Origin of the sequence: Chitinimonas viridis (assembly GCF_030409555.1) — a bacterium.
GTDB classification, from domain to species: Bacteria; Pseudomonadota; Gammaproteobacteria; order Burkholderiales; family Chitinimonadaceae; genus Chitinimonas; species Chitinimonas viridis.
This window is the reverse complement of sequence record NZ_JAUFPU010000010.1, coordinates 115,344-173,014: the sequence shown is the minus strand read 5'-3', so window position 1 is coordinate 173,014 and position 57,671 is coordinate 115,344. Positions and strand designations below refer to the sequence as shown.

The 57,671-nt window shown below is 63.3% G+C and carries 49 protein-coding genes (2 of these 49 cut by a window edge); 19 read left to right on the top strand and 30 right to left on the bottom strand.

Annotation, left to right across the window (positions count from 1 at the left end):
* Positions 1–1,229: the 3' portion of a CAP domain-containing protein gene (locus tag QWZ03_RS12970; RefSeq protein WP_290333104.1), read on the top strand. It extends 796 nt beyond the left edge of the window; 1,229 of the gene's 2,025 nt are visible here — the last part of the coding sequence; the start codon falls outside the window, past its left edge; the stop codon is at positions 1,227–1,229.
* A gap of 549 nt (positions 1,230–1,778) precedes the next feature.
* Here the strand turns inward: QWZ03_RS12970 and QWZ03_RS12965 are convergent.
* The 6 genes from QWZ03_RS12965 to QWZ03_RS12940 form a co-directional block, all read right to left on the bottom strand.
* Positions 1,779–4,343 (bottom strand): bifunctional diguanylate cyclase/phosphodiesterase, encoded by a 2,565-nt coding sequence (locus QWZ03_RS12965; protein ID WP_290333103.1) that lies wholly within the window; start codon positions 4,341–4,343, stop codon positions 1,779–1,781.
* A gap of 275 nt (positions 4,344–4,618) precedes the next feature.
* Entirely contained in the window at positions 4,619–5,776 is a 1,158-nt protein-coding gene (locus QWZ03_RS12960) for an acyltransferase family protein (RefSeq protein ID WP_290333102.1), read from the bottom strand.
* Positions 5,777–5,952: 176 nt separating this feature from the next.
* On the bottom strand, positions 5,953–7,155 hold the full coding sequence (locus tag QWZ03_RS12955) for a caspase family protein (RefSeq protein ID WP_290333101.1): 1,203 nt from the start codon (positions 7,153–7,155) through the stop codon (positions 5,953–5,955).
* Between the two features lie 44 nt (positions 7,156–7,199).
* Entirely contained in the window at positions 7,200–9,257 is a 2,058-nt protein-coding gene (locus QWZ03_RS12950) for an adenylate/guanylate cyclase domain-containing protein (protein WP_290333100.1), read from the bottom strand.
* Positions 9,236–9,955, bottom strand: a complete 720-nt coding sequence (locus QWZ03_RS12945) for a hypothetical protein (protein WP_290333099.1) — start codon at positions 9,953–9,955, stop codon at positions 9,236–9,238. Before QWZ03_RS12945 ends, QWZ03_RS12950 begins: the two co-directional genes overlap by 22 nt.
* Positions 9,956–10,235: 280 nt before the next feature.
* Positions 10,236–10,934 carry a Crp/Fnr family transcriptional regulator gene (locus QWZ03_RS12940; RefSeq protein ID WP_290333098.1) on the bottom strand — a complete coding sequence of 233 codons (699 nt, stop codon included), beginning with the start codon at positions 10,932–10,934 and terminating at the stop codon, positions 10,236–10,238.
* Between the two features lie 170 nt (positions 10,935–11,104).
* Here QWZ03_RS12940 and QWZ03_RS12935 point away from each other — a divergent pair, with 170 nt between their 5' ends.
* From QWZ03_RS12935 to QWZ03_RS12910, 6 genes are all read left to right on the top strand, one after another.
* Positions 11,105–11,866, top strand: a complete 762-nt coding sequence (locus QWZ03_RS12935; protein WP_290333097.1) for a hypothetical protein — start codon at positions 11,105–11,107, stop codon at positions 11,864–11,866.
* Between the two features lie 456 nt (positions 11,867–12,322).
* Positions 12,323–12,598, top strand: a complete 276-nt coding sequence (gene infA, locus QWZ03_RS12930) for a translation initiation factor IF-1 (protein ID WP_284198290.1) — start codon at positions 12,323–12,325, stop codon at positions 12,596–12,598.
* A 255-nt stretch (positions 12,599–12,853) separates the two neighbouring features.
* Positions 12,854–14,596: an ABC transporter transmembrane domain-containing protein gene (locus QWZ03_RS12925; RefSeq protein ID WP_290333096.1), complete on the top strand. Its 1,743-nt coding sequence runs from the start codon at positions 12,854–12,856 to the stop codon at positions 14,594–14,596.
* On the top strand, positions 14,583–16,340 hold the full coding sequence (locus QWZ03_RS12920) for an ABC transporter ATP-binding protein (protein ID WP_290333095.1): 1,758 nt from the start codon (positions 14,583–14,585) through the stop codon (positions 16,338–16,340). The genes QWZ03_RS12925 and QWZ03_RS12920 overlap by 14 nt, the downstream gene beginning before the upstream one ends.
* A 1-nt stretch (position 16,341) precedes the next feature.
* A complete protein-coding gene (locus tag QWZ03_RS12915) occupies positions 16,342–16,665 on the top strand; it encodes a YnfA family protein (RefSeq protein WP_290333094.1) in 324 nt (107 codons plus the stop codon).
* Positions 16,662–17,384: a pseudouridine synthase gene (locus tag QWZ03_RS12910; protein WP_290333093.1), complete on the top strand. Its 723-nt coding sequence runs from the start codon at positions 16,662–16,664 to the stop codon at positions 17,382–17,384. The genes QWZ03_RS12915 and QWZ03_RS12910 overlap by 4 nt, the downstream gene beginning before the upstream one ends.
* A 91-nt stretch (positions 17,385–17,475) precedes the next feature.
* On the opposite strand, the gene QWZ03_RS12905 is transcribed toward QWZ03_RS12910, so the two are convergent.
* The 7 genes from QWZ03_RS12905 to QWZ03_RS12875 form a co-directional block, all read right to left on the bottom strand.
* Positions 17,476–18,375 (bottom strand): GNAT family N-acetyltransferase, encoded by a 900-nt coding sequence (locus tag QWZ03_RS12905; RefSeq protein WP_290333092.1) that lies wholly within the window; start codon positions 18,373–18,375, stop codon positions 17,476–17,478.
* A gap of 753 nt (positions 18,376–19,128) precedes the next feature.
* A complete protein-coding gene (locus QWZ03_RS12900; RefSeq protein WP_290333091.1) occupies positions 19,129–19,869 on the bottom strand; it encodes a substrate-binding periplasmic protein in 741 nt (246 codons plus the stop codon).
* Positions 19,870–20,112: 243 nt separating this feature from the next.
* Positions 20,113–20,742: a lytic transglycosylase domain-containing protein gene (locus QWZ03_RS12895; RefSeq protein WP_290333089.1), complete on the bottom strand. Its 630-nt coding sequence runs from the start codon at positions 20,740–20,742 to the stop codon at positions 20,113–20,115.
* Between the two features lie 17 nt (positions 20,743–20,759).
* Positions 20,760–22,475, bottom strand: a complete 1,716-nt coding sequence (locus QWZ03_RS12890) for a proline--tRNA ligase (RefSeq protein ID WP_290333088.1) — start codon at positions 22,473–22,475, stop codon at positions 20,760–20,762.
* 135 nt (positions 22,476–22,610) lie between these two features.
* Positions 22,611–23,819 (bottom strand): hypothetical protein, encoded by a 1,209-nt coding sequence (locus QWZ03_RS12885; protein WP_290333087.1) that lies wholly within the window; start codon positions 23,817–23,819, stop codon positions 22,611–22,613.
* On the bottom strand, positions 23,812–24,255 hold the full coding sequence (locus tag QWZ03_RS12880; RefSeq protein WP_284198281.1) for a DNA polymerase III subunit chi: 444 nt from the start codon (positions 24,253–24,255) through the stop codon (positions 23,812–23,814). Before QWZ03_RS12880 ends, QWZ03_RS12885 begins: the two co-directional genes overlap by 8 nt.
* A gap of 1 nt (position 24,256) precedes the next feature.
* Positions 24,257–25,888, bottom strand: coding sequence for a leucyl aminopeptidase (locus QWZ03_RS12875; RefSeq protein ID WP_290333086.1), 1,632 nt, complete (start codon positions 25,886–25,888; stop codon positions 24,257–24,259).
* An 84-nt stretch (positions 25,889–25,972) separates the two neighbouring features.
* Here QWZ03_RS12875 and lptF point away from each other — a divergent pair, with 84 nt between their 5' ends.
* The 3 genes from lptF to QWZ03_RS12860 are packed head-to-tail and all read left to right on the top strand — an operon-like array spanning position 25,973 to position 29,093.
* Positions 25,973–27,163 carry an LPS export ABC transporter permease LptF gene (lptF, locus tag QWZ03_RS12870; protein ID WP_290333085.1) on the top strand — a complete coding sequence of 397 codons (1,191 nt, stop codon included), beginning with the start codon at positions 25,973–25,975 and terminating at the stop codon, positions 27,161–27,163.
* The gene (gene lptG / locus QWZ03_RS12865) at positions 27,160–28,236 is read left to right on the top strand and encodes an LPS export ABC transporter permease LptG (RefSeq protein ID WP_290333084.1); all 1,077 of its coding nucleotides are present in this window, start codon (positions 27,160–27,162) and stop codon (positions 28,234–28,236) included. The genes lptF and lptG overlap by 4 nt, the downstream gene beginning before the upstream one ends.
* The gene (locus QWZ03_RS12860; RefSeq protein ID WP_290333083.1) at positions 28,233–29,093 is read left to right on the top strand and encodes an alpha/beta hydrolase; all 861 of its coding nucleotides are present in this window, start codon (positions 28,233–28,235) and stop codon (positions 29,091–29,093) included. The genes lptG and QWZ03_RS12860 overlap by 4 nt, the downstream gene beginning before the upstream one ends.
* Here the strand turns inward: QWZ03_RS12860 and QWZ03_RS12855 are convergent.
* The 3 genes from QWZ03_RS12855 to QWZ03_RS12845 form a co-directional block, all read right to left on the bottom strand.
* The gene (locus QWZ03_RS12855; protein WP_290333082.1) at positions 29,063–29,569 is read right to left on the bottom strand and encodes a DUF456 domain-containing protein; all 507 of its coding nucleotides are present in this window, start codon (positions 29,567–29,569) and stop codon (positions 29,063–29,065) included. The two genes, QWZ03_RS12860 and QWZ03_RS12855, sit on opposite strands and share 31 nt — an antisense overlap.
* A gap of 183 nt (positions 29,570–29,752) precedes the next feature.
* A complete protein-coding gene (locus QWZ03_RS12850) occupies positions 29,753–29,947 on the bottom strand; it encodes a hypothetical protein (RefSeq protein ID WP_284198276.1) in 195 nt (64 codons plus the stop codon).
* A gap of 288 nt (positions 29,948–30,235) precedes the next feature.
* Complete coding sequence (locus tag QWZ03_RS12845; RefSeq protein ID WP_308447563.1) at positions 30,236–30,898, bottom strand: glutathione S-transferase family protein; 663 nt, start codon at positions 30,896–30,898, stop codon at positions 30,236–30,238.
* Positions 30,899–31,136: 238 nt separating this feature from the next.
* On the opposite strand from QWZ03_RS12845, the gene QWZ03_RS12840 reads away from it, so the two are divergent.
* Entirely contained in the window at positions 31,137–32,330 is a 1,194-nt protein-coding gene (locus tag QWZ03_RS12840; protein ID WP_290333081.1) for an efflux RND transporter periplasmic adaptor subunit, read from the top strand.
* Complete coding sequence (locus QWZ03_RS12835; protein ID WP_290333080.1) at positions 32,327–33,049, top strand: ABC transporter ATP-binding protein; 723 nt, start codon at positions 32,327–32,329, stop codon at positions 33,047–33,049. The genes QWZ03_RS12840 and QWZ03_RS12835 overlap by 4 nt, the downstream gene beginning before the upstream one ends.
* A 25-nt stretch (positions 33,050–33,074) precedes the next feature.
* Here QWZ03_RS12835 and QWZ03_RS12830 read toward each other — a convergent pair whose 3' ends face one another.
* A complete protein-coding gene (locus tag QWZ03_RS12830; protein WP_290333079.1) occupies positions 33,075–34,226 on the bottom strand; it encodes a GGDEF domain-containing protein in 1,152 nt (383 codons plus the stop codon).
* Positions 34,227–34,342: 116 nt separating this feature from the next.
* Between QWZ03_RS12830 and QWZ03_RS12825 the strand changes: the two genes are divergently transcribed.
* From QWZ03_RS12825 to QWZ03_RS12810, 4 genes are all read left to right on the top strand, one after another.
* The gene (locus QWZ03_RS12825) at positions 34,343–35,506 is read left to right on the top strand and encodes an ABC transporter permease (RefSeq protein WP_308447562.1); all 1,164 of its coding nucleotides are present in this window, start codon (positions 34,343–34,345) and stop codon (positions 35,504–35,506) included.
* Positions 35,503–36,678 carry an ABC transporter permease gene (locus QWZ03_RS12820; RefSeq protein WP_290333078.1) on the top strand — a complete coding sequence of 392 codons (1,176 nt, stop codon included), beginning with the start codon at positions 35,503–35,505 and terminating at the stop codon, positions 36,676–36,678. The genes QWZ03_RS12825 and QWZ03_RS12820 overlap by 4 nt, the downstream gene beginning before the upstream one ends.
* A gap of 240 nt (positions 36,679–36,918) precedes the next feature.
* A complete protein-coding gene (locus QWZ03_RS12815; RefSeq protein ID WP_290333077.1) occupies positions 36,919–37,479 on the top strand; it encodes a DUF5610 domain-containing protein in 561 nt (186 codons plus the stop codon).
* Between the two features lie 78 nt (positions 37,480–37,557).
* Positions 37,558–38,118, top strand: coding sequence for a DUF2062 domain-containing protein (locus QWZ03_RS12810; protein WP_290333076.1), 561 nt, complete (start codon positions 37,558–37,560; stop codon positions 38,116–38,118).
* Between the two features lie 40 nt (positions 38,119–38,158).
* Here the strand turns inward: QWZ03_RS12810 and QWZ03_RS12805 are convergent, their stop codons facing one another.
* The 4 genes from QWZ03_RS12805 to QWZ03_RS12790 all read right to left on the bottom strand — a co-directional run bounded on the left by QWZ03_RS12805 (position 38,159) and on the right by QWZ03_RS12790 (position 44,531).
* Positions 38,159–38,980, bottom strand: a complete 822-nt coding sequence (locus QWZ03_RS12805) for a mechanosensitive ion channel family protein (protein WP_290333074.1) — start codon at positions 38,978–38,980, stop codon at positions 38,159–38,161.
* A gap of 356 nt (positions 38,981–39,336) precedes the next feature.
* On the bottom strand, positions 39,337–41,112 hold the full coding sequence (phaC, locus tag QWZ03_RS12800; protein ID WP_290333073.1) for a class I poly(R)-hydroxyalkanoic acid synthase: 1,776 nt from the start codon (positions 41,110–41,112) through the stop codon (positions 39,337–39,339).
* 92 nt (positions 41,113–41,204) lie between these two features.
* The gene (locus QWZ03_RS12795) at positions 41,205–43,316 is read right to left on the bottom strand and encodes a 3-hydroxyacyl-CoA dehydrogenase NAD-binding domain-containing protein (protein WP_290333072.1); all 2,112 of its coding nucleotides are present in this window, start codon (positions 43,314–43,316) and stop codon (positions 41,205–41,207) included.
* A 9-nt stretch (positions 43,317–43,325) separates the two neighbouring features.
* Positions 43,326–44,531: an acetyl-CoA C-acetyltransferase gene (locus tag QWZ03_RS12790; protein WP_290333071.1), complete on the bottom strand. Its 1,206-nt coding sequence runs from the start codon at positions 44,529–44,531 to the stop codon at positions 43,326–43,328.
* Positions 44,532–44,684: 153 nt separating this feature from the next.
* Here QWZ03_RS12790 and QWZ03_RS12785 point away from each other — a divergent pair, with 153 nt between their 5' ends.
* Together QWZ03_RS12785 and QWZ03_RS12780 are read left to right on the top strand one after the other, a co-directional pair.
* On the top strand, positions 44,685–45,821 hold the full coding sequence (locus QWZ03_RS12785; protein WP_290333070.1) for an acyl-CoA dehydrogenase family protein: 1,137 nt from the start codon (positions 44,685–44,687) through the stop codon (positions 45,819–45,821).
* 164 nt (positions 45,822–45,985) lie between these two features.
* Positions 45,986–47,203: a putative porin gene (locus tag QWZ03_RS12780; RefSeq protein ID WP_290333069.1), complete on the top strand. Its 1,218-nt coding sequence runs from the start codon at positions 45,986–45,988 to the stop codon at positions 47,201–47,203.
* Positions 47,204–47,234: 31 nt separating this feature from the next.
* Here the strand turns inward: QWZ03_RS12780 and QWZ03_RS12775 are convergent, their stop codons facing one another.
* From QWZ03_RS12775 to QWZ03_RS12735, 9 genes are all read right to left on the bottom strand, one after another.
* A complete protein-coding gene (locus QWZ03_RS12775; RefSeq protein ID WP_290333068.1) occupies positions 47,235–47,795 on the bottom strand; it encodes a DUF2059 domain-containing protein in 561 nt (186 codons plus the stop codon).
* Positions 47,796–47,829: 34 nt separating this feature from the next.
* Positions 47,830–48,702 carry a dTDP-4-dehydrorhamnose reductase gene (gene rfbD, locus QWZ03_RS12770; RefSeq protein WP_290333067.1) on the bottom strand — a complete coding sequence of 291 codons (873 nt, stop codon included), beginning with the start codon at positions 48,700–48,702 and terminating at the stop codon, positions 47,830–47,832.
* A gap of 152 nt (positions 48,703–48,854) precedes the next feature.
* The gene (gene sbcB, locus QWZ03_RS12765) at positions 48,855–50,315 is read right to left on the bottom strand and encodes an exodeoxyribonuclease I (RefSeq protein WP_290333066.1); all 1,461 of its coding nucleotides are present in this window, start codon (positions 50,313–50,315) and stop codon (positions 48,855–48,857) included.
* The gene (locus tag QWZ03_RS12760) at positions 50,308–51,798 is read right to left on the bottom strand and encodes a hypothetical protein (RefSeq protein ID WP_290333065.1); all 1,491 of its coding nucleotides are present in this window, start codon (positions 51,796–51,798) and stop codon (positions 50,308–50,310) included. The genes sbcB and QWZ03_RS12760 overlap by 8 nt, the downstream gene beginning before the upstream one ends.
* Complete coding sequence (locus QWZ03_RS12755; protein ID WP_284198257.1) at positions 51,795–52,538, bottom strand: ABC transporter ATP-binding protein; 744 nt, start codon at positions 52,536–52,538, stop codon at positions 51,795–51,797. The genes QWZ03_RS12760 and QWZ03_RS12755 overlap by 4 nt, the downstream gene beginning before the upstream one ends.
* 186 nt (positions 52,539–52,724) lie before the next feature.
* A complete protein-coding gene (locus QWZ03_RS12750; RefSeq protein ID WP_308447561.1) occupies positions 52,725–53,606 on the bottom strand; it encodes a dienelactone hydrolase family protein in 882 nt (293 codons plus the stop codon).
* Between the two features lie 56 nt (positions 53,607–53,662).
* Entirely contained in the window at positions 53,663–55,519 is a 1,857-nt protein-coding gene (locus QWZ03_RS12745) for an Ig-like domain-containing protein (RefSeq protein ID WP_290333064.1), read from the bottom strand.
* Positions 55,520–55,614: 95 nt separating this feature from the next.
* Positions 55,615–56,514 (bottom strand): DMT family transporter, encoded by a 900-nt coding sequence (locus QWZ03_RS12740; RefSeq protein ID WP_284198255.1) that lies wholly within the window; start codon positions 56,512–56,514, stop codon positions 55,615–55,617.
* On the bottom strand, positions 56,511–57,467 hold the full coding sequence (locus tag QWZ03_RS12735) for a histone deacetylase family protein (protein WP_308447089.1): 957 nt from the start codon (positions 57,465–57,467) through the stop codon (positions 56,511–56,513). Before QWZ03_RS12735 ends, QWZ03_RS12740 begins: the two co-directional genes overlap by 4 nt.
* A 167-nt stretch (positions 57,468–57,634) precedes the next feature.
* Here QWZ03_RS12735 and QWZ03_RS12730 point away from each other — a divergent pair, with 167 nt between their 5' ends.
* Positions 57,635–57,671, top strand: the 5' portion of a protein-coding gene (locus QWZ03_RS12730; RefSeq protein ID WP_290333063.1) for an AAA family ATPase. It continues 902 nt past the right edge of the window; the window shows 37 of its 939 coding nt (coding positions 1–37); the start codon lies at positions 57,635–57,637; the stop codon falls past the right edge of the window.

Below are 57,671 nucleotides of genomic sequence, written 5' to 3'. Positions count from 1 at the left end.
CGGCCGCCACCGTGACCATGACCCAGAACGGCAGTGCCATGGGGCCGGTCAAGCTGGAAGCCGTGGCCAACGGCTACGGCGACAATACCCTGGTTTGGTTCCCTGCCGGCACCCGCGATGGCGTCAACCTGCCCAAGCCGACGGCCGATACCACCTACAACGTGACCATAGGCAATGTGAAGGTGGGCGGTGCGACGCGCACCTTCAACTATGCCGTCACCGTCTACGACCCCGATGTGGCAGGCACGGGAGACATCACGCCCGTACCCACGGGCAGCGCCTCACCCTTCGTCGGGCAGGCCACGCCCTACCAGTTCGAGGCCGTACCTGGCGCCACCGCCTACCAGTGGCGGCCAATCTCGCTCACCCCCTTCAGCCTGAACGATGGCGCCGAGTCCGGCAGCGGCAACTTCAGCCTGTCCACCTCGGCCGGCTACAACGTGGTGCAGGGCGATCTGGTTGCCGGCGGTGCGGCATCGTTTCACCTGGCCCATCTCAAGGCCACCGACCAGACCATGACGCTGACGCAACCGTTCTACATAGAGCGTGGCGCCAGCCTCAGCTTTGCCAGCCGCCTGGGCCTGGCAACCAGCGACCAGCACGCCAAGGTAGAGCTCTCATTGGACGACGGCGCCAGCTGGACTGCCCTGTATCAACAGGCCGGCAACGGCAAGGCCGAGAGCAGCTTCACGGTGCGCGATATCTCGCTGGCCCAATATGCCGGCCGTACTGCACAACTGCGCTTCCGCTATGCCTTCTCGGTGGGCAGCTTCTATCCGCAGGCCAGCAAGGGCACGGGCTGGTACGTGGACAACATCGCCCTCAGCGGCGTCGCGGCTTCATCACCCGGCAGCCCCACCACGGTCGCCAGCAATACCTTCAACTACACCCCGCCCGCCATCGGCAAGGCACTGTTGCAGGTACGGCCCGGCATGTACAACGCCTTTGGCGACTGGGGCCCTGGCCTGGAAGTAGCCGCAGTGGGCGGCACCAAGCCCACGCCGTCTGAGGCCGAGCGGCTGATGAACTGGGCCGAGCGTACCTACCCGCAATATTTCAGCCCGGCAGCGACCAGCCAGCAGATCGACATCTACACGGCCCGTGCCTATGCCAAGGGCTACTACCTGGGCCTGGCTAACGGCATCGTGTATGTCTATGGCCCTGACTTCGGTCCAGATATCCTGGCGGTGGGCCCAGCCAGCAGCTTCCTGGCGACCTGTGGTTGTTAGAGCCTGGTATTCATAGGCAGGCGGTAGCGTGTGCTTAAGCGCAGTGCAGGCACCCGGGTAACCCGGGTGCTGACCATTGCAGCAACTCAAGCAGCGGCTCCCCCTTGATTTAGTCCCACCCCTACACCCCGCCCGCCGGCGGGGAACCTCGCTAGCGCTCGAGCTGGCCTGGGCTCACAGCGGTGGCGTATGTATAGACGCATTGCAGGCACCCACGGAACCCGGGTGCTGACCAGTGCAACAACTCAAGCAGCGGCTCCCCCTTGATTTAGTCCCACCCCTACACCCCGCCCGCCGGCGGGGAACCTCGCTAGCGCTCGAGCTGGCCTGGGCTCACAGCGGTGGCGTATGTATAGACGCAGTGCAGGCACCCACGGAACCCGGGTGCTGACCAGTGCAACAACTCAAGCAGCGGCTCCCCCTTGATTTAGCCCCACCCCTACACCCCGCCCGCCGGCGGGGAACCTCGCTGGCGCTCGAGCTGGCCTGCTCAAGGTTTCTTCGCCGTATCGTTCGCAACCTTGCCGAATGAAGGGCAAAGCACCCAGGTCATTGCCCCTGCTGGTCCACCACCCAGGCAGCAAAATCCGCAGCTGGCATGGGGCGGGCAAAGAAATAGCCCTGTATATAGTCGCAACCCATATCCTGCAGCATGCGCCACTGGGCATCCTGCTCTACCCCCTCGGCCGTTACCCGCGCGCCCAGGCCGCTGGCCATGGTAATCATGCTGCGCACCAGCAAGCGGGTGCTGTGGTCATGCAAGCCATCGATGAACAGCTTGTCCAGCTTGATCTTCTGCACCTTGTAGCGCCGCAGGAAACTGAATGTGGCGTAGCCCGTACCAAAGTCGTCTATGGCGATATCGATGTCGGCCGCCTGAAAAGCCTGCAGATTGGCCGTGATGGCGGTCGATGTCTCCAGTGCCAGCCCTTCGGTCACCTCGAACTCCACGGCAGAGCAACTCACCTGATGCCGGGCCATGGCGGCAAACAGCCGGATGGCCAGCCTCTCGTCCTCCAACTGCCTGGGTGAGAGATTGATCGCCAGCCGCAAGGGAACCGGCAGCTGGCTCTGCCACTGCTGCAGTTGCGCCATGGCGGTCTCCATCACCCAATCACCCAGTTCCAGTATCAGCCCACCTTCTTCTGCCAGCGGGACAAACTCGGCTGGTGACACCACGCCGAACTCGCTATCGCGCCAGCGCAGCAACACCTCGGCGCCCACCGGCTGGCGACTGGCGGCATCGACAAAAGGCTGGTAAGCCAGGCTCAGGCCCCCCTGCACCAACGCACGGCGCAGCGCCTGCAGCAAGGCCAGCCGGCGCTCCGCCAACGCTCTTAGCGTCTGGTCATACCAGACCAGCCTATCCCGCCCACCATGCTGGGCCTGGTCCAGTGCCAGGCAGGCCTCCTGCAACCGTGCCGCACCCAGCTCCTCTGCTTCACACAGCACAGCGCCCACCCGGCACTGTGGCCTGAACTGCTGGGTGCCCACCATGATGGGCTCGGTCAGTTGCACCACCAGGCTACTAAGGCGTGCATGCCCGGCTGCGGCTTGGCCAGCGTAAAGCAACAGGTCGAAACGCTTGCCGCCACTACGGGCCGCCAGTTCGTCGGCTTGCAACCCCGCACTCAAGCGTGCTGCCGTGGTAAGCAGCACCGTATCGCCTGCCTCGCGACCATACAGCAGGTTGATGTCCTCCAGTTCGTCCAGCCGCAGCACAGCCACCACCACCATGCCACTCCAGTCCTGCCGCCGCAGCAGCAGTTCCTCGCTCAGGCGCAAGGCGCTCGACAGTCCGGTTAGCGGATCGAAATACACCTGCTTGTGCAGATGCTGTTCCACATCGCGCCGGCTGGAGGTCTCCAGCGACAAGGCCACCAATGCGGCGGCGGCCACCAGGAAGTTACCCTCGTCCTGCAACCACTGTGTTCCGGCCTCACGCTCCACCTGCACCTCGCCCACCAGGCGGCCATCACGTATCACAGCCGCGCGGGCGCGCGCCTGCGGTGCATCCTCCAGCATCAGGTATTCCTGCGCGAGCAGCCTGGGGTTGTTTGTCCGCTGCGGCACTGCCTGCGCCGGCCAGGTAGACTGGCTGGCGACATCGATATCGGCGAGCGCCGTATCCACCTGCGCATCATGCCGCAGCAGACTGACCCGCTGCGCCCGGACGGCCTTGCCCAGAATAATGGCAAAGCGCTGCCAGTAATCTGCATCAGTGGCATCCGAGCCATGGTGTTGGGCATAGGTCAAGGCAACTAGGGCGACATTGGCGGCGCGCATTTGCGCCTGACTGGCCATCGCCACGCTCAAGGCACGCTGACGCAGCCGTGCGTCACGCAACAATCCCCACCCCAGCAACAGTATCAACATCACCAGCAAACCGGCGGGTACCAGCAGGGCATGGACAAACGCACTGCCGCTCTGCTTGGGCCACCAGACAACATAGCGCCCCTGCACGCCGTCCACCTGCGTCAGGGCCACAGAGGCCGCGCCCGCCATCCGCTCGCTGCTCACGGTCAATCCGTCCAGCCGTTGCTGTGACAGCACATCAGCCACCCGCGCCACGTCCAGCTTGCGGGCAAAGACTAATACCCGGTCCGCGCGCAGCTTGGCGTATTTCGTAACGTCCTGGGGCTGCACCCGTAAGGCAGTTACCCAATAGGCATGGTCGCCCCAGCGCAGGTCACGGCTGACTTCCTTGCCGGCCGCCGCCGCCCTGGCGTCACTCAGCAAGGCCCGCCAGGCTGGCAGACGATCCAATTCGAACTCGGCGCCTTCCCTCAGCTCACCGCGCAGCATCAGACGTAATACGCGACGGTCGCCCTCTGCCAGGATCATCAGGTCTATCTTGAGCTTGGTGTGTATGGTCTCGGTCGTGCTGGCGTCGAACCATGCCAGGTCCGGCTGCGCCGGCATGCCTACCTTGCCATACATGTCGTCCCACAAGGCATAGTCCGACAGGCTGGCCGGCAGCTGGCGCTTGGAGGCATCCAGCAGCGCCATGACCAGGGCCTGCTCGGCCGCCACCGCAACCTCGTTCTGGCGCACAGCCGTACGCCACAGCAGCCATGCCAGGCCACCGATCAACAACGCGATCAGCAACATCATGCTGAGCACGTATCGATGCAGCGTCTGGCGGGGGAATCTCGGCTGGGGGTTCAAGTCGCCTCCGTGGCTACGCCTACGAAAGGCACAGCTCAAGGCAACTATAGCCAAGCCTGCAGCGTTGGAGGAGCCTGCCTTGTGCTTGCCAGCCGCAGCGCAGGGATACCAGCCCATCAGGCACCCGGGAAACCCGGGCGCTAGCCCCATGCGTATCTCAAGCAGCGGCTCCACCTTGATATAGCCCCACCCCTACCCCCGCCCACCGGCGGGGAACCTCGCTACGCTCGAGGGCGCCTACCATGTCCATCACCTGACCAGCGACGCCTGCTCCATCGTAACAGCGGCTGTTCCAGCCAGTGATGGAAGAGCAACCCACAGCCAACGCACAGCAGGCAGGCCAGCAGCAGCACCAGCAACCAGGGGCCTTGCTGCTGCGGCATACCCTGGCCCAGCAGCCAACGAAAGGCCGGTAACCCAGCCAGCAGCAGCAAACCCATATGGGTGAGATAGATCGAATAGGAAGCATCACCCAGTTTTTCCAGCCAGGCCAGGGTCCGGCTACGTGCTTCCCAGTAAGGCGACAGACTGGCCTGCATCAGCACGGCAAGGGCCAGCCCCAGAACAGAGATGCCCAGGCCATCCTCGGCAATAGGCTTACCCGATTGCAAGAAAGAGACTGCCAGCCAGAAACATAATGTGGCGGCCAGTGGCACCGAGTACTCCACCAGCCAGCGCCCCACCGGGCTGATAGCGCCATGCCGTGCCCACAAGGCGCTCGCCATGCCAAAGAAGAACAGCAAGGAATAGTTGGAGAATAGATACGCCACCGACCAGGGTATGCTGACCAGCTTGCAGGCAAGCAATACGATGCCCAGCAACCAGGACACCATCAGGAACAGGCCCAGCCTGCGATTCAATATCAGGATGCCAAATACCAGATAAAAGGCCAGTTCAAACCGTAGGGTCCAGCCTATGCCAACCACCATGGGTTCGGGTGTGGCCGGGTGCAGTATCACGATATCCATCAGCGGGCGCAGCCACTCCCCGCTAGTGCCCAGGTACCAACCCGCGGCCAGCGTCACCAGCAAGACCACCCAGTAAGGTGGGTAGATGCGCAGTAGCCGCTTGAGCAGGTAGACGCCGGCACGGTCGGGCTGACCGATATCGTCGGCATGCATCCACATGATGATGAAACCGCTGAGCACAAAGAATAGCTCCACCCCCAGGCTGCCTATCGCCAATATGCCGCCCAGCAAGGGCGCGCCGGCAAATGGCGCCAGCAGCAGGGCGCAGTGAAACACCAGCACCATCATCGCCGCCAGGCCCCTCAGGCATTGCAGGGTATGCAGTTGCTGCGACGCTTGCACCCCGCACTGTACCTGCTGACCAGGCAGCGGCGGCGCCACGGTAAAGTTGGGGGGCAAGGTAGTATGCATGCGTAGTCCAGGCAGAACGGCCCGCCGACGGCGATACCGGACACGCCGGGGTGAGCACGGGCAAACCCGGATCGTGGCAGAGCACCTTGCCCGGCCTGGATCCATTGCATGCAGTATGTGGAGCTTGCCGCCAGGCCGCTGTGAGCCAGCTCACAGGCCTGCTGGATAGCGCAGAACTATAGCGGTGGCGGCGGCAGGTAACGGCTGGTGCGCTTGGCTTCTTCCGCCTGGCTGGCCTGCCGTTGCAGCTCGGCAATCTGCGACGCCAGTTGCTGCCGCATCGCCCGGGTCGCCGACGCCTCCGCCCTGACACGGGCTGCCGCCTGCTCGTTGACCTCATGCCGTGTCTGCAACTGCTGGCTGCGCTTGAATACCGTTTCGTCGCTGCTATCGCTACCCGCCAGGCGGTCGAGTTCACCACGCAGCCGGCGGCCCTCTGCTTCGCGCGCCAGCACTTCTGCATCCAGCCGGTTTTCCAGCGCCTGCTTGTCGCTGTACTGGCGCTGCAGCTCGACCAGGTCCGATTTGGGGGCGCAGCCGGCAAAGCAGAATTCGCCGGTAAACGAGGTATAGACATAGGGTACTTGTTTACGTCCCAGGGCCAGCAGGGTTTCACCCTGCACACCCTGGCTTACCCGCTTCAGCATGTCCTCTATGCCCAGCCGGGGCGTGGCAATGTGCTGAAGAAAATGCCGGGTGAGCGTGCCGTTGCGCCCGCTGCCGTCAAAGGCGGCTTCATTGGCGCCCGTGGCATACAGCACCATGGTGCCTGCCGGCACGAAATCCATGCGGGCCAGACCCTGGCGGCTGAGTTGTCCCGCCCAGGGGTTGTCCCGGCAAGCGTCCAGCACCACCAGGTTCAGACTGTTGCGTGCCTCGCCCAGCGCCTGCATCAACACCCGCAGATTGACGGTTTCGTTCTCCAGCGCCGCCAGCGAGCGCAGCGTGGCCTCGGTCGGTATCAGGTAGTTGTCGCCATGGATCTGGACTGCGTGACCGGCGTAGTAGAACACCCCGATATCGGCGGGCCCCAGGCTGGCGGCATAGTCGCGTATGCGGGCATGCAGCACGGCTGCCGTCGGCAGATTCTCCAGGCAAACTGAGGCAAAGCCCTGCTGACGCAAGGCCTCGCAGATATCCACCGCATCATTGCGCGGATTGCGCAGGCTGCCCGCGTGGACATAGTCGGCATTGCCTATGACCAGGGCCAGCCGCCGTGGCGGCTTGGCCTCGGCGGCAACCGGCAGGTTTGCCAAGGTCATGGCAGCGGCAAACAGCAGGTAGGCTAGGCAGCGGGACAAGGTAGGCAAATAGACACCCCAGTCAACATCCCACAGGGAATAGGTGTTTTTCTTCTTGTGGATTTTAACACGACCCACTCTCCTCTCTGGCGCAGGTTCGCCTGCCGCAGGATCGCCTGCCGCTACTTCTGCTCCAGCAGGTAGCAGGCCTGGTCGGTGTCCCACCAGCCGGCCTGGCGCCAGCGGCGCAGTGTGGCGGCATCCTGGTCAAACTGCGGTGGCGGAGCAGGTTCGCCGCCGGCCTCGAAATCCTGGCGCCAGGCATCCCAGGCGGCTACGGCTGCCAAGTCCACCGACTCGTCCTGCAAATGCAAGGCCCACGCCGCCAAACACCCTTGCCGCCCCTTCAGTTGCACCTGTGCCAACAGGCGCGGCTGCAGGCCCAGGCGCCTGGCGGCGGGCAGCATCTCTGCCGTCACGATCAATCTGGCCGAGAAATGCCGGGTCAACGCCTCCAGCCGTGCCACCAGATTGAGCGGATCGCCAATGATGCCAAACTTGCGTATGCCGCCCTCCGGCCCGATCTCGCCCATGCAGACCTTGCCCCGCGTCAGTGCCACCCCGGCAAACAGCCTGGCCGCCACTTGCTCACGCTGCGCCAGCGGCATGCTCGGCGGCAGTCGTTGGGGCAAGGCCTTCAACCATACCTGTTGCCGATGCAAGAGTGCCACAGCGGCTTGCAGTGCCTGCACACCATCGCAACGCTTCTCGCCACCAGCCAGGTCTGGCCAGTAGTAGCACACCATATCGCCCATATAGGACTCCAGCCAGGCGCCATGCTCAAGCTGCATGCCTGCGGTAACCTGAGTCAGGTAGTCGTTGATGAAATCGAATACGGCTAAGGCCGAGGGCAACTGGCGGGTCAGGCTGGCGTAATCCGCCAGATCGCTCATCAGCACCACGGCCTCCACCTGCTGCCCCTGCTTGGCCAGGGGCGTATCCGCCAGCAGCAGATGGCGCACCTGCGGCGGCAGAAAGCGCGCCAGCACACTGTTCTGGCTCGTGCGCAGGTAGAGATGCCCGGCATGGCAGACACTGCCCGCCACCAGCAGGGCTATCAGCAAGGCTGTCCAGGGCAGCAGGGCATAAGGGTAGACCAGCGGCGCCATCAACCAGGCTGCCCCACCCAGCACAAGCGCCAGCAGGCCCAGCCACCGGGCACGCAGATAGCAGCAGGCAGCGATCCAGCCAGCCAGCATCAGCAGTCCCAGCAGCATCAACCATGGCCAGGGCAGCAGCCTGGGGCCATCACCCTGCAGCAAGGTGGCCAGGCCGTCCTCAATCAAGCGGCCACCCGAGCGCAAAGCCACGCTGCCCCCGGGGCCAGTGGGCACCATATGTACGTCTTCCACCCCTTGCTCATCGGTCAGCTGCAGCACCACATGGCGCTCCTGCACCTGGGGTGACAGCGCTTGCCAGCGCCAGGATTCGCAAGCGGTCAATTGGCTCAGCGGCAGCGGGGTACTCCTGCCGGCATCACCAAAACGCAAGGCCAGCAGGCCAGCCGTATTAGGGGACGGCATGGCAAACGCCCCCAGCAAGCTACCGGCATCCGTAGCCATATGGCGTATCAGCCCATCTGCCCCCAGTGGCAGGGTAGGTTGCACCATGCGCACGCCGTCGGCAGCACCAAACAACCAGGAGCGGGGCGGCGGCTGGCGGTCAGACAGCGGGGTGGGCAGTATCAATGCCCGCTGCGCAGCTGCATCCATATCCAGCGGCGCTGTGCGGTTACGGCCGGCCAGTGTCTGGCAGGCCTGCTCCCCCAGCAGGGTGCATACTCGGGGGGGTTCTCCTGTCGGCAGACAGGCAACAAAATCCTGGGCGCGACGATTGCGCAGGGCAATCTGGGCATCCAGCACGACCGAGCGCGCGCCCATGGCGACCAGCCGCTCCACCGCCAGCGCCTGCAGGGTCAGAGACTGCTCGCGGGATACCGAGAGCGGGATATCGGCATCAAACACCACCCGCTGCGTCAAGGGTGATGCCTGCCGCTGATTGGCGGCCAGTACCCGGTCATAGAAAACTGTATCCAGCCACCGCCACTCCAGCCCGAGGCTGGCGCCGGACGCCAAGGTCGCCAGCCATAGCGCGGCCAGCCACCAGCGTGGCCGGCTCAGGGGCAACGCCAGGCATAGCGCCCGGCGCATTGCCGCGATCACGGCGCTTCGACGCGCCATTGGATGGTGTATTCCGCCTCGCCCGCCAAGGCAGGCTGCTGCAGGGCCAAGCGATGCAGCACGCAGCTCGCCAGCACAGCATCATTCTCCGCCGTGGCGGCAAAGCCCTGCTTGGCTTGATAACGGAGGACCAGATTCAGGGGCCAATGCAGGCCCTGCTTTTGCCGGCACAGATCCAATACTGCCACCTGGCCCTGCATCCAGGCGGCAAGCACATCGTCGTCACCGGGTGTGCTGGCCGCAATCGAACGCAGTTGTACGGTGGCGGCCACGCTGGCACGTTGTCGCAAAGGTAGGATGGACTCCACCACGCATACCGGCGCCGCCTCCTTGCCGCATCGCAACTGATCGCCGCGCCACTCGCAACCCGCCGATGCCAGCCGCGACTGCCAACCCGATCCGGTCTGCAGGCGCAAGACCAAGGGCCGGTCACTCCAGCCATCGCAGCGCAGCCGAGCTGGCTTGCTGCCCGTAGGTGCCGCAATGCTCAGTGACACAAAGCCATGCGGTGCAATCACCAGCTCGCCCTGCTCCAGGCGCAATCTGTCCTTGCCAGCGCAGGGTGCCTGGTTGTGGTAGCGATCACTGGAGCTGGGGTCGATCACGATGCTGCACGCCATCGCATGACCCACGCCGGCCGCCGCCCATAGGACTGCAGCCACCGTTATTGGTACATGGCGCATTCCCCGCCTTTTCATGCCCATCTCTCCTTAGAGCCTGTTATGAACTTAAGTTATTGATTGTTTGTATCGGGCTGTGCAGGCGCCAGGGAAACCCTGGCGCTAAGCGTCAAAGCAGACTGATACAGCAGGCTCTTCCCTGATTTAATCCACACCCTCCGCCCTCGCTTGGCGACGGAAGTCCACGTTGCACGGTGCGTGGCGGGAACCTCGCTGACGCTCGTCATTACTTTGAATTGGCAAAATTTTTCAAGCACTTAAGGTCAAAACAGACTCTTCCACCCTGCTTCGCCTGACGCTAGGCCCCGGTCATGCCCAGTCGCTGCAAGTCCTCTGGCTTGAGTATCTGTATGCGCCCGTCCACCACCGCGATCAGGCCAGCCTCATCCCAGCTGCGCAGCAATTTGTTCACACTCTCCCGGGTGGCGCCTACCATGCCGCCCAACTCGCCCTGCGACACCCGCAGTTGCAGATAATGCCTGCCCTGTAGCTCGGTTCCATGGGCAGAGGCCAAGAACAGCAAGGTACGCGACAGACGGGCAGGTACGTCAAGCACAGACAGATGCTCTACCCGCTCAGTCAAGGTACGGATACGCTGGCACAGGGCCACCATCAGCTTATCGCGCACTGCTGGATGCTGCGCCAGAAAGGCCAGGAAACCCTGCCGGTCTATATAGGCGAGCTCGGCACGGCTGCTGCATATCACTGTGGCGCTGCGGCGCTGCCCGTCCAGCAGGGCAATTTCGCCAAAAGTAGTACCGGCATCCAGCAGCGACAAGACAGTCTCCTGCCCTTCCTCATTGCTGGCCACCACCTTGAGCACGCCGCGCAGCACGGCATAGAAGCGATCCCCGGCATCGCCTTGCAGGAACACTGCATCCCGCGCCCTGACCTCCATCAGCGACATGCGCGTTACCAGTGCGTCCAATTCCTCGTCGTGCAAGTCGGCAAACAGGGTGTTGCGCGCCAACATGTCGCGCAGCGAGATCGGTTGCACTATTTATTCCATCCAGACGGTTCGGGTACCATCATCTTAACGCCAACAGCACCTTGGCGGACCACGGCCTGCAACCGCGCCTGCAGGCCGGCAAGGCACCCAGGGTCACCATCGTCTGGGCGCCAGCGCAAGGCGGCAGTCCCTCCCCATCGGTATCCATCAGGCTCTACATGCAACGTCCTACCCCACTCAGCTGCTCGCTGCCCGCCCTCGCCATCCTGCTGCTGGCTCTACCCGCCCAGGCCGAGGAAGCCACATGGTCCATCAGCACCGGCATCCGGCTCTGGTCCAATGAGTGGGAAGCCAACAGCTTCCCCTACGCCAGTTACCTGCCGGGCAATGGCAGCCAGCCACAACGGCAGGTGGTAGCCAAGATGCGTTCCGATGCGGAGATCGTGCCGATACCGACACTGTCGCTCCGTTACGGCAACTGGATACTGAATGGCTCGGCCGCCATGGAGCGTGAGTTCCGCTTCAATGACAACCTGAGTACCCTCTATGCCTCACGCCGGGAACAGGACATCAACCTGGGCTATTTCTTCGCCCCCCAGTTCAATGTCGGCGTGGGTTACAAGCGCCTGCTGTGGGATGCGGTAAAGATAGATGGCCCCACCCTGTCTGTCAGCGGCGCCGCGCCACTGGACACTCACCTGGCCCTCTACGGCGGCGCCGCCATAGGCGCGCTGAAGACCCATACCAGCAGCCTGCCTGGCTCGCTCAGCACCCGCTACTTTGTCAGCGAGGTGGGGCTGACCTACAACCTGGCGGGCATCAGCCCCAGGTTCTCCAGCGTCTCCGGCCTGTTGGGCTACCGCATGCAGAAGCTGACGGTACACCGCTTTCCCTTGGCCGACAGCGCGGGCGGCCGCTACACCAGCAGCATTTCGGACTTTACTTCCGGCCCGGTTGCCGGCCTGACCCTGCGATTCTGACCGACCTGCCGGGCTAGCCTGTACGCCCGGCACGCGCCTTCTCCGCCGCATTCTGCAGGCTTGCCGGCATGCCGTTCAGCCAGCAGCTACGGCCCTTGCCGTATAAACCTGTATAGTGTCGGACTGTGCTCCGTTTAGGCAGTGTTGCGCCGTACGCCGCAACGCCGCGCTGTGCCGTGCACACGGGCTGATTTAGTCCGCTTTACAGGGTCCTTCCAGCAATCTCGGTTTCTACGCGAGGCGAGGCGCGAATGACTATTTTCAATGCTGCATAGGCTAGATATGCGCGGAAATGGTTTTCACGAGTAACGCCGCCTTGGAACGAAATGGTCGTCACCGCCAGGTGCCCGCCCATCTCGGCCTACTCCTTGAGGGTACGACGAATCGAGGCTGCCGGAGTGCCCTACAGTACCCTATCCCCCACCGAGGCGGCTTGCCTCGGCACTGGAGTAATGCATGGCCAAGGAAGAACTGATTGAAATGGAAGGTACGGTATCGGAAGTCCTGCCGGATACCCGCTTTCGCGTGAAACTGGAAAACGGCATGGAGCTGATCGCCTACGTTTCGGGCAAGATGCGCATGCACCGCATCCGCATCCTCGAAGGCGACAAGGTGACCGTGGAACTGTCGCCCTACGACCTGACCAAGGCCCGCGTCAGCTTCCGCCACAAGGATGAGCGCGCAGGTGGCGGCGGCGGTCAACGCCGTCCTGGCCAGTTCAACCGGCGCTAAACCGCCAGGTAGCTGGTCACGCCAACGGCACCCCCAGGGGTGCCGTTGTGCTTTTGGCAGGCGTTCGGCAAACACCCTCTCCAGGTGCCTGCAACCACGCACCGCCATGCCCTGGCCGACCAGGGCGCCCTCAAGGCACCCCGCTGGGTGCGCCGAATAGACAGCCTCCGGTATTTTGTCGCAACCGTGCATGCCTTCTCGCGCCGTCCCCGTTAGAATCGACCACCCTTCCCGAGCCCTCACGGTATTCCCGGCATGCCATTATCGCGGCTGATCGCCCAGTTTATACGCCAGCATTGGCGCCCCTATGTGCTGTCGGCCCTGATGCTGATGGGCGTAGGCGTACTGACCGTCTTCATCCCCCGCCAGGTGGGAGCCATCGTTGACGGACTGGTAGCCGGCCAATTGCATGGCAATGCCCTGCTCTGGCAACTGGGCAGCCTGTTGCTGGCTGGCATGGGCATCTACTTTCTGCGGGTAGGCTGGCGCTTGCAGCTGTTTGCCGCCAGCTACCAGCTGGGTGTGCAACTGCGCACCCAGCTCTACCAGCGGCTTAGCCTGCAGGGCCCCAGCTTCTACCAGCAACAGCGTACCGGCGATCTGATGGCCCTGGCGACCAACGATGTCGATGCGGTGGAAATGGCGGCCGGCGAAGCCATGCTGGCTGGATTTGACGGCACGCTCACCCTGCTGATGGTGCTGGCCATGATGACACTAGGCGTGGACTGGCACCTGGCCGCTGCCGCACTGGCGCCCTTCCCGCTGATGGCTTTGGCTTTCTGGTATATCTCCAACCAGATACATCGCGCCAGCCATGACTCGCTTACCCGCTTCTCCGACCTGAACGACCACGTACAGGAAACCCTGGCAGGGGTGCGGACCTTGCGCGCCCTGGGGCTGGAGGCACGTAGCGCACAGCAGTTCAGCGAGCTGGCCGAGCACGCCGCCGAGGCCAGCCTGCGGGCGCAGCGCTGGGAGGCTGCCTATGAGCCCGCCGTGGGCCTGACCCTGGTTGCCGCCATTGGGCTGACGCTGGGCGTGGGCGGTTATCTGGTCTGGCAAGGCGAGCTGACCGTGGGCCTGCTGACTGCCTTCAGCATGTATCTGGGCCAGCTGATCTGGCCCATGTTTGCCGCCGGCTGGGTCATGTCGCTGATAGAACGCGGCCGCGCAGCCTGGAGCAGGCTGCAACCGATACTGGATGCCCCGCTCACCATCACCGACACTGGCAAGGTGGCCAAGGTCGAGCCAGGCCCGCTGCGGCTCGATGGCGTGCAATTGCGTTACCCGGGCCAGCAGGCCGAAGCGCTCAGCGATATCAGTTTCTGCCTGCTGCCCGGCCAGACCCTGGGCCTGGTCGGCCCCACCGGGGCGGGCAAATCCAGCATCGTGCGACTGATACTGCGCCAGTACGCCCAGCACAACGGCAGCCTGTTCTGGGGCGGCCATGCCCTGGCCGACTACCAGCTGGAAGCCCTGCATGGCGCCATTGCCTGGGTGCCGCAGGAACCCTTCCTGTTCTCTGCCAGCGTGGCCGACAACATCGCCTTGGCCAAGCCCGATGCCAGCCGCGCCGAGATCGAGCAGGTTGCCCGGCTAGCCTCGGTGCACGAAGACATACTGCGCTTTCCACAGGGCTATGACACCCCAGTGGGCGAGCGTGGCGTCACCCTCTCGGGCGGCCAGCGCCAGCGTGTGGCCATCGCCCGCGCCCTGCTGGCTGATGCCCCGCTGCTGCTGCTGGATGATGCGCTTTCTGCCGTCGATACCCAGACCGAAACCGATATCCTGGGCCACTTGCGCGACCAGCGCCTGAACCGCACCGTCATCATTGTCAGCCACCGGCTCAGTGCCGTGATGGATGCCGACCAGATACTGGTGCTCAAGCACGGCCGGATTACCGAAACCGGCCACCACGCCGACCTGCTGCTGCAGGATGGCTGGTACGCCAGCCAATGGCGCTATCAGCAACTGGAGGCCAGTCTTGACGCCCTCTAACCCGCTCTCCGCCGCCAATACCCGGCAGGCCATCGCCTTGCTGCGGCAGGCCGCAGCGCCCGAGCACCGCCACCTCTGGTGGGGCTGCTTCTGGCTGATTGTTGCCGCCGGCCTGGAAGCCCTGGGACCCCTGCTGGGCAAGTATTTCATCGACCAGTACCTGCTGCCCAGGGTGCTGGACTGGCACGCCATCAGCGGCCTGCTGATCAGCATCCTGCTGACCGGCTGGGTAGCCAGCGTGCTGCGCTACCTGCAGCTCACCCGGCTGGCTGGCGTGGCCATGCGCTCGGTCAAACGGTTGCGCGAGCAGGTCTACGGCCATGTGCTGCGGCTACCCATGGCCTTTTTCGACAAGGCCATCACCGGCCAGTTGGTCAGCCGCGTCACCAACGACACCGAGCAGGTCAAGAACCTCTACGTGCAGGTGCTGTTCGTCATGCTGGACAGCAGCATCGTGGTGCTGGGTGCGCTAGTTGCCATGGCCTGGCTGGATTGGCGCCTGATGCTGATCGTCATCGTGCTGCTGCCGGCCGTGGTCATCATCGTCTGGTTCTACCAGCGCTTCAGCGCACCGGCCGTCAGCCGCGCCCGCGAGCTGCGCAGCGATATCAATGCCCAAGTGGCGGAGAGTATCGCTGGCATGGCGGTACTGCAGGCCAGCAATGCCGAAAGCCGTTTTGGCCTGCGCTTTGGCGATACCAACCGGCAGCATTTCCGCGCCCGCATGGCTGAGCTGCGTGCCAATGCCTGGCTGCTGCGGCCCATGCTGGACCTGCTCAACGTGATCCTGCTAGTGGTGGTGATCCATAGCTTCAGCCAGCGGGCGCTGGGCGGGCTGGAGGTAGGTATCCTGTATGCCTTTGTCAGCTATATCGGCCGGGTGGTGGATCCGCTGATCCAGATTACCTTGCAGTTCAGCCAGCTGCAGCAAGCGGTAGTAGCCGCCTCCAGGGTCAACACCCTGCTACAGGAGCACAAACCAATGCCCCAGGGCGGGCACGCCCGCATCAGCCACGGCGAGGTGAACATTAGCGGACTGGGCTTCGGCTACAGTGCCGACAACCCGGTGATACACGATCTCAACCTGCACATCGCGGCAGGCCAGTTTGTCGGTATCGTCGGCCACACCGGCAGCGGCAAATCCACCTTGCTCTCGCTGCTGCTGCGCTTTTACACCCAGCAACAGGGCCAGATCGCCATAGACGGTATCGAGCTGCAGCAATTCAGCGACGATGACTTCCGCGCGGACGTGGGCCTGGTGCCGCAAGACCCTTTCCTGCTGGCCGCCAGCGCACGCGAGAACATCGCCATGGGCAGGCCGCTCAGCAGTGCAGAAATCGAGGCCGCCGCCCGTGCCGCCCGTTGCCACGACTTTATCCTGGCCCTGGAGCAAGGCTACGACACCCCCCTGGGTGAAGGCGGCGCCCGCCTATCAACCGGGCAGAAGCAATTGATTGCCATTGCCAGGGCACTTGCAGGCAAACCCCGCATATTGTTCCTGGATGAAGCCACCGCCCATATCGACAGCGAAACCGAACAGGTGGTGCAACAAGCCTTGACCGAGCTGCGTGGCAGGGTCACTGTCATTGCCATCGCCCACCGGCTTTCCACCATACGCGACGCGGACACCATCGTGGTGCTGAATCATGGCCGCATTGCCGAGCAAGGCCAGCACGAGACGCTGATGGCCCATGAAGGCGGCATCTACCAACGGCTCTACCTGCTGCAGCAGCTGGGCGACTAGCATGCTGCAGACCTTGGGCCTCTACCTGCTCACCGCCGTAGCCGAGATACTGGGCTGCTTTCTGCCCATGCTGTGGCTGCACAAGCGCGGCCCAGCCTGGCTGCTGTTGCCGGCAGCGGCGTGCCTGGCCTTGTTCGTCTGGCTGCTCAGCCTGCATCCGACCGCCAGCGGCCGCGTCTATGCAGCCTATGGCGGGGTGTACGTGGCGACTGCACTGGCCTGGCTATGGCTGGTCGATGGCCTGCGCCCCACTGGTTGGGATTGGGCTGGCGTCGGCCTGGTACTGGCCGGCGCCACCGTCATCATCCTGGCTCCGCGCACATGAACTACCACCATCCTATTCTCTATCGCGACGAGCGCCTGGTCGCCATCCACAAACCCTCGGGCCTGCTGGTACACCGCAGCGAGATAGACAGGCACGAGACCCGCTTTGCCCTGCAGGAGGTGCGCGATCAGCTGGGCCAGCGCGTACATGCCATACACCGGCTGGACAAAGGCACCTCGGGCATCTTGCTGTTTGGTCTGGATGCCGACGCCGCCCGCGCGGTATCGCAACAGTTCGAAGCAGGTACCGTAGAGAAGCGCTATCTGGCCGTCGTCCGTGGCTGGCCAGATGATGCCGGCGAAATCAACCACCCGCTCAGCCGCCAGTACGACAGCTACGAGCGCATGCCGGACCAGTTGGCACCGCCGCAGGAAGCCATCACGCGCTACCGCCGGTTAGCCACGGCGGAGCTGCCCCATAGCGTCGATCGCTATCCGCAAAGCCGCTATGCGCTGCTGGAACTGGACCCGCTGACCGGCCGCAAGCACCAGTTGCGCCGACATCTCAAGCACCTGTCCCACCCCATCATCGGCGATGCCACCTATGGCAAGGGCAGGCACAATCGCCTGTTCACCGAACTCTATGGCAATACACGATTGCTGCTGGCCTGCACCCGGCTGGCCTTCAGCCACCCAGATGGCGGTGCGCGCATCATTGTGGAGGCCCCGCTGGCAGCGGATTTTGCCGCTGTCTGCAGGGCGCTGGGCTGGACTGCCTGATTATTAGGCAGCGGCAATTCCCTCCAGGCGCTCAAGCACTTGGCCTACTTGCCCACAGGCCACCCACAGGCTTGTCCCTACCCTGTGTGGGTCAAATTGCGACGGGGCGACGCAAATAGCAGGTGGTGCCGTATTGCTCGAAGCCATGTGCCAAGTACAGCCGTAGTGCCGCTGTGTTGGCCGTCGACACGGTCAACTCCACCGTCTGCGCCCCCTGCTCGGCCATGCGCTGCAAGGCCCAGCGCAGCAAACTCCTGCCCAGGCCCTGCCCCTGCCTAGCCGGATGCACCAGCAAGCTGTTGAGGTAGACTTGGCTGTCGCTGTCCGCCTCCCACTGCACTAGCCCCTGTGGCCGACCATCGATCTCGACAAAGCCCAGCGAGCAGCCCGGCAGGCTGGCCCGGTGCGCCAATTCTGCTACCGTTGCCGGCGTCACTGGCGGTACATGGCTGGCATAGGCGGCGTTCGATAAGGCACACCAGGCTGCCATATCGTCGGCATCTCCCTGGCGCAAGGGGCGTATGGCAACGCCCGGCGCCGGCGGATACTCAACGGGCAAGGCACGGCGCAACTCGGCCTCCTCTGCCAGCACCGCAAAACCCTGCTGCTGCGCAAAGGCCAGCCCAGCCAACCAGCGGGCCGGCAAGGCGCACTCCAGGGGCAGGCGCCCGCCATCCATCGCCAACAGCCCCGCCATGATGGCCCGGGCTACACCACGCCGCCGAAAGGCCGGATGCACCATGATGCGGCCATAGCGCAGCATCCCCTGCGCGCCCTCCTCCAGGCCGCTATAGGCCATGCCGGCGAGTTGCCCATCCAACTCCACCACCAGGAAGTCCCTGCCAGCCAGGCGGCCCGGATCACGGGCAAAGTGCTGCCAGCGGGCCATGCTCAGTACATTTACATCGGCATCCACTGCGGCGCAGGCCGCAAACAGCGCCACGATACCCGCGTCGTGCAGGTCGGCTTGGTAGGCAATCACAGGAATCATGGCGCGGGAGCCTAGCATAGGTGTGCAGGCAGGCGCACTCACACCCAGCCCAACTGCCTGCTTTTTAAGCAGCACCCAAAACCCCTGCGGCGTCAGCCACTTGCCCAACTTGTCCACAGTTGCCACACAGGCTTGTCCCGCCATACTGTGGAAACACCCCGTCCTATCACCAGCCCGCGTGCCGCAGTACTGCTGGCCGTCGAGGTTTGCACCAGCGCCCATGCAAGGGCGAGGACAAGCCACGCCTGCCTGTTTTTTAGGCAGAGCCAGAAAGCCTACTGCCTTCAGGCACTTAGCCTATTTGCCCACAGGCCACACACAGGCTTGTCCCGCGCCTGTGTGGAAACAGCGGGGTTTTATCCCCAGCGCACAGGCGGCAGCCCTGCTGGCGGACAGGTTTTACCCACTTATGGCTTGCCAGGCAGCCAAAAGCGCCATCTGCCTGTTTTTTAGGCACACCTGGAAAGCGGCCTTCCCTCAGTGACTTACCCCGCTTGCCCACAGGCCACACACAGGCTTGTCCCGCGCCTGTGTGGAAACACCGGGGTTTACCCCCACCCCACAGGCGGCAGGCCCGCTGGTGTGCTGGTTTTGCCCATTTATGGCTCGCCAGGCAGCCCAATGCGCTACCTGCCTGTTTTTTAGGCACACGTGGAAAAACGCCTGCCCTCAGTGACTTACCATGCTTGCCCACAGGCCGTGCACAGGCTTGTCCCGGCTGAATGTGGAGCAATGGAAACGCTCACAAGCACGCTACATATAGTGGTCGTAAATGGCTTGGTAACGCCCGTTCTGCCGCAGTTTTCCCAGCGCCTGATCCAGCTGTGGCATCAGCTGATCCAGCCCATGCCCACGGCTGAATACCAAGTAGGTAGGCAGCATGCTCAATGGCTCGGATTGTGGAACGATATGGGCCAGCTTGAGCTGCCGGATGGTGTAGCGCCCCACATCCAGGTTACTCAGCGCAAAATCCAGGCGCAGGCGTGCCAGCTTGAGGAAATTGGATTGCTCCACGTCGACCTCCTCTATGAAAGCCCGCCCCTCCTGCCGGGCGTTTTCCAAGGTCGCCGGTAGCTTGAAGCCACGCCGCACACCGACGATGGCGCTGCCACCCCGGGGAAATGCAGCCAGCCTGGCCTGATGCTCCACATGGACAAACAAGGTATAGGCCGTCACATGCAAGGGTTCCTGCCCAAACAGCAGATAGACATCCCGCTCTGGCGTGCGGCTGAAAGAAAAAGCGCATTGCACCGTGCTGGCCGCCCCCTTGCTCAGTTCCGCCTCCAGCCGCTTCCATGGCAGCAACCGTATTTCCAGTTGCACGCCTATGGAAGCGGCCGCCTCGCGCACTGCGTCCACATCCACCCCGACGACCTTCTCGCCATCTTGCATGACATAGGGCGGGAAGGTATCGCTGTAGCAGGCCAGCTTGGCAGGTTGCGCCCCCAGGGCAGGCAAGCTCGACAGGCAAAGGACGGCAAGAAAACGGCGCATGGCGACACTCCCACGTGGACCTTGTCATTCTATGCTGCACCGACGGCGGCCGTGCCGGGAAACAGCTGTGGGCCGCCCTGGGTGGGTTAAAACGGCCACCTAGATCAAGGCGTCAGCTGCAGCCCCCCGTGCCTAGGTTCTAAGCACGTCATGGCATGGAGCGGTTTTTTGGTGGCCGTGCCGGGCAGCGCCGCCCGAGCTGTCAGGGCAGGAAAGCAAAACCCCGCCGTAGCGGGGTTCTGTTTACTTGTTGGTCGGGTAGGACACCGTCTGCACCCTGACCTGGCCTGGCTGCCAATCCCAGTGGGTGCGCCAGGCCGCCAGGACGGCATTGGGGTATTCCGGCCTGCCGGTACTACCGTTGTAACGCCCCAGGGCACGGTAAAGATCGCCCTTCTCGACATTCAGGTAGTGCCGCATGATGGTGCAGCCAAAGCGCAGGTTGGTGTACATGTCGAACAGGTTATGGTCACCCTTGCCGATGGCACGTTGCCAGAACGGCATCACCTGCATCAGGCCACGTGCACCCACCGACGAGATGGCATAACGGCGAAAACCGCTCTCGACATGGATCAAGCCCATCACCATCTGCGGATCCAGCCCGGCGCGGGTGGCTTCATAGTGGATGGCCGTCAACAGCTTCTCGCGCATGAAGTCATCGGGGATGCGCTTTTTCAGCCGAGCCGACATCTCGGTCATCCAGGCCTGCCCCTCATTGGGATTGGCAAACACCAGTCGTGGCGAGGCGCTGTCGTTGATGGACCGCTGCATGGCAGTGGCCACCGAGAACGACAGGTCTTCTTCCCGCTGGGCGCCGGCCAGGGCCGGCAGCGTCGCAAAAAGCAATGTAGAGACAAGTACCGAACGCAACATACTACGAACCATAATCCTTACTTTGAAAGCTTGCCAAGCAGGAAGCCTATGACATCGGCCTGTGCTACCAGTTCCGTGGTGCCAGCCTGGCGCGACACGTACTCCACCTTGCCATCCGCCAGCGACTTGTCGCCTATGGTGATGCGGTGGGGTATGCCTATCAGCTCCATATCGGCAAACATCACGCCAGGACGCTCGTTGCGGTCGTCCATCAGGACTTCCACACCACGGCCGGCCAGCTCGGCGTACAGCGCATCTGCGGCCGCCTTGACGGCCTCAGAACGCTGGTAGCCCACCGGCACAATGACCACGGCGAACGGCGCCATGGCGGTGCTGAAGCGTATGCCCTTGTCGTCGTAGCTCTGTTCGATGGCAGCCCCGACGATACGGGACACGCCTATGCCATAGCAGCCCATTTCCATGGGCTTGAGCTGGCCTTCGCTATCAAGGTAGTTGCAGCCCAGGGCGGTAGAGTATTTGGTGCCCAGCTGGAAGATATGGCCCACTTCGATGCCACGGCAGATTTCCAGCACGCCACGGCCATCGGGCGAGGGGTCACCGGCCACCACGTTGCGTATATCCGCTACCAGATCCGCTTCCGGCAGATCGCGGCCCCAGTTCACACCGGCGGTGTGGAACTTGGGCTTGTTGGCACCCACCACAAAGTCGCTCATGGCGGCGACGGTGCGGTCAGCAATCAGCCTCACCTTGCTGCGATCAATACCGACCGGCCCAAGGAATCCGGGTGGGCAGTTGAAGAAGGCCCGTATCTCTTCCTCGCTGGCAAAACGGAAGTCGGCCAGGCCATCGAGCTTGCCTACCTTCACCTCATTGAGCGAGTGATCGCCGCGTAGCAGCAGAATATGCAAATGCTCATTGGCCATCAGGGCAATCAGCTTGACGGTACGCTGCAGTGGAATGCCCAGCAACTCAGCCACGGCTTCGCAAGTGGTCTGCTTGGGCGTATCCACATCGCGCATGGCCTCGCTGGCAGCGGCGCGCGGCGCGGCCGGTGCCATGGCTTCAGCGGCTTCCACATTGGCGGCAAAGTCCGAATCCGGGCAGTAGGCCAGGGCGTCCTCACCCGACTCGGCCAGCACATGGAACTCCTGCGAGGCGTCGCCACCAATGGCGCCGGAATCGGCCTTCACGGCGCGGAACTGCAGGCCCAGGCGGGTGAATACCTGGGTATAGGCCTGATGCATCTTGCGGTAGCTCTCGGCCATGCCCGCCACATCGGCATCAAACGAGTAGGCATCCTTCATGACAAACTCACGCGCCCGTATCACGCCAAAACGGGGGCGTATCTCGTCGCGGAACTTGGTCTGCACTTGGTAGAAATTCAGCGGCAGCTGCTTGTAGCTCTTGATCTCGGTGCGGGCGATATCGGTAATCACCTCTTCGTGCGTCGGCCCAAAGCAGAAGTCACGATCATGCCTGTCCTTCATCTTCAGCATCTGGGGGCCGAACACCGCCCAGCGGCCACTCTCCTGCCACAATTCAGCCGGCTGTATGGCCGGCATAGTCAATTCCAGAGCACCGGCCTTGTTCATCTCCTCGCGCACGATGGCCTCCACCTTGCGCAGTACACGCAGACCCAGTGGCATCCAGGTATAGAGGCCGGAGCCGAGCTTCTTGATCAGACCGGCACGCAGCATCAGCTTGTGGCTGGGCAGTTCGGCCTCATTGGGGGCTTCTTTGAGGGTAGAGAGGAAGAATTGCGAGGTGCGCATCAGACGGTAGCTCGACGGTAATCGTTTGAAAGAACGCGATTTTACCGTAGGTTCTGCCGAATATTCCGTTTGAATGCATAAACAAATACCGGCCCTGTTGCAGGACCGGCTGATTTGTACCTTTTCTGCGGCCTTTCAGCGCTTCTTCAGCGCGTCTTCTATGCGGCTGCGTATCAGCTTGTCCAGCTGGGGCTGCAGGGCACCCAGGGTCCGTTTCAGCGATTCGGTGTGCACAATGGCCAGCTGCTTGCCCAGCTCTATGCGCACCATGCGCTCCAGCTCGGGCTTGAGGCCGGCGACCAGTTCCTGCGCCAGAGCTGCCACATCCAATACGGGCGCCGGAGCAGGCGCTGCATGGTCCTCGTCCAGCTCCAGGCTCAGCTCGGGCAGTTCGTCCGACACCAGCACCGTGACACCGCTACGCGGCGACGGCGAAGCTGGCGACATCGCCGGGGGGGAGTCCGTCGCAACCGGGGCGGCGGGTGCTACTGCCGGGGTAGTGGGTGGCGCAAGGGGCGCCACTGGCAAGGCCTCCGGCTTCGTCGCAGCAACCGCAGGCGTTACCGGTGCGTGTGCGGGTGCGGGTGCGGGTGCGGGTGCGGGGACAGGCTGCGGTGTAGCAGCAACCACGGGTGCAGGGGCAACAGGGGCTGACGGCACAACAGGCGCTGCCACCAAGGGCGCTGCCGGCGCAACAGCAGGTGCAGGTGCAGGTGCAGGTGCGGGTGCGGGTGCGGGTGCGGCCCTGGGCTCTTCTGGTGGTGGGGCGAAGTCGAAGTTGAGCGACAGCTCTGGCATCAGCGGCCCATCCGCCAAGGGCGAGTGCGGCTGTGGCTGCGGCACAGCGGGCTTGGCAAGCTCCTTGGGGGGCGGTGCATCCAGACTGGGGATGGTCAGCTCGGGGAATTCAAAACTGGGCGCGGGCGGCGCAGGCCTTGCCGCCTGCACGGGCGGAGCGGGTGCTGCAGGCGGGGGGGGCGCGGGTGCCGCAACCTGCGGTGCAGCCGGGGCGGGCCTGGGGGACGGTGCAACCGGCGCTGCCGCCACGGGCGCAGCAACCGGGGCAGGTGCCGCAGCGCGTGCCGGCGGTGCACCCAGGCTATCCAGCGACGAGGGCAACTCGCCACGTATCTCTTCGGGCGTGAACATCAGTTCATCGCCCACCACCGGCTCGACCTGGGTCAGCACCGGAATCGCATCACTGAGATCCCCTGCATCCAGGTCGGTCAGCACTGGCACGTTGGGGTTGAGGCCGCTGCCACGATGGCGTGCGATCAAGGCATCCATCTTGCCTACGACTGCTGGCGGCTCGGTATCGGGGCCCAGCGAGGGAAAATCAGCCATTTGCACGACCTTGCTTGTCCATATCGGTGAACTCGACGTCGTATCCAGCCCGTTTATAGAGGGCCAGACGTTGCCGGGCAACCTCGCGCAAATCCATGTCGTCGCGCGGCACGATTTCTACGATACGCGCTATGCCGCGATCTGTGGGGACGACATGCGCCGTCCAGTTGAACACCACCTCGCGCGGCAGCAGCAGCTCGAGGCGATGGTCTATCAGTGCCGGCGTCTGGGAGGCCAGCGCATCATCGCCCAGGCAGTGGGGGACAAAGCCCGTAGGCGGCACCTCCCACAGCAGGCGATCGATGACGCGACTGGCGGTCTCCGAATCGGTGACGATACCGGTGGCAAGCTTGCGCTTCACAGCCTTGCCCACAAGCTGGCATAGCGCCTGCTCGCGGTTGGACACATTGAAATAGAAGCTTGCCAGCGGTTTCATATCACTTCTTCTTGCCAGCCGGCTTGGCTGCGGGCTTTGCTGCAGGCTTCGCAGCAGCCTTGGTTTCAACCTTGGCAACAGGCTTAACCGCAGCCTTGGCTGCAGGCTTGGCGACTGCCTTGGTAACGGGCTTGGCAGCCGCCTTAGCCGGCGCAACCTTGGCTGCAGGCTTGCTGCCTGCCACCGCTGCGGCACGGGCACGCAGGAACTGCGTCAGCAGCGGCACGGGACGACCGGTCGCACCCTTGGCCGCACCCGACTTCCAGGCCGTACCGGCGATATCCAGGTGAGCCCAGTCATACTTCTTGGCAAAGCGCGACAGGAAGCAGGCAGCGGTGACCGAACCACCAGGACGGCCGCCGATATTGGCCAGATCGGCGAAGTTGGACTTCAGTTGTTCCTGGTATTCGTCGAACATCGGCATCTGCCAGGCACGGTCGCCTGCGGCTTCACCCGCCGCCACCAGCTCACGGCCCAACTCTTCCTTGTTGGCGTACAGGCCGGTCACATGATGCCCCAGGGCAATCACGCAGGCGCCGGTCAGGGTAGCCACATCCACCACGGCGGCAGGCTCGAAGCGTTCTGCATAGGTCAGCGCGTCGCACAGGATCAAACGGCCTTCTGCGTCGGTATTCAGGATCTCGACAGTCAGGCCATTCATGGTGGTTACGACATCACCAGGCTTGCTGGCATTGCCGGCAGGCATGTTCTCGCAACTGGCGACCACAGCGTAGACATTTAGCGGCAGCTTCATGGCGCCCACGGCGTGCATGGTGGCAATCACCGAACCCGCGCCCATCATGTCGTACTTCATTTCGTCCATGCCTTCGCCCGGCTTCAGGCTGATGCCGCCCGAATCGAAGGTGATGCCCTTGCCCACCAGCACCACGGGCTTGTCGCCCTTCTTGCCGCCTTCGTGCTTGAGCACGATGAACTTGAGCGGTTCGGTGCTGCCCTTGGCCACCGAGACAAACGAGCCCATGCCCAGCTTCTCGACGTCGGCACGCTCCAGCACTTCCACCTTCATGCCGAACTGCTTGGCAATATCCTTGGCGGTATTGGCCAGATGGGTGGGGGTGCAGAAATTGGGTGGCAGGTTGCCCAGGTCCTTGCCCAGGTTGATGGCGCTACCCAGCGCCGCACCGGCAGCCACGCCGACGGCAGCAGCAGCTTCATCGGCCTTGGCCACCAGCACGGTCACTTTCTTGAGGCCGGGCTTGTCATCCTTCTTGGACTTGGTGGCATCGAACTTGTAGCTGGCATCAAATGCCGCCACAGCGATTTCCTCGGCGGCCCAAGCCGCATCGCGGCCTTCAAAAGCCAATGCCAGCTCGCCACCGGCAGCCGTCGCAGCACGCACGGCAGCACGGGCGGCATCACGGAATTCCTTGTCGGTCTTGCCGGTGCTGACCAGCAGCACGCGCTCGGCAGCGACGCCGGCAACCTTGTGCAGCAGTACACTGCTGCCCGACTTGGCATCCAGGTCGCCCAGCTTCAATATGGCGCTGAGATGGCCACCGGCCGCCTTGTCCACCAGTTGCGCAGCCGCCCCGAGCTTGCCCTCGGTGACCGACAGCGCCAATACGGCCGCCTTGTGTTTTTCGGGGCTCGCGGCCTTTGCAATGATTTCCACGGTGGACTCCTGTAAGATCGCGGCTCGGCCGCTGCCCGGTATAGGCAGCGCACCCCGCTAGGTTTTTGAAACGCACTGCGGCTTATGGCCGTAGCGAGAATCAGGAAAATTCTCCCGATTTTCCGAACTAGACCGGCAAAAGTCAAAGCGCAACCCGTGCCAGCCCATTCAGCCTCCCCTTCCCTGCTACGTTCCTGCCTACCTTCAGAGCGCCTGTTCGAACGTGCCATGCTGCGCGAATTCGGCGTCATGAGCGCGGGCGTGTTCGTCATTCTGCTCAGCATTATGATCGTAACCAGCGGTGCCAAGTTGCTCGGCCTTGCGGCCAGTGGCGGCATCGTATCCGAAGCCGTGGCCGCCTTGCTGGGTTTCACGCTGCTCGGCCTGGTGCCATGGCTGCTGTCCATGACGGTCTTCATCACCGTACTCTGGTCACTTACCCGTGCCTGGCGCGATCACGAGATGGCCATCTGGTTCGCTGCCGGCCAGCCACTCACTGCCTGGATCAGGCCGGTGCTGACCTTTGCCATTCCACTGGCGCTGGTGGTGGCCATGCTCAGCCTGGGCCTCAGCCCGTGGGCCAAGCAAAAAAGCCGTGAATACCGCGAACAACTGGCTACCCGAGACGATATGTCAGCGCTGGCGCCGGGTCTGTTCAAGGAATCCTCCCTCAGCGACCGGGTCTATTTCATCGAGAATTTCTCCGGCGCGGCGGGTGCGGCCCGCAATATCTTCGTGCAGTCCACCGCCAGGGATGGCACCCATAGCGTTACCGTAGCAGCCCAGGGTTATCTGCGCAGTCTGCCTGATGGCGAGCGCATACTGGTCATGCAGAACGGCCGCCGCTATGAGGGCATGCTGGGCCAGCCCAACTACCGCATCGTGGAATTCAATGAAGCCCGCATCCGGGTGCAGGAACCCGACCGGCGGGAAGCCACCACCACCAGTGAAACGCAATCCACCCTGGCGCTCTGGCATAGCGACAACCCCGAAGACAAGGGTGAACTGGCACGCCGCATTGCCAGCCCCATCAGCACGCTGCTGCTGGCCCTGCTGGCTATCCCGCTGGCCTATGTCAATCCGCGTGTCGGCCGGGGTTTCAACCTCATCGTCGCCATCTTGCTGTTTTCCATCTACCTCAATCTGGTCAACATCGCCCAGAGCTGGATCGCGGCAGGCAAACTCTCCAGCCTGATAGGCATCTGGCCGGTGCATCTGGCCATGGCTGCCATTGCCTGGGGCCTGTTCCGCTGGCGGGCCAAACCCCGATCATGAAATCGCTCTCCCGCTACCTTATTGCCGAAGTCACCCGCAGCAGCCTGTTCGTACTAGCCGGGCTGCTGGGCTTGTTCCTGTTCTTCGACCTGATAGGCGAACTGCGCGACATGGGCCAGGGCAGCTACACCTTCAGCAAGCTGCTGGCCTATGTGCTGCTGCTGATACCCGGCCACGCCTATGAACTGATGCCCATCGCCGTATTGATAGGCGGCATGATCGGCCTCTCCATGCTCAACCAGCACTCCGAGCTGACCGTCATGCGGGTCGGTGGCCTGTCAGTCTGGCGCCTGTTGGGCATACTGGGCATCGCCGGTCTGTTTTTCGCCCTGATCACCATGGCGGCAGGCGAGTACCTGGCCCCCACGGCTGAGCGCACCGCCACCCAGTTGCGACTGGCGGCCAAGGGACAATTGGTGGCCCAGAACAACCGTTCCGGCTTCTGGCTCAAGGACGACAGCAGCTTTGTGAATGTGCGCGAAGTCCTGCCCGACCAGACCCTGCGCCATGTGCATGTCTATTTGTTCGATGACAAGCGGCAGATGACAGCCTATGGCTATGCCCGCTTTGGCGACTGGCAGAAGTCAGAGCAGGCCTGGAAGCTGCGGGAGATCATCCTCACCAACTTCCATGGCGACAAGGTGGATGTCCAGCACATGCCCGAGTACCTCTGGCGCTCGGTGCTGACACCCGACACCCTGCAGGTATTGCTGGTGAAGCCCGAACAGATGTCGGTGCTGACCCTGCTCGACTATATCGACCACCTGGCCCGTAACCAGCAGAAAACCAGTCGCTACGAAATCGCCTTGTGGAGCAAGCTGGTCTACCCCTTCGCCTGTCTTGCCATGCTGATCATTGCCCTGCCCTTTGCCCAGACCCAACGCCGGGCCGGCGGGGTAGGCATGAAACTGTTCATCGGCATCATGCTGGGCCTGGGCTTCTACTTCGTCAACAAGCTGGTCGGGCACTTCGGCCTGCTGTATGACTGGCCGCCCCTTTTGGCCGCCATCCTGCCTTCCACCCTGTTCCTGATACTGGCGCTGTTCCTGCTCTGGTGGCAGGAACGACGATGACTGCGGCGGGGTTGGCCAGCGCCTTGCTGCGCATCGCGCTGGGCACAACCGGCGCAGTCATGCTGTTGTGGCTGCTGCTCTACCTGCTACAAGAGCGGCTGCTGTTCCAGCCCCAGCCCCTGGCTGACGCACAGCGAACCGCCACCGGTCGCCTACCCGGCACCGAGACGCTGAGCCTGGTCAGCCCCGAAGGCCACACCCTGCGTGGCTGGCTACGCAAACCTGCCCAAACCGGCCCCTGGCCCTTGCTGCTGTATTTTGGCGGCAACGCCGAAGAAGTCAGCCACATCCTGGCTGAGCAGGCCGCCTGGCCGGGCTGGGCCATCGCCACCCTCAACTACCGTGGTTTTGGCGATAGCCAGGGCGAGGCCGGTGAAGCGGCATTGCGTGCCGATGCCCTGCTGCTCTACGACCACCTGAGCCGCCGTAGCGATGTGCAAGCCAACCGCATTGTCGCCATGGGCCGCAGCATGGGCAGCGGGGTCGCGGTGGCCTTGGCAGCCGAGCGCAAACTCAGCGGGCTGGTGTTGATCACCCCCTACGACAGCCTCACTGCAGTTGCCCAGCGGCACTATCGCTGGGTGCCGGTACGCTGGCTGCTGCGCCACCGTTTCGATTCGGCAGCGCAGGCACCGCAACGACAAGAGCCCGCCTTGTTTCTGGTGGCAGGCGAAGACCAACTGATACCCAAGGCCCACGCCCAGCGCCTGCACGATGCCTGGCGCGGCAGCAAAATATGGGTGGAACTACCCAACACAGGCCATGGCGATCTGTCATCCGCCCCAGTCTATGACGCCGCTTTGCGAAGCTTCCTGCAAGGAATTGCTCAAGGCACCGAAGGCGCACCCATAAAATAGGCCAGCACAAACAAGCCCAGCATGAACAGGCTCAGGCCTACCTTGGCCACCGTGCCTATCAGCAGTCCCAGCCAGGTTGCAGCACCCACCTTGCCTGCCTTCAGGGTATCGCCGCTGGCCATCCATTCGCCAACGGCCGCACCGACAAACGGGCCCAGTATCAGGCCAGGTATGCCGGCAAAGATGCCCACAATGGCGCCCACCGTGGCCCCGATGACCGCCTGACGGCTGGCCCCTGCCTTCTTGGCGCCCCAGGCGCCAGACACGAAATCAACCACCTGCAGAATGATGGCCAGCACCAGCAATACGCCTAGCCAGCCCCAGCCCAGGCGTTTGAAATCGTCCAGCCAGGCGCCCAGCAGGCAGCCCGCAAACAGCAGCGGCGCAGACGGCAGCAGGGGTAGCAAATTGCCGGCAAAACCCGCCAGCATCAGCAGTACGGCCAGCAACCAGCCGCCGATATAGAGAAAATCCATGACAACCCATCAGCAATGCAGCCCTTGCGGCTGCGATGGGGAGCAAGCATAGCGGGAATGCCCGCCTCATGCCCAGCCTCATGGCGGCGGCGCCCAAATGCAAAGGCGACCGAAACCACGGTCGCCTTTTATTTGCCGGCTTGGGCCAGCAGCGGCGCTTACGCGCGCCGCCCTATGGCGGGCCTAGTGCTGCAAGCCCGCGAGAAATGCATAATCGCTATCACGTCGGCCTAGGGAACCGCGCTGTTCACTGCTTTCCAGCGCGAGGTTGTAAATACGCCAGTCGCGGTCTTCAGGGTGTATCGGGGTGCGACGATCTTGCAAGCGACGTTCCGGGCCTCTGTAGCCTAGCGTGTCGATAAAGGACTGTTCGCGCATCCAGCCTCCTTTCCTTGGCGCAGTGCAGATTACACACCGCTTGAGACCCAACTCTAGACCCGTACGGACAATTTGGCGCGGCCGTTCGTCGCGGAACCGCCGATACGTGGGCTTCACTGGCAACCTTGCTAGGGCAGCCCCGTAGCCTGGCATGAGTTCAATTCATGGTTGGGCGCTCAAGGATTGAGCTCGTGATAGCGCCCCCCTCCAACAGGTGCAGCCCCGAAGTTGCGATGACCCGCGATCAGTTCTGCCCACCTCGATACGGCCCAATTCGCCCGGCACACCTCAGTCCCGGTCCGGCGCACCCAATGGGAAGTTCGGCCGAAACCACCGCGCTTCCTCCACCGCCCGGGCGAAGGAGGGGCGGGCAAGCAGCCGTGCACGATAGGCGCGCAGTACCGGAAAGGTTTCGGCAATCCGGTGTGTCCAGTCCGCGTAGAACAAGGAAGGTGCGGCAGCACAGTCTGCCAGCGTGAAATCCTCACCGGCAGCCCAGGTCCTGCCAGCCAATTGCCCTTCAAGCCAAGCATAAGCAAGTTCCAGTTTGCTGACGGCCAGCGCCATGCCTTCCTGACGCTTCACCGGGTCGCCCGTCAAGGCGCCATCCACGGCGTGTTGTGCCGAGTTCATGACATGCAGGTCGAAAAAGCGGTCGAGAAAACGCACCTCCAGTGCCTCCGCCGGGTCTGCGGGGAGCAGGCGCACCGGCCCAGGGTAGGCATGCTGCAGGTACTCGATGATGATGCTGGTCTCGGCAATACTGCGCTCGCCATCCACCAACAGCGGGAACTTGCGCAGGGGCCAGCGTCGCAGCCACTCAGCCGTATGCTGCGGGGTATCCGGCCCTATGCTGCGGAAGGTGAAGGGCGTGTCGTTCTCATACAGCGCCACCAGCACTTTCTGCGTATAGGAGGAGAAGGAATGGCCATACAGCAGCAGCGACATCATGGGACCTCCCGTTATTGGAACCGCGAACAAGCCTGCGACATTCTGCAAGCGGCGCCTATTTGATAGTCCATCACCGGCCCAGACACCCAGGGATCACACCGTACCGTGTCGGATCGACCGCAACATCCATAGCTGGAATATTTGCGCCATCGCAACTAGATAGCAAATTTATGCGTGGTACACGCCGCTCACCCACCGCCGGCCCTAGAATGCGGGAATCCTAACCGGACCTCCCACCATGACCGATAACCTCAAGCAACTCGCCATCGATCGCACCGCTCAGCCGAACAAGCGCCGCAAGCGCTGGGGTAAATGGCGTATCGCACTGGTGGTGCTGGTACTGGCAGGCGGCGCCCTGCTCTTCAGCCAGCGGGGCAGGCCGGTTGCGGTACAGACCGCCAAGGTCACCCAGGCATGGCCCTCGTCGGCGTTGTCGGACCTGACCGCCACCGGTTATGTGGTCGCCCAGAAAAAAGCCGCCATTGCCTCCAAAGGCACGGGCAGGCTGGAGTGGCTGGGTGTGCGCGAAGGTAGCCAGGTCAAGGAAGGCGAAGTCATAGCCCGACTGGAGAGCGCCGATCTGCAAGCCCAGGTAGCCCAGGCCGTGGCCAATGTGGAAGCAGCCCGCGCCCGGCTCAAGCAGACCGAGGCCGAGGCCCTGGAAGCCGAACGGGCCTTCCGCCGCAGCCAGGAGCTGCTGGCGCAGGGCTTTATCGCCGGTGCCTCCCACGACAATGCCATCTCGCGCACCAAGCAGGCCGCTGCCCTGGTCGGTGCCCAGGCGGCGGCAGTGAGACAAGCCGAGGCCGCCCTGACACAGGCGCGGGTGGGGCTGGAGAACGCCTATATCCGTGCACCCTTCTCCGGCGTAGTGCTGACCAAGACCGCCAATGTTGGCGATGTGATCTCGCCCTTCAATGCCAGTGCCGACTCCAAAGGCGCCGTGGTCAGCATGGCCGACATGACGACTCTGGAAGTAGAGGCAGACGTATCCGAAGCCAGCCTGTTCAAGGCCAAGCAGGACCAGCCCTGCGAGATACAGCTGGATGCGCTGCCTGACCTGCGCCTGCTGGGGCGGGTCAGCAGCATCGTGCCCTCAGTGGATCGCAGCAAGGCCACGGTCACGTTCAAGATCGGCTTTATCGAGAAAGACCCGCGCATCCTGCCCGAGATGAGCGCCAAGGTGAGCTTCCTCAGCCGTCAGCTCAAAGTCGACGAGCGCAAACCTCGCCTGGCGATCAACCCCAAGGCACTCAGCCAGGGGGCGGTTTTCGTCGTGCGTGAAGGCATCGCTCACCGCACCGTAGTGCAACTGGGTGGCAAGCTGGGCGACATGCAGGAGGTGCGTGCCGGTATCAAGCTGGACGAGGTAGTGGTACTGGAGCCTGGTGACCTCAAGGACGGTGCCCGCATCGTGGAGGCCAAACCTTGACGGCCAGCCCTGAGGTCGCAGTCGCGCTGCGCCATGTCAGCAAATCCTATACCCGTGGCGGGCAGGCGGTGGAGGTACTGACCGATATCGATTTCGATATCCAGTCAGGCGACTTCCTGGCCCTGATGGGACCATCCGGCTCCGGCAAATCCACCCTCTTGAACCTGATTGCCGGCATAGACAAACCCACCGGCGGCCAGATACTGGTGGGTGGCACGGATATCGCCACACTGGACGAAGCCGACCTGGCCGACTGGCGTGCAGGCAATGTGGGCTTCATCTTTCAGTTCTACAACCTGATGCCGGTGCTGACCGGCCTGGAGAACGTGGAGCTACCCCTGATGCTGACCCGGCTGAACCGGCGTGAGCGCCGCGAGCATGCTGCGCTGGCACTGGAGATGGTCGGCTTGGCCGACCGCATGCAGCATTATCCGAATGAGCTCTCGGGTGGCCAGCAGCAAAGGGTGGCGATTGCCCGCGCCCTGGTCACCGACCCCACCCTGATCGTGGCGGACGAGCCCACCGGCGACCTGGACAGAAAATCAGCCGGCGAGATACTGGACCTGCTGGACAGGCTCAATACCGAGCTGGGCAAGACCATCATCATGGTGACGCACGATGCCCGTGCGGCCGAGCGCGCCCACGCCATACGCCACCTGGAGAAAGGCGAGCTGTCCAGCCTGGAGATCAATCCGCGTGCCACGCCCTCCCATGCCTGATCCCTTGCCGGACAGCGCCACCGCGCTAGCAGAGGCCTGGCCCGCAGCTGCGGTTGCGGCCAGCCAGCTTGGCGCCATAGAGGGCGCTATCCGCAAGGCCGATAAGCTGCTTGAGTTCCATGGCTTCGGCAACGGTGGCCACCCCTATGCTGGCCGTGACCTTGATGCTGCAGCCCTTGAGCATGAACAGTTCGCTGGCGATGGCCAGACGCAGGCGCTCGGCCACCTGCAGGGCCTCGGCCGGGCCGGTCGCCGGCAGCAGGATGCAGAACTCCTCGCCCCCATAGCGTGCCAGCATATCGCCGCCCCGCAGCAAGGACTCGATCCGTCGCGCCACCTCGCACAACACCTCGTCCCCAGCAAGATGCCCGATATCGTCGTTGATCTGCTTGAAATGATCGATATCCAGCATCAGCACAGACAGCTCCCCCGGCTCGCGCGCCAGCCGGGTCAGGGCAGCCTGGCCTACCGGATCAAAGGCATAGCGGTTGAAGGCACCGGTGAGGGCATCGTGGGTGGCCCGCTGCGCCAGCTCCATCACCATGGTTTCCCGCGCCATCAGGGCAAAACCGAGCGAACAGCCCAGCACGATGACCTGGGCTGCCAGCATGGAGAGGGTGTGCAGCGGCCCGGTCATCTGCATGGAAGCCGGCGGATGCACCAAGGCACCAATGGTGCGCACCAGCAAGATCAGGGCGCACAGGCCCAGCCAGAGCCCCATGGCATAGCGGGCCGGTGCCTCCATGCGGGTAGCACCGCGCAGCAGCATGCGTACCGACATCACCAGCAGCAAGGTCAGCGCCAGCGAGACGATAAAGATCATGAGCATGGGTATGGCGCCGCCAAAGAAGGCCAGGCTCAGCCCCCCACCGCCAATGATGGCCGTCCAGCGCAGATTGGCCGGATAGGGCGGCAGCCCCACCACCTCGGCCATGGCGGCATAGAGCAGCACGGCGGCGGTGAATATCAGCAGGTTGGCCAGCAGTACGCTCAGGACATCGGGCACTACCCCGCGCAATGCCATCAAGCCCCAGGTCACGGCCAGCAGCAGCAGGCCCACTACCCAGTGGCGCCCGCCCGGCAGGTGCATGCGGCCATAGCTGGCCAGTTGCAGCATCAGCGCAGACAGCAGGGTGGTGACTACCAGGGCTATGGCCAGCGTGCGGGCATCAAGCATGTCGGCCTTTCCACGCCGAAACCTAACGTCCTTACTGTAGAACCTGCGATGGACTATTTCATCTTCCGGCCCCTGGCACCGACCCTGCCGCCAAACCGCTATGGGGGCATGCTGCCATGATGCTGTTCCTGCTGCGCATGTCACTCAAGAATGCCCTGCGCCATCGTCTGCGTGCGGCACTCACCCTGGCCGGCCTGGCCGTCGCGATTCTGTCGTTCGGCCTGCTCAGTACCGTGGTCACCGCCTGGTATGCCGGTGCAGACGCCGCCTCCGACAAGCGCCTGATCAGCCGCAGCGCCATCTCGCTGGTGTTTCCACTGCCCATGAGCTACGGCGAGAAGATACGCGGCGTAGAAGGCGTGACCGGCATCTCCTGGGCCAACTGGTTTGGCGGTATCTATATCGAGCCCAAGAATTTCTTCCCCCAGTTCGCGGTGGATCCCGCCAGCTACCTGCGGCTGTACCCCGAATTCCAGGTGGATGAGGCCGAACGCGCTGCCTTCATCCGTGACCGCCAAGGCTGCCTGGTGGGCCGCAAGCTGGCGCAGCGCTTTGGCTGGAAAGTCGGGGATACCATCCCGCTCAAGGGCACCATCTACCCCGGCACCTGGTCCTTCGTGGTACGCGGCATCTACGAGGGGCGCGATGCCACCACCGACGAGAACCAGTTTTTCTTCCACTGGGCCTACCTGAATGAATGGGTGCTGCAACGCTATCCCAAGCGGGGCAATGCCACCGGGGTGTTCGTGGTGGGCATACGCGAGGGCAGCGAAGCGGCGCTGGTGAGCGAGCGAGTGGACAGCCAGTTCCGCAACTCGCTGGCCGAGACCCTGACCGAGACCGAAAAATCCTTCCAGCTGTCGTTTGTCGCCATGACAGACAGCATCGTGCTGGCCATCCAGGTGGTCAGCTATGTGGTCATACTCATCATCATGGCCGTCATGGCCAATACCATGGCCATGGCAGCACGCGAGCGCACGGCCGAGTACGCCACCCTCAAGGCGCTGGGCTTTGGCCCACCGGTGGTAGGCTGGCTGATCCTGCTGGAGAGCATCCTGTTATGCGCCCTGGGGGCGGGCCTGGGCATCCTGCTCAGCTTTCCGGCAGTACAACTGGTAGGCCACGCACTGGACAATCTGTTCCCGGTGTTCCATATCGCCAGCCAGACACTCTGGCTGCAGGCCGGTGCTGCCCTGGTCGTCGCCCTGGTGTCTGCCGCCATACCTGCCTGGCAATCCATGCGCATACGCATTGTTGACGGCCTAAGGGCCATTGCATGAACCTGACCCGCGTCCCGCTCAGCTATGTCTGGCGCAACCTGCTGACCCGCAAGCTCACCACCGGCCTCACGGCGGGCGGCATGGCCCTGGTGGTGTTTGTCTTCGCCACCGTGCTGATGCTGGAAGCCGGACTCAAGCAGACCCTGACCGCAACCGGCCTGCCCCAGAATGTGGTGGTCATCCGCAAGGGCTCGCAGACCGAGGTCCAGAGCGGCGTGTCCCGTAGCGAGGCCGCCATCATCGAAAGCCAGCCCAATATCGCGCTCGATGGCGCCGGCCGCCTGCTAAGCAGCCGCGAGAGCGTGGTACTGATCTCGCTCAAGAAACAAGGCAGCGGCAAACCGGCTAATGTGGTGGTGCGTGGGGCTGGCGAACAAGGACTGGCATTGCGGCCCCAGGTACAGCTATTGGCCGGCCGCCAGTTCCGCCCCGGCAGCTCCGAGATCATCGTCGGGCGCGCCATTGCCGATGGCTTCGATGGCGTGCAGCTAGGCGCCAGCCTGCGCTTTGCCCGCCGCGACTGGTTGGTGGTCGGCATTTTCGATGCTGGCAAGACCGGTTTCAACTCCGAGATATGGGGCGACGCCGAACAGATGATGCAGGCTTTTCGCCGCGTCAACTATTCCGCCCTGGTGTTTCAGCTGGCCGACAGCAATGGCTACGAGGCAAGCCGCCAAGCCTTGGAGGCAGACCAACGCCTGACCACCGAGTACAAGCGTGAAACCCGCTTCTATGCCGACCAGGCCCAGACCATGGCCACCTTCATCTCCATACTCGGTACCGTGCTCTCGGTCATTTTCTCCATCGGCGCCGTCATCGGCGCCATGATCACCATGTATGCCGCCGTCGCAAACCGCACCGGCGAGATCGGTACGCTCAGGGCACTGGGCTACCGGCGCAGCAGCGTGATGGCCGCCTTTCTGGCCGAATCGCTGCTGCTGGCCTTGCTGGGCGGGGTCATGGGCGTGGTGCTGGCGTCCTTCATGCAGTTCTTTGCCGTCTCCACCATGAACTGGCAAACCTTTGCCGAGCTGGCATTCAGCTTTACGCTGACCCCGGCCATTGTGGTCAAATCCCTGCTGTTTGCCCTTTTTATGGGCTTGCTGGGCGGCTTTTTGCCTGCCGTGCGGGCGGCCCGCATGCAAATCGTCGATGCCTTGCGGGCAGCCTGAGCACCTGTCGCGAACCCACGTCGTGGACGGGAAGTGACGACCTCCCTGTGACCGGCGAGGACATGACGCCCCCAAGCCGACCAACGGCAGGCAACACTCCCAAGGTTGCCAGTTGCGGCCAAGCGGCTTTTTCTATCCACCGCTGGTCGGCTGCCCTATATAAAACCGGTTTGCTGCCGATAAGGTGGCATAGCCCGGCGAAATCATACAAACGGGCAAGGCAATGACAGGAGCACGACCATGAAACTCGCATCGCTAGACGCCGGGCAGCAGGCCCAGACTCACGCGCCCCATGCCGGCCCCGGCAAGGCGACCGACAAGGCCAAGCTGGGCCTGGAGATCACCCATACCCAGTCCAGCTACAGCTTCAGTGCCTCCTTCAGCGATGGCAACAATCATCTCAAGCTGGTGCTGCAGACCAGTTACGAAGCCATCAGCGTCCGTGCCCGCATAGCCCTGCCCGAAGGCCAGGCGCTACCAGAGCCCGCCGAGTACGACCCGCTCGATGTCAGCCCGGAAGCGACCGCCAAGCGCATCGTCGATCTTTCCACCGGTTTTTACGAGCTGTTCAAGCAGCAACACCCGGATGAAGACGAAGCCAGCGTGCTGGACAATTTCATGCAGACCATCGGCAAGGGTGTGGCGCAGGGGTTTGCCGAGGCGCGCGAGATACTGGACAGCCTGGGCGTACTCAAGGACCAGATCGCCAGCAATATCGACAAGACCTGGGAGCTGGTACAGAATGGCCTACAGGCATTTGCCAAACTGCACATGCCCGCCAAGCCCGATACCGCTCAATAGGCGTGTGCGAGGCGGGAACGGGAAGGCACTTTTTGTCCCGGCGGCAGTCCATCGATCATCTTCCCGCCGCAGCTGCCCATGCCTCGAAAACTACTACGCCGCTGGTTGCCTGACCGTGACACGCTCAATCGCAATGCCTTCTTGCGGCGTTGCGCGCCCTTCCTGACCCACCACAACCTCTGGCACCTCAACCGGCACTCCGTCTCAGGAGGCCTGGCCGTAGGGCTGGCCTGCGGCATGATACCGGGGCCGCTGCAGATGCTGACAGCCACCGTGCTGTCCATCCTGTTTCGGGTCAACCTGCCTGTGGCCATCTTCGGCACCTTCTTCAGCAACCCCTTTACCATCGTCCCGCTCTACCTGGCCGCATTCGGGCTGGGCCGGCTGATCACCGGCGCCAATGGTGGCCCCGCCCATATCCCGCCAGCGCCGGAAACCGACTGGTCCAACCTGACAGGCACCGTGCAAGCCTGGCTGGACTGGATGGTGACACTGGGCACACCGCTGGCCATAGGTATCGTGGTACTGGCCCTGCTGCTGGCCTTGGCCGGCTATGGCGTGGTCCAACTGGGCTGGCGCCTGCATGTCCGGCATGCCCTGCATTGCCGGCGGCAGCGCAGGGCTACAGCAGGGCTGTAAGAGCATATCCAAAGTCGCAGCCATATGGGCATGAGGCGGGTCAACCCGCGTTGTGCACCACCACGGTCTGTGCCGGCATGGGTGCCGGAAACCCTGCCTCGGCCAGGGCCTCGCGTATCAGAGCCTGGGTATCGAAGTACACCTGCCAGTAATGGTCGTTATGGCAGAACGGCCGCACCGCCAGCACCGGCCCCACCAGATTGAATTCCAGTATCGACACCTCAGGCTCCGGGTCGGCCACCACATTGGCAATCCCGGCCAATTTACCCTGCAGCAGGGCTATCGCCGCACGGTGATCGGCGCTGCCCGCCAACTGCGCCTTCAACTCTACCCGCCGGTAGGGGTTGGCACTGAAATTCTGGATGGTGTCGCCGAATATCTTGTTGTTGCCCACTATGGTCAGCACATTGTCTGGTGTATTGATGGTGGTGGTGAACAGGCTGATTTCCTTCACCGTGCCGGTAATGCCAGCCACCGAAACAAAATCGCCCACCTTGAAGGGCCGTAGCACAATCATGAAGGCACCGGCCGCAAAGTTGGCCAGCAAGCCCGACCAAGCCATGCCTATGGCCACACCTGCAGCCGCAATCAGCGCCGCAAAAGTGGTGGTCTGCACCCCGAAGTAGCCGAGTATGCCTATCACCAGCAGGATATTGAGCGTAACCGTCAGCACCCCGCCGATGTAGCGCATCACAGTGGGGTCCACCTTCTGCCGCTCCAGCGAGCTGCGCACCGCCCGTTCGGCTATGCCTATCAACCAGCGGCCTATGACCCAGAAGGCAATCGCCGCCAGCAGCTTCACCCCCAGGGTGGTGGCGTAACCCAGCAGCAGATCCTGCCAATGTGCGAAATCAATATCCATTTTTTCCTCCAGGCGAACCTGTGCAGCGAGACACGCCAGGTTCTGGCTGCGGCCGCCATTCGGCCGTGCGCTCAGCTTAGTGCCTGGGCGGGCTGATTTCACCCCCAACCCGTATTGGTCGAGGTGCCGCCAAAATGGACAGGAAAGGTCGAAACAAGGGGAGCAGGCCAACACCTATGTGCTTGCCAGCGTAACCGACACCCCTGAAAAGCAGAAAGGCTGCCAATATATTCAATTAGTGTATTGAGCGCGGCGAGTGATGCGCAGCGCATGCCGTACCCAGCCAATCAGCGAGGCCCTGCCCCTGTCGCATCGTTATCCCTTACAGCCTTGAAAGCGCGGATGCAGGACGCTCCCTACAACTTGGCCTTCACATAGCTGCCTGGCGCATCCTCGATGGCAGGCAGCCCGCCCGCGCCGGGTTGCCGCGCAGCAACCGGCTTACCTTGGTGTGGCAGTACCCATTGGGCCCAATCCAACCACCACGAGCCTTCATGGGCGCTGCTATCCGCCAGCCATTGCTGCGGTGTCGTTGGCAACGCAGCATTGGTGGCATAGCCGTATTTGTTGGCCGAGGGTGGGTTGACGATGCCGGCGATATGGCCGGAGCCGCCGAGCACGAAGCGGACCGGCCCCTGCAGCAGGCGAGCGCCAGCATAGGTCGATTGCCAGGGGGCGATATGATCCTCGCGGGCTGAGATGAAATAGGCCGGCGTCTTGATGGCCCGCATATCGATGGGCACCCCTGCCAGCGTCACCCCGCCGGGGTCTTTCAGTACGTTCTCCAGGTACATCTTGCGCAGGTAGAAGCGATGCATGGCCGCAGGCATGCGGGTGGAGTCGCAGTTCCAGTACAGCAGGTCGAACGGCATGGGTTCTCGGCCCAGCAGGTAGTTGTTGATCACGAAGCTCCAGATCAGGTCATTCTCGCGCAACAGGTTGAACACCCCGGCCATCTGGTGCCCTTCCAGATAGCCCTTTTCCTCCATATAGGCATCCAGGCTGCCCAACTGCTCCTCGTCGATAAATACCCCCAGCTCGCCCGGCTCGCTGAAATCGATCATGGTGGTGAAAAAGGCCGCAGACTTGATGCGGTTGGGCGGATAGCGCTTGTCCTTGGCCGCCGCCATCCAGGCCAGGGTGGCCGATAGCAGGGTGCCACCTATGCAATAGGCAGCGGCATTGATCTGCTTCTCGCCGGTAGCCGCCTGTATGGCATCCAGCGCGGCCAGTGTGCCCTCGGTCATGTAGTGCTCGAAGCCCTTGTCGCGGTGGCGGCCATCGGGGTTGACCCAGGAGATGACGAATACGGTATGCCCCTGCTCCACCAGCCAGCGTATCAACGAGTTCTTGGGCTTGAGGTCGAGGATATAGAACTTGTTGATCCAGGGCGGCACCACCAGCAACGGTGTCTTGTGTACCTTTTCAGTCAGCGGGGCATACTGAATCAGCTGCATCAACTCGTTCTGGAACACCACCTTGCCCGGCGTCGTGGCCACATTTTCGCCCAGCGTGAAGGCATCCAGATCGGTCATGCGCGGCATCATGCGGCCGCCATTGCGTTCCAGGTCTTCCAGCAGGTGGGCAAAGCCCTTGATCAGGTTCTCGCCCCCGCTTTCCAGCGTGGCCTTGAGTGCCACCGGATTGGTAGCCAGAAAATTGGTAGGGGCCATGGCATCGACAAACTGACGGGTATAGAACTGCACCCGTTGGGCCGTATGTTCATCCAGGCCATCGACGCCGGACACGCTGTCCTGGATATGGCGCGAAGCCAGCAGATAGGCCTGTTTGACGAAGCCGAATACCTGATTGTTGACCCACAGCTCATCCTTGAAGCGTTTGTCCGGCTGGGCGACGGACTGGGCAGGCCCACCCAGCCAGAACTGGCGCATGGCCGCCTGGGCCATATCGGCATAGTCCATCCAGAACTGCATCTGCGCCCGCAGCATGGGCTCGGGTTTTTCCAGCACCACACGCCAGAGCGCCTCGAAGGCATGCTGCACACTCTGCGGATCAGGTATCTGAACCTGGGGGGCGCCGCTGGCTTGCTGCTGCAGCTTGTCCTGCATCAGCTTCTGCCAGCGTGCCGCCAGCTCGCTTATTTGTGTCAGGCGGTCGTGCGGTTCGGTCATGGCCGGTCTCCTTGTGCGGGCAGTGTAGCCCATGCCACCAGTGCCGTAGCAATGGCATGGGCCTGGCTGCAGGCCGGCGCAACCTTACCCGCTTATCTACCCAGGCGTGCAGCCAGCCCCGCCGGGGCCGCAAAGCGATCACCGTGGGCCACTGCCAGCTCAGCGGCACGGCCCAATGCATCACCATGCTGATGCAGGAACTGCATGGCGCCACCACTCCAGACCGGGAAGCCTATGCCCAGGATGGCGCCGACATTGGCATCCCGCTCGCTCTCCAGTACGCCCTCATCAAAACAACGGGCGGTTTCCAGCGCCTGGGCGAACAGCAAGCGGTCTATCAGCAACTGCATGTCAGGCAGCGGCCTGTCCGGCTGGGCAAAGTCCGCGAGGCCCGGCCAGAGCTGTTTCTTGCCACCTTCGGGGTAGTCGTAGAAGCCGCCACCAGCCGCCCGGCCGCTACGGCCCAGTACGTGGATCATGCGCTTGACCACCGCCTCGGCCGGATGGGCGACATAGGCATCGCCCAAGTCCTCGCGTGCCTGCTTGCTGATGTGCTCGCACAAGGTCAGGCTGACCTCATCGGTCACCGCCAATGGGCCAACCGGCATGCCGGCCTGCAAGCCCGCCTGCTCCACCATGGCAGGCGGTACACCCTCGGCCAGCATGGCCATACCTTCGTTGATGTAGCAACCAAACACTCGGCTGGTAAAGAAGCCGCGGCCATCATTGACCACGATGGGGGTCTTGCCTATCTGCTGCACAAAGTCATAGGCCAGCGCCACGGTTGCCGCGTCGGTATCGCGGCCCTTGATGATCTCCACCAACTGCATCTTGTCCACCGGGCTGAAGAAATGCAGGCCGACGAAGCGGGCGGGTGCTCGCGATGCCTGGGCCAGGCCGCTGATGGGCAGGGTCGAGGTATTAGAGGCAAACACCGCGTCGGCAGCCAGCACGGCTTCGGCTTCCTGGGTAACCCTGGCCTTCAGCTCGCGGCTCTCGAAAACCGCCTCGATCACCAGCTCGCACCCGGCCAGATCAGCCACTGCCTCGGTGGGCTGTATGCGCGCCAGGATGGCCGCCGCTTCTGCCTCGCTGCAGCGGCCCTTGGCTATCCGCTTGTCCAGCAGCTTGGCACTATAGGCCTTGCCCTTCTCGGCAGCGGCCAGGCTCACATCCTTGAGTACCACCTGCACACCCTTGCTGGCGCAGGCCCAGGCGATGCCTGCACCCATCATGCCCGCCCCCAGCACGCCCACCCGCGCCACCTGGCGCACGGCGACGCCCGCAGGCCGGCTGGCACCCGCCTTGATTTCATTCATGGCAAAGAACAGCGTCGCAATCATGTTCTTGGCCACCTGGCCGGTAGCCAGACGGGTGAAGTAACGGGTCTCTATCCGGCAGGCATTGGTGAAATCCACCTGCGCGCCTTCCACCATGGCGGCCAGTACTGCCTCTGGCGCGGGGTAGTTGCCACGGGTCTTCTCGTACAGCATGGCCGGCGCCACCGCCAGCATCTGGGCGACCTTGGGCTGGCTGGGCACGCCGCCGGGCAGCTTGTAGCCTTCGGTATCCCACGGTTGTTTGGCATGGGGATTGGCCTTGATCCAGGCTCGTGCCTGGGCCAGCATGTCCTCGGTCGAAGCAGCCAGTGCGTGCAAGAGCCCGGCCTTGAGGCCAGCCTGCGCGCCAAATTGCTTGCCTTCGACCAGGTACTCGAATGCACCCTGCAGGCCCAGCAAGCGCACCATACGTGTCACGCCACCTGCGCCGGGTAACAGGCCCAGCGTCACTTCCGGCAGGCCCAGCCGCAGGCCGGCATCATCCAGTGCAATGCGATGGTGGCACGCCAGGGTAATCTCGAACCCACCACCCAGCGCGCTGCCGTTGATGGCCGCTACCAAGGGCACACCCAAGGTCTCGATACGGCGCATATCGGCCTTCAGCTTTTCCACCATCAGGAAGAACGCCTCGGCCCCATCGGACGGGATGGCGACCAGTTCCTTCAGATCGCCCCCCGAAAAGAAACTGCGCTTGGCCGAGGTCACAATAACGCCGGCTATCTGCCCGCGTTCTGCCTCCAGCCGGTTGGCCACGGCGTGCAAGGCGGCACGGAAGGCCGCATTCATGGTATTGGTCTTGTCGTCGGCCGCATCCAGGGTCAGGGTGACGATGCGGTCCGCGTCGATGTCGTAACGTATGCTCATGCTCTGCCCTCAGATTCTTTCCACGATGGTGGCAATACCCATGCCGCCGCCTATGCAGAGCGTGGCCAGACCATAACGCTTCTGCTGCCGTTCCAGCTCGTCCACCAGCGTCCCCAATATCATGGCGCCGGTCGCGCCCAGGGGGTGACCCATGGCAATGGCGCCGCCGTTGACGTTGATCCTGTCCATACCCACCCCCATCTCTCGGGCAAAACGCATTACCACAGCCGCAAAGGCTTCATTGACCTCGAACAGGTCGATGTCGTCGGCCGTCAGCCCGGCCTTGGCCAGGGCTTTCTGGGCAGCGGGTGCAGGGCCGGTCAGCATGATGGTCGGGTCGGTTCCGGTCAGCGCAGTGGCCACGATGCGGGCGCGCGGCGTCCAGCCATAGCGGCGGCCGGCGGCCTCGTTGGCCACCAGCACCAGTGCGGCGCCATCGACTATGCCCGAGGCGTTGCCAGCATGGTGTACATGGGCAATCCGCTCCACCCAGGGATAGCGCTTGAGCGCCACAGCGTCATAGCCCATGGCCCCCATCTGCTCGAAGCTGGGCTTGAGCTTGGCCAGGCCTTCGAGCGTGGTGCCGGCCTTGATGAATTCATCCTCGGCCAAGATGGCAATGCCGTTGATATCGCGTACCGGCACGATGCTGCGGGCAAAACGCCCCTCGCTGCGCGCCTGCGCAGCACGCCGCTGGCTTTCCACGGCAAAGGCATCCACCTCGGCCCGGCCATAGCCCTCCAGCGTGGCGATCAGGTCGGCGCCTATGCCCTGTGGCACAAAGCCCAGCGCCTTGGCCGTCTGCGGGTCGGTCGCCATGGCCCAGCCATCCGAGCCCATGGGCACGCGTGACATGGACTCCACGCCTCCGGCCACCACGATGTCCTCCCAGCCGGAGCGCACTTTCTGCGCGGCCAGATTGACTGCCTCCAGGCCAGAGCCACAGAAGCGATTGACCTGCACGCCTGCGGCCTTCCAGTCCCAGCCCGCCGCCAATGCCGCCGTCTTGGCGATATCGCCGCCCTGATCACCCACCGGGGTAACGCAACCCAGCACCACGTCGTCCACCTCGGCGGTGGCCAACCCGGTACGCGCCTCCAGCGCGTGCATCAGGCCGGTCAGCAGCGAGATCGGCTTGACCTCGTGCAGGCTGCCATCGGCCTTGCCCTTGCCACGCGGGGTACGCAGGGCGTCATAGATCAACGCATCAGTCATGTGTCTGTCCTTGAGCAATCTGATTCGATAAATATCAAGCAAGCGCTAGGTTAGCGCATAAACTCTAAACGTTGTAGCATCCAGCCCAAAATCCCACGCACCGTGGTGCTTATCTGCCCCGAGCCCAGCAAACCATGGAGAGAAAGAGACAACATGCTGCCACGCCGCCATTTCGAACCCGAACACGATCTGTTCCGCGACAATTTCCGCCGCTGGCTGGCTGAAGAAGTCATACCCCACCAGCGCGACTGGGAAACCGCCGGCATGGTGCCCCGCGCCATCTGGCGCCGCGCTGGCGAGCTGGGCTTTCTGGCCACTTTTGTCGACGAGGCCTACGGTGGCGCAGGCTGCCGCGACTACCGCTACGACCAGATCGTGGCCGAGGAGCTAGGCTACGCCAACGAATGGGGTCTTGCCATGGGCCTGCACTCCTCGCTGGTGGCCCCCTATATCGATGAATTCGGTACCGAGGCACAGAAGCAGCGCTATCTGCCCGGCGTGGTGTCAGGCGAGTGCGTGCTGGCCGTTGCCATGACCGAGCCCAATACTGGCAGCGACCTGGCCGGCATCCAGACCCAGGCGGTGGAGCATGCCGACCACTGGCTGCTCAACGGCAGCAAGACCTTTATCTCCAACGGCGTGCATAGCGATCTGGTCATCGTCGCTGCCCGTACCCACCCCACCGAGAAACGTGGCCTGTCGCTGTTCCTGGTCGAAAAAGGCTGGGCCGGGTTTGAGGTGGGCCGCAAGCTGGAGAAAATCGGCCAGCACAGCCAGGACACGGCAGAGTTGTTCTTTCGTGATGTCAAGGTACCCAAGGATGGCCTGCTGGGCGAAGCCCACCAGGGCTTCAAGCTGCTGATGCGCATGCTGGCGCCCGAGCGGCTGACATGCGCCATTGGCGCCCATGCTGCCGCGCAGGCCGCCCTGAACCTGGCACTGGACTACGTCAAGGAACGCCGGGCCTTTGGTCAGCGCCTGATCGACTTCCAGAACACCCGTTTCGAGCTGGCCGCCATGAAGACCGAGCTGGATGTCGGCCAGGTCTACCTGGATAGGCTGGTCACGGAATACAACCTGGGCGCCCTGGATGCAGTAGATGCCGCCGAGGCCAAGCTGTGGACATCGGAGCTGCTGGGCCGGGTGGCCGACCGCAGCCTGCAGCTATTTGGCGGCTACGGCTATATGGCCGAGTACCCCATAGGGCGGCTATGGGCCTCTGCCAGGGTGGCGCGCATCTACGCCGGCTCCAGCGAGATCATGAAGGAGATCATCGCCAAGGCCATGTAGGCGCTACCGCTTATACACGCGCAGCTTGCATGGCGACGCAAGCAGGGCTTTTGGCAGGGGCCCGTGGCGGCGCTACGCCGGTCGGCTGGTCTATGATTCCTACATAACGTCATGGCGCGCAGTATCGATCGACCAAGCGCCATGTAAACCTCAGGAGGATGCAGGTGTCGCCCACACTGGCCAGAACGCTTGCCTGCCTTACCCTGCTCGCCCCAGCCTATGCCCTGGAAGTCGAGGGTTTGCTGGACCAAAGGCTGGTCTACAGCAACAGCCCGCAAGGCTGGCTGGAAGGCGGCCTGAGCAAGCAGCGCCATGATGCCCGCCACGATGGCTTGCGCCTGGGCCAGGCCATGCTTCTGCTGCGCGGCGAGCTGGCCGACAACGTCAGCGCCCAGGCCGTCATCAACCTGGCCGACGATCGCGCCGGAGCAGTTGATGTCAGCGAAGCCTGGCTACGCTGGAAACCCCTGCCTACCGGCCCCTGGCGCCACAGCGCCAAGGTAGGTGCCTTCTTTCCTGCCGTCAGCCTGGAACATGACGGGCTGGGCTGGACAACCACCCGCACGCTATCAGCCTCCGCCATCAACAGCTGGATAGGCGAGGAGTTACGCACGATAGGCCTGGAATACACCCTGGCCCGCCCTGGCCGCTTTGCTGGCTCGCCTCACGACATCAGCCTCAGCCTGGCCGCCTTCAAGGGCAATGACCCGGCTGGAACGCTGATCGCCTGGCGCGGCTGGGGGGTGGGCGACCGCATCACCGGCCTGACAGAAAAGCTGCCCCTGCCCGACCTGCCCGTCTACCGCGACGATGGCCGCATAGCCAGGCAGGACTCCAGGGTAGACAACTTCCGCGAGTTGGATGGCCGATGGGGTTATCACGCTGGCCTGCAATATGGTTATGGCGGCCGCCTCGAACTCTCGGCCTTTCACTACGACAACCGCGCCGACCCCCTGGTGGTGAACCGAGGCCAATACGCCTGGACCACCCGCTTCAAGCAGCTGGCCTTGCGTTGGCGCCCCGATCAGGAGTGGGAAATTCTCAGCCAGTGGCTGGCCGGCAGTACGGTGATGGGACGCAATGCCGTCAATGCGGCCTATCGCTCCGCCTATGTGCTGGCAGCCCACCCCCTGGGCAGCGGCAAGCTGGCCGTGCGCTACGACTATTTCAGCAGCCGCGAGCGCGACCGTCTGCCGGAAGACCCCAATGGCGAGCACGGGCAGGCGCTGGCCTTGGCCTACAGCTGGCCCTGGCGCGATGGCCTGAGTGTGATGGCAGAAGGCCTCGTACTGCGCAGCGAACGGCCTGCCCGGCAACTGCTGTCGACACCCAGCCGCCAAACCGAGCGCAGCCTGAGCCTGGCCTTGCGCTGGCGGTTTTAAGACGCATGCCGCTCCCAGCCTGACCCGCCGGTCAAATACGCCCGGCCCCCTTGCGCCCTTCCTGCCAGCGCAACACGGTCTTGCGTGCCGCTTCCTCGGCCAGGGGTGCGATACGCTCCATGCTCAGTTGCATGGATTCATGCGTCACCTGCGGCAACAGGCGCAGTACCTTGCGGCCAGTGGGAGATCGATAGAAGGCCGTCATGTCGCGTATCTCCGCCGTCTCGAAATGCTTGCCGTAAACGCTGAAGATCACCTCGTTGACGATAGGGCTCAGATCCAGCTTGGCCAGGCTGACATTCAGTTCCATGGCCAGTCCGGGCAGCTCGCGCTCCAGCATCTGGCGGGCCTCAGCCCGCTGAGCCTCGCTCAGTTCGGCATTGGCATCGATCACGCCTAGCGCCGTCTGCCGCATGATGGCCTCACCTTGCCCAGCCAGTTGCTGCATCATCTGCGGCCCCATGGCCTTGAGATTGAGCGTATCGATCAAGGTCTGTATGGCCTGGCGCTTCTCGGCACCCAGCTCTGCCGCCTGCACACCAGCCAGGCACAGCAGTGCCAATAGCAGGCCGTGGCGAATTGACTTGCCCATATTCACTCCCGGTGTCAGTAGCGCGCCCACGGACTCAGGCCACGGTGTCAAAGCAGAGCTTGAGTGCCTCTTCCCAGCCGGGTGGCACCAGGCCAAAGGTGTCGCGCAGCTTATCCAGCTGCAGGCGCGAATTCTTGGGCCGCTTGGCCGGCGTGGGGTAAGCCTCGGTGGCAATGGCTGCCAGCGTAGTCGGCACCTTGTCGCCACGCTGCGCCGCCAGCTTGAAGATTGCTTCGGCAAAGCCATGCCAGCTGGTTTCGCCCGCATTGACCAGGTGGTACACCCCACTGACACCCCGCCAATCAGGCCGACCCGCCACGATATGGGCGCTGATGTCGGCAATGCTGCGGCTCCAGGTCGGCGCACCAATCTGGTCGGCCACGATATTCATGCTGTCGCGCTCGCGGCCAAACTTGAGCATGGTCAGCAGGAAGTTCTTGCCCCGTGCCCCATACACCCAACTGGTGCGCATGATCAAGTGATCACAGCCGCTGGCCCGTATGGCTTCTTCGCCGGCCAGCTTGCTGGCGCCATAGACATTGGGCGGTGCGACCGCATCGTCCTCCCGCCAGGGCTGGCTGCCCTCGCCCGAGTAGACATAGTCGGTGGAGTAATGGATCAGCGGCACCCCCAGGCGCTTGGCCTCCTCCGCCAGCACCCCAGCGGCGGTGGCATTGATGGCATAGGCCAGCTCAGCTTCGCTCTCGGCCTTGTCCACCGCCGTATAGGCCGCCGGGTTGACAATCAGCGTGGGCTTGAGCGCCCGCACCAACTCACGGATGGCATCAGGCCGGGTCAGATCCAGGCCCTCCCGGCCCGGCGCATGGACGGTACCCAGCCCTTGCAGGCTGCGCTTGAGCTCAAAACCAACCTGGCCATTGACGCCAGTAAGCAGGATGTTGTGCATGGAGGACTCAACAGAAAGGGATGCCGCCATGATAGCGCGCCAGAGGCCAAGCTGATGCCGTTGGTGAGCCTGGTCGTGCCCTATCAGCCGCAACGCAACAAGTGGCTTGCTGCTTCAGCGGTCTACGCAGCTACTGGGTCGGAATCGGGCCTTCATGCACGTAACCCAACCTCTTGTTCCTTGGCAAACGCCGCCACAGCATCCAGCAAGGCCAATGCCGCAGGCTCGTCGGCACGTTCCAGCCGCAGGGCGCTCAGCTTGGCGTCCAGCTCGGCCAGGCTGAGCCCGCCATGGGCACCGTCCAGCAACCGCTCCGAGCGGTGTGCCTGCCAGCGTGCCCGCTCGTTTTCGCTCAGGCTGTCTGGCCAATTGCGGGCCCGGTAGCGGAACAGCAGTTCACCCAGGCGCTCGTCGTCAAAGCTCACCGCCATGCCCGCCAGGTCCTGCGGGCTGGCCTGTCGAGCCTTATCCAGCCGGCGCCGGTCGCCTTCGCCGATAAAGCCCTCGTACAGTGCGGCGTCGATATCACGCCTTGCCAGCGGTGTATCGCGGCTGTAGACCTGCTTGAAGGTATTACCCAGGCGTTTGCCATGCTGCTGCAGCAATGTCGCCAGCGTGGCGGCATGCTGCTGGGCCAGCTTCATGTCCAGCTGTAGCTGCTCTGCCCGCTCGGCCGTCAGGGTGCGGGTATTGCCCACCACGACGGGCGACTTGTTCAGGTGTATGGTCTTGACCGGCAAGCGCGTTACGCCCTCGGCCAGATCGGCACTACGGGTGAACATGCGTGTCCGTATCTGTTCGGCGTCGAGGTCGAACAGTTCTGTCGGGTCGTATTGCAAGTCCCACACCGCCAGTTCGTTCTTGTTGCTGGGGTGCCAGCCCAGCGCGGCCACCGGTGCCAGGCAACCCTGGGCGGTGGGATACATGCCCGAGACATGCAGGAAGGCATGGCCATCCAGCAGGCCGATCTCGGCCGCCACCGCATCCTTTTTGCGCAGCTTGAAGCAGAAGTCGAACAGGCGGGGCTGCTGGGTCTTGACCAGCCTGGCGAAGGCTATGGTGGCGTAAACGTCGCTGAGTGCATCATGCGCTGCCGCGTGCGCCAAGCCGTTGGCCTGGGTCAGTTGCTCCAGTTTGAACGATACCCGGCCATCCTCATGGCGTGGCCAGTGTATGCCTTCCGGCCTGAAGGCAAAGGCCGCGCGCACGCAATCAAGCAAGTCCCAGCGCGAGCCGCCGTTCTGCCATTCGCGGCCATAGGGGTCGTAGAGATTGCGCCAGAACAGATGGCGGGTCAGTTCGTCGTCGAAACGCAGGGTGTTATAGCCCAGCCCACAGGTGCCAGGCTGTGCCAGCTCGGCATGGATGCGGCCGACGAACTCCGGCTCGCCCACCCCGCGCTCGCGCGCCTGCTGCGGGGTGATGCCGGTAATCAGCACCGAAACCGGGTCGGGCAGAAAGTCGTCGCTGGGCTGACAGAACAGCTCGACCGGCTCGCCTATGGGGTTCAGCTCCAGGTCGGTACGAACCCCGGCAAACTGGGCCGGCCTGTCCAGCTTGGGGTCGATGCCAAAGGTCTCGTAGTCGTGCCAGAAAAAAGTGGTGTCAGTCATACAGGTATTCGCGGTCTTCCATACGCATCAGCAACCAGGCGGGCAGGCCCAGCACAAAGGGAAGCAGGACCAGGCCCAGTGCAAAGCCGTTCAGCGCGGTCGATACGCCCCCCCAGGCCGCACCATACAGCATCATGATGATCACCTGGGGGGTGCGCATGCCGTATTGCATATTGCGTTCATGCTTGGCCACCGGGCGATAAAAACTTTGTGCCAGCAGACCACCACCTATACCAGCCGCGACAGCCACCACCGCCAGGCCCACCGCCTTGAGCGGCGCCACCCAGGCCACGATGGCCAGCACCGGCAGCATGGCCAGCCAGGTAGGCAGCAAACCGGCCAGCAACTGCCAGCGGCGCCAGCGCTCCCGCTGCATGGGGGCCGACCACAGCAGGGCTGGCGATTCATCCAGCGCACTGGCGGCCCAGCACAGCGAATGTGCGGTCATGGCCGCCATGCCGCCGGAGAACGCCACGGTCATGTCCAGCGCCTCATGCCAGGCACCCTTGCCTTCCAGCACATGCATCAAGGGGAAAATCAGCATCATCACCGGGTTGGCCAGGTTCATGGCCAGCATGGGGTAACGCAGCATCAGGCGCCATTCCTTATTCAGCAGCGCCCGCACGGGCGATACCTCGAAGCGCAGTGGCTTGTCATTTAGCGGTGCGGCAGCTACCACCTGGGTCTCGGCCGCCATCTTGACGCCACGGGCCGCAAAGCGCGCCAGTCCAAGCCAGAGCGCCAGCCCCAGTAGCAGCACCACCAGCGTGGGCAGCCACTCGCCTGCTACCGTGCCGGCAACAAACTTGTGCCAGGGCTGCGGTGTCAGCTGGGCGGCCTTGAGCATATTCATGCCCAGGCTGATGACCACACCGCTGGTCAACAACAGCACGATCCCGATCAAACCCACATAGCGCTTGGCCCGGGCCGGCCCCAGCAGGCGTTGCAGGCCAAATGCCACCAGTACCCCTATGCTGGCGGCAGTCAGGGCATAACCGGCAATGCTCAGATAGACCAGCAAGGCCTGTGGCTTGCCAAAGCAGACCAGCACATTCACGAAGGGCAGCACAAACAGCGGAAAACCCACCAGCGTACCCATTGCGTTGCTGGCAATGAACCAGCGCCCCAAGGTACGCTCGGGCAAGGGGCTGGTCAGCACCAGCTCGGTGTATTTACGCTCGCCCAGCGCCGTGACAGCGGTATAGATGGCCATGAAGGTCATCGACAGAAACAGCATGCAGGCCAGAAAGGTCATGGCGATGTCGATCGCCAGCTTGACATCATCAGAGCGCCGCTCCGGTGCAGGCAGCAGCAGTATCAGCAACGCCGGCATATGCAGCAGAACCAGAAGCAACAGCCGGGACAGCCAGGCATAGCGCTTGCCGATGCGCCGCTCGCTGGTGGTGCCCAGCCAGTTCCACAACTGGATCAGATCCCATTTCAGCAACCAGACTACCGAGCCGGGCTTGGCATGCAGATTCATGCTGCCACCTCGTCATGCAGATGCAGGAAGATGTCCTCCAGGCTGGCATCGCCACGACCTATGCGCTCCCGCAGCTCGGTCAGCGTTCCCTCGGCAATCAGGCGGCCCTGTGCAATCACGCCTATGACCTCGGCCAGTTTTTCCGCCACTTCCAGGATATGCGTGGTCAGTATCACCGTGCAGCCCTCGCGCACCTTGGCCTGCAGCAGGTCCTTTACCTGGCGTGCGGCCGCCACATCCAGGCCGGTCAGGGGCTCATCCAGCAGCAGTAACTTGGGTTCGTGTATCAGCGCACCGCATAGCGCCAGCTTCTGCTGCATGCCGCGCGAGAAGCCCTCGCAGTATTCACCACGATGCTTCCAGAGATCCGTCCATTCCAGCAGCTCACGGGCTCTTGCTTCCGCCTGCAGTGCCGGGATGGCCCACAGGCCTGCCACGTATTCCAGATACTCCAACGGCCGCAGCTTGCCGTAGAGCAGCGGCTCATCGGGCAGAAAAGCCAGGGGCTGCTTGGCGGCCTCGGGATGGATGGCCATGTCCTGGCCCAGGATGCGCACATTGCCGAAATCCGGCCGGCTCAGGCCCGCTATCATCCTCAAGGTGGTGGACTTACCCGCACCGTTATGCCCCAGCAGGGCATAGAAGCACCCCGCCTCGATATTGAGATTGAGGTTATCGACAGCGGTACGTTCACCAAATCGCTTGGTCAGGTTGCTCAGTTGCAGGGCGGGCTGGTTCATTGCTGGCTTACTCCAGGATGGTTGCTGGATGCCACTCTAGGGCCAGGCATCCCGCCCGGCAATGCCGCAGGGATCAACGACGACACGCATGCGACGAACGCCGATCGCAGCAGTACCAATAGCCTCAGCCAACACCCATAAAAAAAGCGCACTGCCGGGCAGTGCGCTTGTCCTAAGCCGTTGCGATCAATTCACGCCGTGCTGCTTGAACCACGCCAACAGCCGCTTCCAGCCATCATCCGCCGCCTCCTTGCGGTAGGTAGGCCGATAGTCGGCATGGAAGCCATGGGGCATATCCGGGTAGAGCACAATCTCGCTGGGCTTGCCGGCAGTCTTCAGGGCGGCACGCATCTGTTCCACCGTGTCGTTCGGGATGCCGTTGTCCGCACCGCCATACAAGCCCAGTACCGGCGCCTTGAGTTCGGCCACCACGTCCAGCGGATGCCGGGGGGTGATGGGTGGCTTGGCCTCGCCCACCAGCCGGCCATACCAGGCCACGCCAGCCTTGAGCTTGGGATTGTGGGCAGCATACAGCCAGGTGATGCGGCCACCCCAGCAAAAGCCGGTCACGCCCAGCTTGTCGGTCGCCGCCTTGCCCGTCCCCTTGGCCCACGCCACCGTCTTGTCCAGGTCATCCATCACCTGAGCGTCCGGCACCTTTGACACCACGGTATCCACGATGGACTTCACATCGGGCAGCTTGGACACATCGCCCTGACGGGCATACAGCTCCGGCGCCACCGCAAGGTAGCCAGCCTTGGCAAAACGGCGGCACACGTCGCGGATATGCTCGTGCACACCAAATATTTCCTGCACCACCAGCACGGTGGGGAAAGGCCCCGCACCGTCTGGCATGGCGCGATAGGCTGGCATGTCCCCGCCCGCTACCGGTATCTTGACCTCGCCGGCAACCAGGCCATCAAGCGGCGTATTGATCACTGTGGCCTGGGCATCCGGCAGCACCGCCAGGGCGAAACCGGTTGCCAGCGTCGTCGTCACAAACTCGCGCCGGCTGTATGCCTGCTTGGGCATGAAAGGCTGTGCTTCGGGGTGTATGGTGTCGTTCACATTGGCTCCTGCCTGCGGTGGCTAATATGGCCGCGATCATCAGCCGCGGCCTCCTATCAATTGGCACTGGTGCAACTGGTCCCCACACCAAACGGGCTAACCGCATTGGGTGCGCGGATGGTCAGGTCACTGACATCGTCAACCAGCACGATCAGGGGCAATACCCGACTGGCACGCGGCCCGTCGGTGCCCACGGCGCCGACATAGGCATCGACCTGCACATCCAGCCATAGGCTACGCTCCCTGGCATAGCTGAGGTAAACCTGGGCCTGGCCATTGGCATCGGTCACCACGGTACGGGTGACTATCTCACCTGGTATCGGGTCAAGCCGGCCGTTGCCGTTCACATCCTCGCCAGTATCCAGGAAGCCGTCGAGATCCAGATCCTCGTTGTTGCAGGCAAACGTACCCAGCCCTGTGGTGCCTGGATCGCCACTGGTCAGGCTGTAGCCGGCCACCCAGGTCTGCGCCCCGGTCACCATCGATCCCTTGTAATACGCCACCGGCCTGACCCGGAACTCCACTACCTGGTTGCCGACCGGATTCCCCGCCGCATCGCTCACGATGGCGGTCAGCTGCTTGCGGTACATATTGCTGTTGTCTGTATCGCGCCCGAGCAGATTGTCTTGCACCAGCGCCACGGCCAGGCCACTCTGCGCCACCGTCAGCAAGATGCTGCCGCTGACACTGGGGGTCTCCTTGACCCTGGCGGTAACGGTCACCCCGTTCTGACCAGAGGCAACCCGGCCGGCGTTATAGCGCACGGTCGCCTGCCCCACCGCGTTGGCTTTGACCACGGCGGCCGACAAGGTACCGCCGGTGGTGTCCTGGGTCAGGGTGAACTCCACATCCTTGCCAGCCACCAGGTTGCCGCGCGCATCGCGCAGGGTCGCCACCAGGTCGGCCTGCTCGGCAAATGCCAGCGTGCTGCGGCTTGATTGCAGCGTTACCCTGGTCGGCAGGGTGGCAATCACATCAAAGCTGAACTGGCCACTAAAACCAGGTGCATCCGCCGTCACCGTCACCGGGCCGGCATCCAGCGAGTTGAAGAAAGCCACCGCCTCGCCCAGCGCGTTGGTGGTCGCCGTCGCAGTAATGGCACCGCGCGAGACCGAGAAACTGACCGGCACATTGGCCTGGGCGATGCCGTCTCGGCTGTAGACGGCCGTCAACAAGGCCTCGCTGCCCACCACCACCTGGCTGGTGTTGAGGCCAAAGCTGAACTGCTGGGTACTGCTGGTGAGCAAGGTGGCCGTGGTGCTGGCCCCCAAGGCACTGAAACTCAGGGTATCGCTGCCGATCACCCGGCCGATCACGGTGACGCTGGCCCGACCACTGGTATTTGTGGTCACGCTGGGCGGCACGCTGTTGCCCTTGAGGCTGCTGATGGTCACCGCCCGATTGGCCAGCCCCTGCCCGGCCGAATCAGTCAGCACCAGGTCCAGCGTGGTGCTCTGGTTGAGTGCAACTCCCAGATTGCCGCTAACGACCAGTGCCGTGCCCTGCACGGCCAGCTCCACCCGGTCGCTGTTATTACCCAGGGCGGCCGTTACCGTAATGGTGCGGTTGGCCGGATTGCCGGCGGTGCTGAGTACGGCCGTGGCCGTGCCGTCATCGTCGCTCAGTGCTTCGATATTCTTGAGTGTGCCGGAATCACTGCTGAAGCTCACCGTCTGGCCCGCAACCACCTTGTTGGCGCTGTCCTTCACCACGGCCGTCAGCAGTACCTCGGTCTGGCCGGCCGAGCCCAGTGCCGTGGCATCGGCATAGAGCTGCACCTGGTAAACCGGCGGAACGGGTTGTGGTGTCACCGGGCCGGCAGAATCCGGCGCGCCACCGCCACAGGCGGACAAAAGCGACAGCAACATCAGGCTGCAAAGTTGGAGCAGGTAGGCAGGATAGGTCAGGCGCACAGTGCTTCCTCGTCGTTATGTCGCAATCTGGGGCGATTCTAGAGTTTGTTATCCACTTAGGCCATTCGGCCCATGCATTCGTCACAACAAGCACATTAGCCACGCCGGCTGGACAACCACAGGCCAGCAGCTATGCCCGCAATCCCCACGGCGTGAAACCACTCGAAGCGCTCACCCAAAAAAGCAATGGCCAGCAGGGTGCCAAACACTGGCATCAGGTGGATAAAGCTACCGGCCTTGCCCGGCCCCACCTGCTGAACCCCATAGTTGTAGAACAAATACGCCAGCACCGAGGGAAACACCCCCACGTAGACAAAGGTGGCCAGGTTGCCAACCGTCATCGCCACCGTGCGGCCCTGCTGCCATTCCCAGACGTAGAGCGGGGCGATGCAGACCAGGCCCACCACGACCAGCAACAGCAGCAGGCCTAGGCGATCGAGGCGCGGATCCAGGCCGCGCAGCAGCAAGGTATAGACTGCCCAGTCCAGCGCAGCCAGCAGCAGGATCATATCCCCCTGGTTCAGTTCCAGCGCCAGCAGCCGGCCAAGCTGCCCATGGCTGAAGATCACCATCACGCCCACAAAACTGACCAGCACCCCCAGCACCTGCCGGCGACTGAAGGGCTCGCCCAGAAACAAGGCACCCAGCGGCAGGATCAGGATAGGGATGAAACTATTGGTCAGCACCGCATTGGTGGCGCTGGTGTACTGCAAGCCTGCATAGGCCAACGAATTGAAGCCGGCCACGCCGATGGCACCCAGCAGGACAATGCGGCGCCAGTTCTCGGCGTAGAGGGAGCGGTCGGCCCAAACACGCTGATAGGCAAATGGCAGCAGTATCAACAGGGCAATTAGCCAACGTCCAAAGCTGAGCGTCATGGGTGGGATGGCAGCGTGGGTCGCCCGCGCAACCACGAAATTGCCCGACCAGAACAGGCTGGTCAGCGTCAGCAACGCATAGGCCAGCCAGGGCGTGGTGGGCCGGGTTGGCGTCACAGCCTGGCCAGCGCCTTCACATGGGCCGCCACACTACGCCCCAGCGCCGAGAGGTCATAGCCCCCCTCCAGCACCGAGACGACCCGTCCTTCGGCGTACCGATCGGCCACCGCCATCAACTGTTCGGTCACCCAGGCGTAGTCCTGTTCCAGCAGGCCCAAGCTAGCCATCTCGTCCTCGCGATGGGCATCGAAGCCGGCCGAGATAAACAGCATCTGCGGCTGGAAGGCATGCAGGGCCGGCAACCATTGCTGCTCTACCGCCTGCCGCAGGTCTTCACCCTTGCTGCCGGCCTTGAGCGGCACATTGTGCATATTGGGGCCACTGGGCTGCTCGCCGCAGTAGGGATAGAACGGAGACTGGAAGATGGAGACCATCATGACGCGGGGATTGTCATGGAACAGCTCCTCCGTGCCATTGCCGTGATGTACGTCAAAATCGGCCACGGCGATGCGCTCCATGCCGCGCGAAAGCGCATGCGCCACGCCCACGCCCAAGTTGTTGAAGAAGCAAAAGCCCATGGCACGGCGAGACTCGGCATGGTGGCCCGGCGGCCTGACTGCACAGAAGGCATTGGCAGCCTCGCCTGCCAGCACCATCTCCGTCGCTTTCACCACGGCCCCGGCGGCGCGGAAGGCCGCCTGCAGGGTATGCGGGCTCATGGCGGTATCGGGATCAACATGGACTATGCCATGCTGGGGCGACACCTGCTCCAGCGCCTCGACATAGCGGGGCGGGTGCACCAGTGCCAGTTGCTCATGGGTCACCAGCGGCGCCGCCACATGCAGCAGATGGTCCCACAGTCCGGCGCTGATCAGCCTGTCCTGTATGGCCGCAAGCCGGTCTGGCGACTCGGGGTGGTGGCTGCCCATATTGTGCAGCACACACTCGGGGTGAGTGATATAGGCGGTGGGGGCATCCCCCGCCATCTTTCGGGCCAACCAACTGAGCAAGATATGTCTCCCGTGGACGCTAGGCGTCTCTCTGGGCAGGGATGGACGCAGACAGGCCGTCAGCCCGGCTATCGAACCCGTACCATACGTAACAGTTTACGGCTGGTGATGATATAAACCAATAAGCCATTTACGCGTCCAAGCCCGATTCCAGGGAAATCCATATCATGAATGCCGCCACCCCCAGCCGTATCTCGCTCGCTC

Bases quoted from the DNA above. Each gene is read 5' to 3' on its own strand.
- QWZ03_RS12965 (WP_290333103.1), bottom strand. From the start codon at position 4,343: ATGATGTTGCTGATCGCGTTGTTGATCGGTGGCCTGGCATGGCTGCTG.
- QWZ03_RS12960 (WP_290333102.1), bottom strand. From the start codon at position 5,776: ATGCATACTACCTTGCCCCCCAACTTTACCGTGGCGCCGCCGCTGCCT.
- QWZ03_RS12950 (WP_290333100.1), bottom strand. From the start codon at position 9,257: ATGGCGCGTCGAAGCGCCGTGATCGCGGCAATGCGCCGGGCGCTATGC.
- QWZ03_RS12945 (WP_290333099.1), bottom strand. From the start codon at position 9,955: ATGAAAAGGCGGGGAATGCGCCATGTACCAATAACGGTGGCTGCAGTC.
- QWZ03_RS12935 (WP_290333097.1), top strand. From the start codon at position 11,105: ATGCAACGTCCTACCCCACTCAGCTGCTCGCTGCCCGCCCTCGCCATC.
- infA (WP_284198290.1), top strand. From the start codon at position 12,323: ATGGCCAAGGAAGAACTGATTGAAATGGAAGGTACGGTATCGGAAGTC.
- QWZ03_RS12925 (WP_290333096.1), top strand. From the start codon at position 12,854: ATGCCATTATCGCGGCTGATCGCCCAGTTTATACGCCAGCATTGGCGC.
- QWZ03_RS12915 (WP_290333094.1), top strand. From the start codon at position 16,342: ATGCTGCAGACCTTGGGCCTCTACCTGCTCACCGCCGTAGCCGAGATA.
- QWZ03_RS12910 (WP_290333093.1), top strand. From the start codon at position 16,662: ATGAACTACCACCATCCTATTCTCTATCGCGACGAGCGCCTGGTCGCC.
- QWZ03_RS12905 (WP_290333092.1), bottom strand. From the start codon at position 18,375: ATGATTCCTGTGATTGCCTACCAAGCCGACCTGCACGACGCGGGTATC.
- QWZ03_RS12900 (WP_290333091.1), bottom strand. From the start codon at position 19,869: ATGCGCCGTTTTCTTGCCGTCCTTTGCCTGTCGAGCTTGCCTGCCCTG.
- QWZ03_RS12895 (WP_290333089.1), bottom strand. From the start codon at position 20,742: ATGTTGCGTTCGGTACTTGTCTCTACATTGCTTTTTGCGACGCTGCCG.
- QWZ03_RS12890 (WP_290333088.1), bottom strand. From the start codon at position 22,475: ATGCGCACCTCGCAATTCTTCCTCTCTACCCTCAAAGAAGCCCCCAAT.
- QWZ03_RS12885 (WP_290333087.1), bottom strand. From the start codon at position 23,819: ATGGCTGATTTTCCCTCGCTGGGCCCCGATACCGAGCCGCCAGCAGTC.
- QWZ03_RS12880 (WP_284198281.1), bottom strand. From the start codon at position 24,255: ATGAAACCGCTGGCAAGCTTCTATTTCAATGTGTCCAACCGCGAGCAG.
- lptF (WP_290333085.1), top strand. From the start codon at position 25,973: ATGGCCGTAGCGAGAATCAGGAAAATTCTCCCGATTTTCCGAACTAGA.
- lptG (WP_290333084.1), top strand. From the start codon at position 27,160: ATGAAATCGCTCTCCCGCTACCTTATTGCCGAAGTCACCCGCAGCAGC.
- QWZ03_RS12860 (WP_290333083.1), top strand. From the start codon at position 28,233: ATGACTGCGGCGGGGTTGGCCAGCGCCTTGCTGCGCATCGCGCTGGGC.
- QWZ03_RS12855 (WP_290333082.1), bottom strand. From the start codon at position 29,569: ATGGATTTTCTCTATATCGGCGGCTGGTTGCTGGCCGTACTGCTGATG.
- QWZ03_RS12850 (WP_284198276.1), bottom strand. From the start codon at position 29,947: ATGCGCGAACAGTCCTTTATCGACACGCTAGGCTACAGAGGCCCGGAA.
- QWZ03_RS12845 (WP_308447563.1), bottom strand. From the start codon at position 30,898: ATGATGTCGCTGCTGCTGTATGGCCATTCCTTCTCCTCCTATACGCAG.
- QWZ03_RS12840 (WP_290333081.1), top strand. From the start codon at position 31,137: ATGACCGATAACCTCAAGCAACTCGCCATCGATCGCACCGCTCAGCCG.
- QWZ03_RS12830 (WP_290333079.1), bottom strand. From the start codon at position 34,226: ATGCTTGATGCCCGCACGCTGGCCATAGCCCTGGTAGTCACCACCCTG.
- QWZ03_RS12825 (WP_308447562.1), top strand. From the start codon at position 34,343: ATGATGCTGTTCCTGCTGCGCATGTCACTCAAGAATGCCCTGCGCCAT.
- QWZ03_RS12820 (WP_290333078.1), top strand. From the start codon at position 35,503: ATGAACCTGACCCGCGTCCCGCTCAGCTATGTCTGGCGCAACCTGCTG.
- QWZ03_RS12815 (WP_290333077.1), top strand. From the start codon at position 36,919: ATGAAACTCGCATCGCTAGACGCCGGGCAGCAGGCCCAGACTCACGCG.
- QWZ03_RS12810 (WP_290333076.1), top strand. From the start codon at position 37,558: ATGCCTCGAAAACTACTACGCCGCTGGTTGCCTGACCGTGACACGCTC.
- QWZ03_RS12805 (WP_290333074.1), bottom strand. From the start codon at position 38,980: ATGGATATTGATTTCGCACATTGGCAGGATCTGCTGCTGGGTTACGCC.
- phaC (WP_290333073.1), bottom strand. From the start codon at position 41,112: ATGACCGAACCGCACGACCGCCTGACACAAATAAGCGAGCTGGCGGCA.
- QWZ03_RS12795 (WP_290333072.1), bottom strand. From the start codon at position 43,316: ATGAGCATACGTTACGACATCGACGCGGACCGCATCGTCACCCTGACC.
- QWZ03_RS12790 (WP_290333071.1), bottom strand. From the start codon at position 44,531: ATGACTGATGCGTTGATCTATGACGCCCTGCGTACCCCGCGTGGCAAG.
- QWZ03_RS12785 (WP_290333070.1), top strand. From the start codon at position 44,685: ATGCTGCCACGCCGCCATTTCGAACCCGAACACGATCTGTTCCGCGAC.
- QWZ03_RS12775 (WP_290333068.1), bottom strand. From the start codon at position 47,795: ATGGGCAAGTCAATTCGCCACGGCCTGCTATTGGCACTGCTGTGCCTG.
- rfbD (WP_290333067.1), bottom strand. From the start codon at position 48,702: ATGCACAACATCCTGCTTACTGGCGTCAATGGCCAGGTTGGTTTTGAG.
- sbcB (WP_290333066.1), bottom strand. From the start codon at position 50,315: ATGACTGACACCACTTTTTTCTGGCACGACTACGAGACCTTTGGCATC.
- QWZ03_RS12760 (WP_290333065.1), bottom strand. From the start codon at position 51,798: ATGAATCTGCATGCCAAGCCCGGCTCGGTAGTCTGGTTGCTGAAATGG.
- QWZ03_RS12755 (WP_284198257.1), bottom strand. From the start codon at position 52,538: ATGAACCAGCCCGCCCTGCAACTGAGCAACCTGACCAAGCGATTTGGT.